The following is a 57,671-nucleotide window of genomic DNA, read 5'->3' as shown; positions in this document are numbered from 1 at the left end:
CGGAAAAGCTAACAAGCTGGTCAAAGAAAGAAAGTGCATCACGCATGGCCCCGTCAGCTTTTTGTGCGATCACATGCAGGGCTTCTTCTTCCGCTTCGACATTTTCACTCTTCGCAACGAAAGCAAGATAACCGGCAATGTCCTTCACGCTGATACGCTTGAAATCAAAGATCTGGCAGCGGGACAGGATAGTTGGAATGATCTTGTGCTTTTCCGTCGTGGCCAGGATGAATTTGGCATAAGCCGGCGGCTCTTCCAGTGTCTTCAGGAATGCATTAAAAGCTGCAGGCGAAAGCATGTGGACTTCATCGATAATATATACCTTGTATTTTCCAACCTGGGGAGGGACCCGCACCTGGTCGACCAGGTTACGGATATCATCTACCGAATTGTTGGAGGCGGCATCAAGTTCATGGATGTTAAAAGAAGCAGACCGGTTGAATGACAGGCAGGATTCACATTTATCGCAGGCTTCTACATGGTTGACCGGGTTGAGGCAATTGATCGTTTTGGCCAGGATACGGGCGCATGTTGTCTTACCCACACCCCTCGGACCGCAAAAAAGGAATGCCTGGGCCAGCTGGTTGTTGCGGATGGCGTTTTTCAAGGTCGAAGTGATCGACTGCTGCCCTACCACCATGTCGAAAGTGGCTGGCCTGTATTTCCGGGCCGAAACGATGAAATTGTCCATATTAAATCTTAATCCTGCTTTCCTGCCGCTCAAAAATACTAAAGATTCGGCAGGTGGGCTATAAAAAGACTTACTTATCTTTGTTTCGATTATTTAATCTTACCTTAGGATAAACCCTGTCGAAAGATGCTGAAAAGCCTGAAACTTTATACGGAATACTTCCTGAAAACTTCTTTCAGCCCTGGGCGGAGGTTTGTCCTGGAAGATGTAAAGCGGTTTTTAATGAAGAAAGATGTTTTCCGGCAGGATTTCACTTATTCAGCAAAGGAGAAAAAAGCGGCCATTGATAAAGCCGCCGGCTGGCTGATGATGGCCCAAAAGGCTAATATTGATTGCGGTATGGGCTCTTATCACCTGGTCAATAAATGGTCATCTTCCTATCCTGAAACAACCGGCTATATCATTCCTACCCTGATCCATTATAGTGAAAAAAATAATCAACCGGAAGCTGTGAAAGCGTCTATCATGGCGGCAGATTTCCTGTTGGATATCCAGAAAGACAGTGGCGGTTGGCAGGGTGGTAGGATTGGCGAAAATAAACCTGAGATCGTTTTTAACACCGGTCAGGTGATCCGCGGGATGATCGCTGCACATGAATATTCCGGGGAGTCAAAATACCTCGATGCTGCCTTCAGAGCCGGCAAGTGGCTTTCTGAAATCCAGCACCGCGGGGGATTCTGGCAAATCCATGCCCTGATGGGCAAAGCCCGTGTTTACGACACTTTTGTGGATGCCCCGCTGTTGCAGCTATTTGAAATTACAGGCGAAGAGAAATTCAGAAAAGCTGCCATTGGCAACCTCGACTGGGTGATCCGGAACAAAATGCAGGAAAACGGATGGTTTGAGGATTGTGATAATACCGTTAAGCGTAACGATAAGCCGATTCTCCATACGATTGCCTATACCCTCGACGGGCTGATTGATTGCGGCATTATCTTAAAAGAAGACAAATACATTGAGGCTGCGGTTACCGGCGCTGTGAAACTGCGCGACCTCTTTCTTTCGCGGGGTCACCTGGATGGAAGATATGACCGGAACTGGAATGGAACAGAATATTTGCTCTGTACGGGCTGCGCCCAGATGGCCATTACCTGGCTGAAACTTTACAGTATTTACGATGATGGAACTTATCTCCAGGCAGCGCAACGAATGACCAGTCTGCTTATTTTCATCCAAACCAGGGGTTTCAATGAAACTGGCAATACACGGGGCGCTATTCCCGGCTCTTTCCCTGTCTGGGGCCGCTATGAGCCGTTTGCTTTTCCAAACTGGGCGACGAAGTTTTTCTGCGATGCACTCATGCTTGAAGAGGAGGCAGGCCGATGAATATCTCCGGTTCAAATATGGGCAAATCTCCTGTGGAGCGAATCTTACAGACCGCCTCGAAATACCCTGATCGCCCTGCACTGGAATTGCATAATGCAAGCTATTCCTACCGGGAACTGACAGAGTCGGCCTCAGCGGTTGCCGGATCCATCTCCGACCTGAACGATCAGTGTCCGTTCATTGCTGTGATGGCTGATAAAAGTTTTTCCTGCTATGCCGGCATCCTGGGGATCATGATGGCCGGCAAGGCTTACCTGCCGCTGAATCCCCGGTTTCCAGCCACACGCAGCGTTTATATGCTGGAGAAAGCTCGCGTCCGGACGCTGATCGCCGGCGATAATTCTGATGATGAACTGGATAACGTACTTGATTTATATCCATCCGGGATGTATGTCATTTTCCCGGAGGGAGGAATCTCACAGGTTACCAGTGAGGAAACCCTTGCTCAAAATCCTGCCTACCTGCTTTTTACCTCCGGGACAACAGGAAAGCCAAAAGGAGTGCCGGTATCCAACCAGAATCTGGCCAGTTACCTTGATTTCATGATGAAGACTTATGATTTTCATCCCGAAGACCGGTTCACCCAGAATTTCGACCTGACCTTCGATCTTAGCGTCCATGATCTCTTTCTCGCCTGGTCGTCAGGCGCCTGCCTGTGCGTACCACAGGATAGTTCATCGTTCGCCATGGCCGGTTTTATCCGTGAAAAGCAACCAACCGTTTGGTTTTCCGTCCCTTCAGTCGTAATACTTATGGAACGGATGAGGTTGCTTAAACCGGCTGCATTTCCTACTATCCGGCTGAGCTTCTTCTGTGGCGAAGCGTTTCATTCCCTGTCGGCAACAGCCTGGAGAATTGCCGCTCCGCAATCGCGGCTTGTTAATCTTTACGGCCCGACCGAGGCAACGATTGCTATTACTCACTATGAATTGCTAGATAAACCTGAACTATGGAAAAGTGAACTGGGTATCATCTCTATTGGAAGGGTTTTTGAAGGGAATTCATTAATGATTCATGGGGAAACCTCACAGGTTAACGAAGGCGAACTTTGCTTAAGCGGAAACCAGGTGGTCGATGGCTACTTCGAAAATGAACAAGCTGACCGCGAGGCTTTTTTTCAGAATCCTGGTAAACGGCAATTATGGTATAAAACCGGCGACCTGGTGAAAATTGACGAGGATGGTGACCTGTTTTTTTTAGGAAGAAAAGATGCAGAGGTGAAAATTTCCGGTTACCGGGTCAACCTGAAGGAAATCGAAAATGTACTGGCCGGATACGAACCGGTCGGACAAGCCGTTGTTATCTTTGAAGAGGCTGTCAATGGCCAGGGGATAATCCTGGCTTTCATCCTGGGGAAAAAACCGGAAAAAATTGAGGAGATGGAATTGGATGCATTCTGCCGGCAACAGCTTCCCTGGTATATGATCCCGGGAAAATTTATCTTTGTGGAAGAAATCCCCCTAAATCCTAATGGAAAAGTGGACCTGGCAGCTTTGAAGATAAAATACACAAATGGATAGCAATATCAGGAAACAGGTGATGGAATTACTCCGGGATAAACTTCAACGGATAGGTATCCAGGAGAGTGAACTGGGAGAAAGCTTTGACCTGGTTAAAAGCGGGCTGCTCAATTCCCTTGAGTTTGTCGATATGGTGGCATCGATGGAGAAAATCTATCTTCATGAAATTGATTTTGAGCAGGCGCTGGATTCAGGTGAATTTACTACATTGGGTGGATTGATCAGGACCTTTGAGAATAAAAAATGATGAGAGAGTATGATTACATAAAGCTGGACCAACCGGAGGACCCGGATTGGATTGTTGTCGGGGAACTTTTTACCCGGATGTATTCACGGATGGACGAAATAGGGCTCTTGCTGCCGCTTAGTGCTGATGGAACTGAAAAATGGCTCAAAACGGTACGGAATACTTCGGGAAAATATGGACTGGTGATACTTGTGAAAGACTGGGGTAAAGCCGTTGGTTTTGCGCATGGAATGGTTAAATTTTTACCTGATTATCTTGGCGGATTTGCGGTAGGATCAATTACACATGTTTATGTCGATGACGATTCCAGGCGATCGGGAATTGGAAAAGTTCTGGTAAATCTATTGGAAGATTGGTTCCTGACGAAAAAAGTACATTCCATCGAGTTGCAGGTCATAACCGGAAATCCCTTAGCAAAAGAATTCTGGAAAAAACTCGGCTACCTGGAAGAACTGCAGCAATACCGTAAAACCTGGGATTAGTGCCAAACCCGAGTTACATGGACATGATCAGGAACCTGGGGATTTCCCCGGGCAGTTTACTGATGGTCACTGCCGACCTGACCAGGCTGGCTATGCTTGCCCGAAGGAAAGAAGGGGAATTTAATATCAATCACTTCATCGACAGCATGCAGCAGCACCTCAGCGCGGACGGTACCCTCGTCATTCCTGCTTTTAACTTCAATCTTAAAAATAACGGGTATTATCATCCGGCTAAATCTATACCTATCACCGGTGCGTTGGCAACAGCAGCGCTGAGAAGACGTGATTTTATGCGGACCAAAAACCCGCTGCATTCTTTCCTCGTTTGGGGGAAACATGCTGAGGCCCTTTCCGCCCTGAATAATCAAAGCTCTTTTTCCACGGATTCCCCTTTCGCTTTTATGAAAGAACATCATGCAAAGATGCTGCTGATCGATACGACCATCAGCGCAGCTTTTACTTTTGTTCATCATGTGGAAGAAATGGAAAAGGTCAGCTACCGGAAATTCAAAAAGATCAGGATTTATTTAGATGAAAATGCAGTAACACCAGCGAGGAAAGAGTATTTGCTGTATGCGAAAAAGCCGGGCTGGACAATGGCTTTGGGAGGGCTGGAACAGCTTTTGACCGAACAGCAAATTGCAAAAAAAGTAATGATCAGCCAGGTTTCCTGCATCCTGGTCGACCTGGAGGTCGCCTATCCTGTTATCAAGAATGACATTCTTCAAAATAAAGCGAAAAATTTGGCCCGTTTCAGTCCTGAATTGTACCTTCGTGAAAATGCCAAATCAATATTGGCTGCCATTGGAATTCACACTTTAGCAGATAAAATCAGCCATGATCCTGGTTTACTGTGACCATATCACCGAACGGCACCGGTTTATCTTCGATTTTATTTTCGGCGATATCCTGGGTGCGGGTTGCCAATTGACCCAGAACCGGGAAGAATATCGATCTTTTATTGGGCCAAAAATCAGTTATAATTCAGATGAAATACCAGGCGGATTGCACTTTAAGCCTTATCCTGTTTTAGATGAAAAAGGTATTGTAGAGCAGAATATTAAAGTCTCCAAATGGAATGGCCTCCCCGTATTTTTCAAGGTTGAGGGTGCATCTGCCTTGCCTTTCGATCCCTTCGCCCTTTCATTTTATTTAATCAGCCGGTATGAAGAGTATCTGCCTTTTGAGCCGGATGAGCACGGACGGTTCCAGCCTGAATTGAGCATTGCTTACCGCGAAGAATTTCTACAGATCCCGCTGGTGGATGCCATCGTGCATGAGATGAAAAACCTGCTGAAGGCTCAGTTCCCGGGAATCAGCCTTCCAGGACAACCTTTCCGTTTTGTCCCGTCATTTGATATTGATATCGCCTTTGCCCATTCAGGCAAAGGATGGCCAAGGGCCGCGGCTGCCTGGCTGAAACTGTTGCTGAAAGTTGATTTCCGCCAGTTCAAAGAGCGTATTTACACATTGGCCGGAAAAATGGCCGATCCTTATGATAATTTCCAGCTTCACCTGGATTTAGCGGCAAAGTATGGCCACCCGATAATGTATTTTGCACTGCTGGGTGATTTTGGCAGGTACGACCGGAATATTACATACCGTAGCAAGCAGTTCAGGGAATTGTTATTAAAATTAAGCCTTACGGCAGAAATGGGACTCCATCCCTCATATCAATCTTTTATTCGTCCTGAAATATTTAAAAAAGAAAAGCTAAGATTGGAAGAAATCGTCCAAAAGCCAGTGATAACCAGCCGCTTTCACTTCCTGCGGCTGAAATTCCCGCAAACATACCGTGATCTGGCCGCGGCCGGGATCAGGGAGGATTTCTCAATGGGTTACTCTTCCTTAAACGGGTTTCGGGCCAGTACCTGCACACCCTTTTATTTTTATGATCTTGAAAGGGAAGAAAGGTCGAACCTGCGGATTCATCCTTTTATATTCATGGATTCCGCCATGATCGACCATTTGAGGATCACACCCGAAGCAGCTGTTGAAGAAATAAAAGACCTGATAAATCAGGTAGAAATTTATGGTGGCGAAGCGATTGGTATCTGGCACAATTACTCTTTGAGCGAAAAAGATCAATACAAAGGATGGCGTGAAGTACTCATCTCCATCCTTGAATACTATCAACAAACATTAAAGTGATCAAATACCTGCAAAGGAAACATATCGACGACAACAAGTGGAATAGTTGCATCAACCATTCCTTTAACGGAAACCTGTATGGATATTCCTGGTTTCTCGATATCGTGGCCGGGGAGTGGGATGCGTTGGTGGAAAACGACTATGAACGGGTCTTTCCGCTTGTTCACTGCAGGAAATTCGGAATATCTTACATTTATCAACCTTTCTTTACCCAACAGCTTGGCCTTTATTCCACAACAAAGCTCGACGCGGAGGCACTGTGCGCTTTTATTCAAGCTATTCCCTCAAAATTCATGCAAGTGGAGATCAACCTGAATACGCTGAATAAAACCGAAGAACTATCCATTAAGATGATCCCGCAGCTTAACCATGAACTCGACCTGATCCATAGCTATGAAAAGATCCGCGAAGGCTATTCAGAAAATTTAGTCAGAAATTTAAAAAAGCCGGAAAAAGCGGAGCTGACCATCTCAAAAAATATCAAACCGGATGATATTATCGACCTATTCAGGAAAAACCGCGGCAAGGACATTACTCATCTTGGTGATAAGGATTACCTGAAATTGAAACGGATCGCCTATACCTGCATGTATAAAGGGATCGCGAACATCGAGGGTGTTTACGATCAGCATAACCAGCTTTGCGCCGGCGCTTTTTTCATCCTGAGCAACAACAAAGCCATCTTCCTTTTTTCCGGTCTGAGTGAAGACGGGCGCCAGGCTGGCGCCATGCCATTCCTGATCGATTCATTCATCCGTGAACATGCCGGCCGCCACCTGACCTTCGACTTCGACGGCTCCAACGACCCCAGCCTGGCCAGGTTTTATAAAAGCTTTGGCTCCAAAGAATGCATTTACCAGCGGGTTGTGATCAACAGGTTGCCTTTTGTGCTTAATGTTGCTGCAAGGCTTTACAAAAAGCTTAAACAACTATGAGACGTGAAATTTGAAATTTGAAATTTGAAATTTGGAACCTAATAACCAATAACCATTAACTAATATCGATTTGGCATTTGTTAAATCTTATTACCTTTGATAATATGAATCTCCATCTCAAGGAAAATATCCGCATTTCGATAGAATCGATCCGCAGCCACTTGCTGCGGACTATCCTGACCGTCATGATCATCGCCTTCGGTATTATGGCGCTGGTAGGCATTCTTACGGCGATTGACTCCATTAAGTTTTTCCTGAATGAGAATTTTACGATGATGGGGGCAAATACATTTTCGATACGCAACCGCGAAATGATGGTGCAGATGGGTGGCCGGAGCAATGATCCCAAGATGTACGAGCGGATCACTTATGATCAGGCTCTCAGGTTCAAAGAAGAATTCGATTTTCCCGCTTTTGTTTCAGTATCTACTTTTGCCACGCACACAGCAACCTTAAAGTACCGGTCAGAAAAGACCAATCCCAATGTAGCCGTCATGGGCACCGATGAGAACTACCTGGTCACCGCCGGGCAGGAAATCGGGAAAGGAAGAAATTTCAATGAAAACGAGGTTTACTATGGGGCACATGTGGTGATCATTGGCAGCCAGATCGAAAAACTGATATTTAAAGAAAACGAAGATCCCATCGGTGCGTTAATATCTGTCGGACCGGGCAAATACCAGGTGATCGGGGTGCTGAAAGAGAAAGGATCGAGCATTGGTTTCTCAGGCGATAACAGGTGCATGCTTCCGCTGAGCAATGTGAGGCAGTACTTTCCCCGTCCCGACCGGTCCTTTGGCATTGATGTGTCTACCCAGGATCCGCTGAAGATAGACCAGTGTATCGGTGAAGCCACCGGCCTTTTCCGGATCATCCGTGAAGACCGGGTAGGAGAGGAGCAGACATTCGAGATCACTAAAAGTGACACTATCGCAAAAATGCTGACTGATAATATCAAGTATGTTGCGCTGGCGGCTACTTTTATCGGTCTGATCACTTTGCTGGGAGCTGCTATCGGCCTGATGAACATCATGTTGGTCTCTGTAACCGAAAGGACACTTGAAATCGGCATCCGCAAGGCGATGGGAGCCACCAAACAAGCCATCCGCAACCAGTTCCTGGTAGAGTCAGTAGTTATTGCACAGATCGGTGGATTTCTCGGTATCACTTTAGGGATCATTATAGGAAACGTCCTTTCCATGATCCTGAAAACCAGATTTATCATCCCCTGGCCCTGGATCCTCCTCGGCGTGACCCTTTGTTTTATCGTTGCATTGATTTCCGGCATCATCCCCGCCAACAAAGCAGCAAAGCTCGATCCGATCGAGTCGCTCAGGTATGAGTGAGGCAGGTTGGTTATTGGTTATTGGTTATTAGGTGGTTATTAAGTAGTTATTTGTTGTCATTTCCATTCTAACTGTCCAACTGCCGACTGCCAACTGCCTACTCCCTGCTATTCAAAAACCCCACCGCAATCAGCTGATCATACGAATCCCCCTGCTGCCGGTGATACACATAGATGGTGTATTCATTTTCAGTCTGCCAGAAGCTGCCTTCGATAAAAGTGACATCACCGACATTCGACCTGTTCTCCAGGAAAGCATAGACATAGTTGTAATAGCCCTGTTTCAGGAAAATTTTAGCCTCGTAAGCTTTTTGGTCGAAATTATAACTCATCAGGTTGGCAGGATTGAATTGCCAGTCGGACAAAGCCCCGAAAACATAAAGGTTGCCCTCGGCTGAAGGCGCCTTATACTGGAGCATAAAATGAACCCAGGCGTAATCACCTTCGGTATATGAATCCCGGGTGTCGTTCGCTGAGATCAGCTTCCGGCCATTGATATCCTCCTCTGAATAATAATTGCCGTTTGCTCTTGGTATATCTGTCGTCAGGTAAACCTGGAAACCTTCTTCAGTATATTGAATCGACTGCATCCTGTCAGTGTTGTACTTCAGTGTTTTCATATCGAAATAACGAAACTCATTCCCTGCCGGGAATGCAAGCTGTTCCAACAGGCTGAAATCATATTCATTCCCGGTGATCATCCTGGGTTGGATGTTCCGTATCATGTTGTCCCAGCGGCCATTCTGCATGACTAAAACATGAAGGTTGCTGTAAGCATCTGTGAGATAATAATTATCAGTGATAATTTTGAAGTTCACCTGCTGATGGGTATCGCGGAGGTACAAATCAACCGAATTACCTACCTTTCCCTGTACGGTGACTTTCGGGTCATATACCATGAACCGCCTGGTAATCACCACATTCTCATCTTTATCCGTGTCGAGATAAATCTTAAGGATATAATTCCCCGACTTTCTGATCTTCAGGTAATCAGTCGGAAATTCAAGGACATAATTCACATATGGAACAGTAGTATTGAAGGAGGATTTGTAATTTTGAATGTAATCTTCCGTAAATCCGTCCAGGTATTCCATCTGCTGGAGCTGGGAGGTATTCCAGAATGCGTCGCAATGTATAAGTGTGTACTTGTATTGTTTATAACCGCCATCAAGGTCATCAAAAGCAAAGACTAGTTTTTCACCGGTATTAAGCTGGATAATGGGCGGAGAGAGTTCGAACCCTGCTTTGTACAAAATCACCGTCTGTATATTATCCTGGTAAACGGCATTGTCGTTGTGAATGAATCCGGATTTGTAATAAGGGTCATCCTGGGCCTGGAACGGAAAAACCAGTGACAGGCAGAGAATGATTATAGAGAAAGTTGTTAAAATACTTTTTTGCATTTTGGCTTTTGAAATAAAATTTTAACGCAAAGATCGCAAAGATTTTTCGGAAAGTTCGCGAAATGTCCTTTGTGATCTTCTTAATCTTTTACTGTCACCAGTAAAACCAAATAAATTTTATTTTTAGTACTTATATTTTGCTGTTTTCCTTCACAAATAATTCGTAAAATTGCACACCCGAAAATATTGATGTTTTTTGATATGTCTGAAGAGATCAAAATCAAGATCAGGAAAGGGCTTACGATCAACCTGGATGGTGAAGCCGAAAAGACCGTCACTGAAATAAACCCGAAATACTGTGCCATCAAACCTACAGATTTTGTTGGTGTATTTCCAAAACTGCTCATCCAGGAGGGTGATGCGGTAAAAGCAGGCTCCCCGCTTTTTTTCGATAAATACAAGGAACAGATCCATTTTACCTCACCCATCAGTGGTAAGGTGAAAGAGCTGAGGCGTGGGGAGAAGCGCATCCTGCTTGAGATTGTTATTGAATCTGACGGGAAAGACACGGCAGTTGATTTCGGCAAAGGCGACCCCAACAAGCTTACACGGGAAGAGATTATCGAAAAAATGCTCATCAGCGGCATCTGGCCCATGATACGCCAGCGCCCTTATTCTGTCATTGCTGACCCTGCAGTCAAGCCCAAAGCAATCTTTATTTCCACTTTCGACACGGCCCCGCTGGCACCCGATTACGACCTCATTGTCCATGGCTATGGAGATGCTTTCCAGGTTGGTATTGATGCACTTACAAAATTGACGGAAGGTGCGGTTCACCTGAATGTTAGTGCAGACGCCCAACCATCCAAGGTTTTCATAAACTGTAAAGGTGTTCAGCTCAATAAATTCTCGGGAAGGCACCCTGCCGGCAATGCAGGCACCCAAATCGCATTCCTCGACCCCATCAATAAAGGAGATGCGGTTTGGTACCTTCGCCCGCAGGAAGTGCTCCATATCGGCCGCCTGTTCCTTAACGGGAAAGTAGATGCCACTCACATGGTGGCCCTGACCGGTTCGGAAGTGAAGCGGCCCCATTATTTTAAGACCAAAATAGGGTCTTCAATATCCGATATGATAAAAGATAACCTGATCAGCGATGATGTCCGCTATATCAGCGGTAATCCTCTTACCGGGCAAAGAATCGAAAAGATCGGATATATTGGCTTTTATGATTCACAGGTTTCGGTTATTCCCGAAGGCGACCATTTCGAGTTTTTAGGCTGGGCCCTGCCTGGATTAAAGAAATTCAGCTATTCGCGATCCTATTTCTCCTGGCTAAAGCCAGGAAAGAAATTCAGGCTCGATACAAATTATAACGGCGGGGAAAGGGCTTACGTGATGACCGGCTACTTCGAAAAGGTTTTCGGATGGGATATATATCCACTGCAGCTTATCAAAGCCATATTGATTGAAGATATTGACCTGATGGAAAAGCTTGGTATATATGAGGTCGATGAAGAAGACTTTGCCCTCTGCGAGTTTATTGACACGTCGAAAACGGAAATACAGGCTATCGTGCGTAAAGGACTTGACCTGATGCGCAAGGAAATGAGTTAGGGATAAAGAAGTCAGAAGACAGAAGTCAGAAGACAGAAGACAGCAGTCAGAATTTGGAATTTGGAATTTGGAATTAAAAATTTAAAGATAGGGCTCTGATGAAATCACTCAGAAATTTCCTGGACCGGGTAAAACCCCAATTTGAAAAAGGGGGAAAATTTGAAAAGCTTCATGCGACTTTTGAAGCCTTTGAATCTTTCCTTTTTATTCCCAATAAAGTCACCCATACCGGCAGTCATATCCGGGATGCCATTGATTTGAAAAGGACAATGACCGTAGTAATCATTGCCCTGATCCCGTCATTGCTTTTCGGGATATACAATATTGGCTTCCAGCACTTCCTGTCGCCTGGTGAAACTACCGGATTCTGGCAGATGTTCGGGTACGGCTTCCTAAAAGTGTTACCGATAATTGTAGTGTCATATGTGGTAGGTTTAGGCATCGAGTTTACCTTTGCCCAGGTAAAGGGTCACGAAGTCAATGAAGGCTTCCTGGTTACCGGGATGCTCATACCGCTGGTGATGCCTCCGGATATTCCGCTTTGGATGTTAGCGCTGGCAGTGGCTTTTGCCGTTATTTTCGGAAAAGAAGTCTTCGGTGGAACGGGAATGAATATTATGAACCCTGCCCTGACAGCCAGGGCATTCCTGTTTTTCGCCTATCCGCAGGACATGACAGGCGATAAAGTATGGATCGCCGAAAAAGCCGACGCCTTTTCGGGTGCAACCCCGCTAGGCCACGCGCTGGTCGGAGAATTTGATAAGATACCAGCTCCAATCGACATGTTCCTTGGTTTTATCCCTGGCTCCATTGGTGAAACCTCCACGGTGGCAATCCTGATTGGTGCTGTAATCCTTATTGCAACCGGCATTGGAAGCTGGAAAATCATGCTTTCTGCCGTTGTAGGAGCACTCGGTTTCAGTTATTTCCTTAACCTGGTGTCTTTTAACGATTACACGGCAATACCTGCTTATTATCACCTGATCATGGGCGGGTTTGCTTTTGGCGTAGTCTTCATGGCCACAGACCCGGTCAGCGCAGCCCAGACCAACCGTGGCAAATGGATTTATGGATTCCTTATCGGGATTTTGGTGATCCTGATCCGTGTATTCAATCCTGCCTACCCTGAAGGAGTCATGCTCGCCATCCTGCTGATGAACGTCTTCGCGCCGCTTATCGATTACTATGTCGTGGAAGCCAATATCAGTAAGCGATTGAAAAGAATTAAACCTGCAAAAGCCTGATTTAATGTCGAACCGGAATAAAATTAAAATATATGTACAGTAACTCATATGTGTTCCGATACGCCGCCATCATGGTGATCCTGGTTGCTGCCGTCCTGTCTTCCGTGGCTATGCTTCTTAAACCGGCACAGGATAAAAATGTTGCCGTAGCCAGGATGAGAAGTATACTTGCCGCTGCCAATATCGAAGCCAGTGCGGAGAATGCAATTGAACTTTTTGATAAATATATTGTCGAAGAGGATGCACTCTCACCACAGGGCGATTTGATTGGCATATACAAGAATCAAAAGCTCGAAAAGGGAGATGTGAGGCCTTTTGAGATCAACCTGAAAGAGGAACTCTATAAACAGTCAAAAGGGAATGAATTTGAGCTGCCCCTTTATATCGCAGATATCGACGGGAAAAAGTTGTATATCTTTCCTCTACTCGGAAGGGGCCTTTGGGGGCCGGTTTATGGTAACCTGGCTCTGGAGGGGGACTTTAACACTGTCGCCGGTTCCATGTTCGGACATGATAAAGAAACCCCCGGTTTAGGCGCCGAGATCCAAAATACTGAATTTGAAGTTCAGTTTATCGGAAAGAAAATTTTTGACGAGAATGGAAAATTCACATCCATCAAAGTCATGAAAGGCGCATCAAAAATACTTACTCCCGAACAACTGGTCCATGGGGTCGATGCCATATCTGGTGGGACCATAACCAGCAATGGGGTTTCGGCAATGCTGCAAAGCAACCTGACTAATTATCTTGAATTTATTAAGAAACAAAATATTAAATAAGCATGGAAGCCAAGGAAAAAGAATCCCTTTTTTCTGCAAAGAACAGAAAGCTGATCACCAATCCGCTTAATATAGATAATCCCATTACCGTCCAGGTTTTAGGGATATGCTCCGCCCTGGCTGTCACAGCCAAACTTAAGCCCGCTTTTGTAATGGCTATATCTTTGGTTGTGGTCACTGCCTTTTCCAATCTAATCATATCCATGATCCGGAACGGAATACCTCCAAGGATCAGGATCATCGTACAGTTGACTATAGTGGCTACCCTGGTAATCCTGGTTGACCAGTTTCTGAAAGCCTATGTCTATGATGTCAGCAGGCAGTTGTCGGTATTCGTAGGATTGATCATTACCAATTGTATCCTGATGGGCCGCCTGGAAGCCTTTGCCATGGCAAACAAACCCTGGCAGTCGTTTCTTGATGGTATTGGTAATGGATTGGGCTATAGCTGGATACTCCTGGCCCTCGGATTTGTCAGGGAACTATTTGGATCCGGCACACTCTGGGGTTACCCGGTAATGCCGCAGGCTTTTTATGAAATGGGTTATAAAAATAACGGCCTGATCATCCTTCCCCCGATGGCTTTAATACTGGTGGGGCTAATCATTTGGATACAACGTTCCAGAACACCTGAACTAATTGATAAAAGCTGATTTCATCATCCTAAAACCGAAATAACATGCAAGAATATATCAATCTGTTCGTTAAGTCCATTTTTGTCGACAACATGGTTTTTGCCTTCTTCCTGGGCATGTGCTCTTACCTGGCCGTGTCGAAGACTGTCAAAACCTCTGTCGGGCTTGGGATTGCGGTAATATTTGTTCAGACTATTACTGTTCCGGTGAATTATATCATCCAGAATTACCTTCTTTCTCCGGGTGCCCTGAGCTGGTTATCCCCCTCTTTTGCAGATATGGACCTCAATTTTCTAAGCTTCATGATGTTTATCGCCACTATCGCCTCGATGGTCCAACTGGTGGAGATGATCATTGAGAAATTTTCACCCGCGCTGTACAATTCACTTGGGATATTTCTGCCACTGATTGCGGTGAACTGTGCCATCCTCGGTGGTTCCCTGTTCATGCAGGAAAGGGAATACCCTACGCTGGGACATGCCACGGTATTCGGGGTCGGCTCAGGTGTGGGTTGGGCAATAGCAATCATCGGCATAGCTGCCATCAAGGAAAAAATCCGGTATTCTAATATCCCTGCACCTCTCAGGGGACTCGGAATTTCGTTTATCCTGACCGGCCTGATGGCACTGGCTTTTATGTCATTTTTAGGTATTAAACTGTAATGTTAAACCCATCCTCAAGAAATTGACTATGAGTATTGGAATAGTAATTGCCGTGAGCATTGTCGTCTTCCTGGTCATCATTCTCCTGCTGGTCGGCATCCTGATTTATGCACGCATGAAACTAATGCCCCAGGGCTTAGTGAAGATTACAATTAATGATGATAAAGAACTGGAAGTTTCACCAGGTTCATCCTTACTCTCTACTTTATCCAACAGCTGGATTTTCCTTCCCTCAGCCTGCGGTGGAGGTGGTACCTGTGCCATGTGCAAATGCCAGGTCTTAGAAGGAGGGGGTAGCATTCTACCTACCGAAACAGGTTACTTCACTCGCAAAGAGCAGCAAAACCACTGGCGCCTTGGATGCCAGGTTAAAGTCAGGGAAAACCTTAAAATTCAGGTGGATCCACATATTTTCGGGATCAAAAAATGGGAATGCGAAGTGGTATCAAACAGAAATGTCGCCACTTTCATAAAAGAATTTGTTGTAAAGCTTCCTGAAGGAGAACATCTCGATTTCAAATCAGGCGGATATATCCAGGTTGATGTGCCACCTTGTGAAGTGGATTACGGTAAAGATATCCATGTGGAGGATGAATACCGTGATGAGTGGGATAAGTTTAAGATGTGGGACCTCAAAATGAAGAACACCGAGCCGATATTCAGGGCTTATTCCATGGCCAACCAACCGGCGGAGGGAAATATTATTATGCTCAATGTCCGTATAGCAACTCCTCCTTTCGATCGAAAATCCGGTGGTTTTATGAAGGTCAATCCTGGAATTTGTTCGTCTTTCATCTTCTCCCGTAGAGCGGGCGATAAGGTGATGATCTCAGGCCCTTATGGAGAATTCTTCATCAAGAATACCAATAGAGAAATGATGTTCATTGGTGGCGGAGCCGGCATGGCCCCCATGCGGTCGCACATTTTTGACCAGTTCAGAACGAAAAGGACAGACCGTAAAGCTACTTTCTGGTATGGTGGAAGGTCATTGAGGGAGCTCTTTTATGTAGATGAATTCCAGGAGATAGAAAAGAATTCCCCGAATTTCAAATTCAATATCGCCCTTTCAGAACCTAAAAAGGAAGATAACTGGAACGGATACACCGGATTCATCCACCAGGTGATCATCGACAATTATTTAAAACAACACCCGGAACCGGAAGAGATCGAGTATTATATCTGCGGACCTCCGATGATGAACCAGGCCGTGCTGAAGATGCTCGATGATTACGGCGTGCCCCAGGATATGATCGCGTTTGACGATTTTGGAATTTAAATGTAAAACCCCGAAGGGATTGAACTGAAAACCTGAATAAACTAACAATTCTTCTATCCTAAGATTATTTTACTCACCAAACAATAAACCTCACTTTCCCGGCATTATCTTTGCATGCTTTTAACCAAACCAAAACAATTCAATTATGAAAAAAGTCGTAATTCTATCTTTCCTCTTTCTCTTTTGCTTCAGCTTTCTCGCCGGCGCCCAGGATATCATCTACAAAAAAGATGGTTCCAAAGAAGAAGCTAAGATCATCCTTATAGGCGAAAAGGAAATCCAGTATAAAAAGTTTAGTAACCTGGCCGGCCCGGTTTATTCTCTCGATAAGAATGATATCTTGTTGATCACCTATGAGAATGGAGAGTATGAAACGATAAGCAAAACCGAAAATGTTGAAAAGCCTGATAAGATTGATCTCAGAAAAGACTTTGCCAAGAATATTCTCTCTCATGATCTGTTTGACTTAGTTTTTATGGATTTTACTGTTTCTTATGAACGGTTACTATCTAACGGTATAGTGGGCTTTAAAATCCCTTTATCAGTTTGTTTCGATAGATATGATGAAAGCAGCAATTTTAATTTTAATAATATCTTCTTTTCCGGCTTAGGTCTAAATTTCTACCCAACCGGTCAGGGTAAATGGAGATATTTTGTTGGTCCGCAGGTTCGTATAGGTTATGGCTGGGAAAGTAGTTGGGTTACTTATTGGGATGAATCTGGAAATTATTTATATGATGAAGAAGTCAAAAATGAAGGACTGTACACGAAATTTTTCGTCAACAATGGCATCATATTCACGCCGATCAAGAACTTCAGTTTCTCTATGATTGGCAGTATCGGAATAAGATATTTTCCGGGAGCAAGTTACGATTATGATACTGTGAGGCCAGATGGAGACTTCTCCATAAATATCAGCTATCGCTTTTAAAACTTCCACATGAAGGCATGTCTATACGGGGTTGCTGTCCTGTCAGTATTTTCCCTGTTATCCTGTACTTCTGAGCAAAAGAAAGTCATGTTCCAGGGGCAGACCCAGGGCACCTATTATGCCGTGACCTATTTTGATACAGAAGGAAGAAATTTCCAACCCCAGATAGATTCCATCCTCAAAGCCTTCGATCTCTCGGTTTCGATGTGGGTGCCCGAATCCATTATTTCAAGGATTAACAACGGGGATTCGCTTGTTCAGCCTGATAATTGGTTTATAGATATTTTCAAACGCTCCCAGGAAATAGCCGCTAAAACCGGGGGGGCTTTCGATTGTACCGTCGGGCCGCTGGTCAATGCCTGGGGTTTTGGTTTTAAAGGAAAAATGAAGATGGACCAGGCTAAAGTCGATAGCTTGCTGCAATATATTGGGTTCAGAAAAGTCAGCCTGGATAATCAGAACAGGATACTAAAACCAGCCGGTATCCGGTTTGATTTTAATGCCATCGCTCAGGGCTATGCGGTCGATGTGCTCGGGAATTACCTGGTTTCACAAGGAATAAAAAATTATCTGATCGATATAGGGGGAGAAGTCCTGGGGAAAGGAGCAAAGACCGACGGGCAACCCTGGCTGGTCGGTATCGAAAACCCTGCTACAGACAGTTTATCAGAGCGTACAATCAATACTAAAGTAAAGCTGACTGAAAAGGCACTTGCTACTTCCGGGAATTACCGCAAGTACTATGAAGAAAATGGCATCCGTTATTCCCATACGATCGATCCCCATACCGGCTATCCCGTCCGTCATTCGCTGCTAAGCGTCTCAGTCCTTGCGGGAGATTGCGCCACAGCCGACGGCTATGCAACAGCTTTCATGGTCATGGGATTTGAAAAAGCCAGGGATTTTGTTGAAAACGAACCGGCTATGGAAGCTTTTTTTATCGTTTCCGGCGAAGTCGGCACCTACAAGACCTATGCTACAAAAGGGTTTGAGGAAATTATTGAGCCGGAATAGTTTCAAATTCCAGATTTCAAATTCCAGATTTCAAATTTCAAATTTCAAGTTTCTGACTGCTGAATGCTTACTACCTACTGCCTACTGTTCTCACACGCTTCCCCACCATCGCCAATACCGCAGGAGCATCCATAACGCTCCCCGGTTGTGGGATCAATGCTGGAACAGCTTTTTTTGAATTCACCGTTTTTAGTCAGTAGAATTTTTATAGCGAAACCCGCGAAAGCAAGGCCAATAAGAACGATCGAAATTATGAGGATTTTAAGTAACATTCTGATAAGTTTTAATTTTTAATTTAACCAAGCCTCCTGCTGAATTCCGAGCAAATGATGCCTGCGGCCACTGCGGCATTCAGCGATTCGGCGCCCTTTGACCTGGATGGTATCCCCACCCGGTGCGTTAAAAGAGGGAAATATTCTTCCGATATCCCCTTTGATTCGTTTCCGATGATTATAGCAGCCGGAAATTCCGGTTCAGTATTATAAATACTCTCACCATCAGAAATGGTGCCATATATACGCCAGGTATCACTAAGGCTGATCAAGAGTTGCTTAAGATCGGTATAGTGTAAGCTTACCCGGCAGAACGAGCCCATCGTGGCCTGGATAACCTTGGGGTTATAGACATCTACTGTATCAGGAGAACAAAAGACATGTCCGATACCGAACCAGTCGGCTGTGCGAATGATCGTGCCAAGGTTCCCCGGATCCTGAATGCGGTCGAGCAGCAGAATTATATTTCCAAAAGTTTCCGGTGATGGAATGGCTGAATCAGGATATCCTACCACCGCAAGTACCTCATTTGGAGTCACCAGGTTACTGATTTTTTTCAGCTCTTCTTCCGTCACCTCCTGGATAACGAATTCCTGGCTGGCAATTATTCGCTGATGCGATTCAATCCAGGTTGGTGTGCCATAAATAATGCGAATACGAAAGTGGCTATTCAGCAGGTCATCGACCAGTTTAACCCCTTCTGCGATGAACGCCCGGTTCAGTTGACGGAATTTTCCCAGCCGGAGTGATTGAAGGTATTTTACCTGGTTTTTGGAAAGCATGACCGGTTAATAAGTTTTACACATCGATGATGGAATGCAAAGGGTATAATCTGCAAGTTTGGAATTTTCCTCCGCCAGCGTATCGAGACTATCCTGTTCAACCGAAGCTATGGTCAATATCCGCAAATCTGGTTTCTCCTGCCGGATATACCAGACAATCCCTTCGAAATTATTACTGTGATAAGCGCCGTTGTAATGGATGAAGACCTTCCCTTCCTTCCGGTTCTGAAGGATGAAATAAGCCATTGTCGCATCTTTGACCGCCTGGGCTTTGGCAATATTTAATGTGTCGTGCCCGCCGGCTTCTTTCATCATCGCAACCAGTTCCTTATATCCTTTTAATTCGGGATCATAAGCGATAGGTAAAGGGGGCAGAAGGGCTTTAGCTTCGCCTGTCAAACTGTCAAGGGCTGTAAGACCATTTTTATTGACTAAGGAAGCATAGCGCCGGGGTATGTTGGTAGCTACAAAAGGGATTTTGTTTACCAGTGCAAATTTAACCAGGGGCTTATAATCGGTTTTGTAATTCTTCCAGAGCTTAGCCTCATCTTCAAAATTCCGCTCTTTAATTTTACCTGAAAGATATTCATCCAGGAGAAGCTGGTTATCGGATTCAAACATTTCGGCACCGATAACCAGGTCGTCTTTCTTTTCAGCAAACAGGTCTTTCGTTAATTCTAACTCAAGCCAATGACAAATGGGCGAGTCATGCAGTTCGCCGAAAAAGACAATATCTGATCCTATTGCATCCTTTAAGACTTCTTTATAATCGGCATTTTTACCCTTCAGGTCAAAAAACTGATAAGCCTGCTTATCAGATTTCATAGCGGAACCTAAAAAAAACACACCCAATACTAGCAGTATACTTTTTTTCATCTTGATTTATTACTGGTTATATTTATCCCTGATTTCACGGTCAATCTCAACCGGTTTACCCATTGGATCAATCCTGACATAAATGACTTTCGTTGAACAGACTGTTTCTTCTTCATGGTTTGTAAAGTTGAACCGCCTGGCTTCGATGTATAGTGCAATAGAAGTGTGGCCAACCCTTTCAACTTTCCCGTAAATCCTGATGTGCTCATTGACCTTGACAGGCTTCTTAAACAGCACTTCATCAATTTTGAGGGTAATCACCTGCGGGGTACAGCAAACAGAACTTGCCATCGCCCCGCCTGCTTCATCAAGCCAGGATAACATAGTACCGCCAAACAGGTTATTGTTGATCCCGATGTCGCTGGTTTTACATATCTTGGTGGAAATCAATTCCATTAGAAATTAGAAATTAGAAATTAGATATTAGATATTAGATATTAGAAATTAGATATTAAAATTTTGAACTTTGAACTATCTTTTCTTCAGTTTCTCCAGCATAAACATAAGTGGAAGAAGATTTTCCATGCCCTCAAGGATTTGGATCTGCCCATCTTCATTGCCCATGATGACCCGCATTTTCCGGCCATGCCGGTTCTCATATTCTGCCATGACCTGGCGGCAGGCTCCACAGGGAGTGACGGGCTTATCAAGTTTAAACTCATTGGACCTGGCGAAAATAGCAATTGCATCTACCGAAACATCCGGGAATTGAGCCTGGGCATAAAACAAAGCTACGCGTTCCGCACAAATCCCTGATGGATAAGCCGCATTTTCCTGGTTATTACCGCTGATCACAATGCCATTTGTCAAGCGAACAGCAGATCCAACCCGGAAAGCAGAGTAGGGGGAATAGGATGTTTCCGACGCTTGTGTGGCTTGTTCGAGCAATTCCCGGTCTGAATTATTCAATTCCTTTAAAGAAGTAAATTCTTCGACGCGGACGCTGATCTGTTTTATATCCATTCTTATTCCTCTGCTTCTTTCTTCTGTCTTTCAGGCTTAATGCTTCCATCCAGGATAGCCAGGTAAGTTGCCGTTCCCTGCAGTACCTCAATTGCTTTGGCAATTTCCGGGTCATCACTCAGCGACGCGATAATGCGTCCTTTTTGATAATAATAGCGGGCTACGATCTCATCCTTTAGAATAAGTTTTATTTCATCCTTATAGGTGATCAGGTCTTCGCTTTTATCGTGGAGAATCTTGGATTTTAATGCATTATAGTCTTGTTCTATCGCATCAAAGTAGTTTTCTTTAGTAGCGTTAGTCTTTAATTTCTCAAGGGCTTCTTCGCTGGCGGTCTGGTAATCATAATTCTTATCTTTCAAAAAACCGATCAGTTTGTTAAAGATCTCATCACTTACGACAAATTCATCCGGCGATGCTATGCTGCTGTGCTCTAAGGCGAACTGGTTCGCAAAGTCGAAGAGAAAGTACTTTGTGATCAGCGTTTGAGAAATCTTGCTCAATTTCATAGCATCCATATTGACATCAGGTTCAATACCCCCGCCATCATAAACAGACCGGCCATTTTTCGTTTTGAATTCAGAGATCAGCGAATCCGGGACCTTTTCAGACAAGCCGTTTTTATCCTTATGAAAATAATCAATGGCCTGGATACAACGGCCACTCGGAATATAATACTTTGCGACAGTGATTTTAACCTGTGAATTATATGTCAGGGGGATCACATTCTGTACAAGGCCTTTTCCATAGGTCCGCTGCCCTATGATTACGCCTCGGTCGAAGTCCTGTATAGCGCCTGCAACGATCTCAGATGCGGAGGCACTGCCCCTGTCAACCAGGATGGATAATGGCATATCCTTGTCCACCGAGGCAAAGCGGGTAAAATGATCCTGGTTCTTGGAGGATATCTTACCTTTGGTGCTGACAATGAGCTGGTTCTGATCTACAAAGAGGTTGCAGATATTCACTGCCTCATTCAACAATCCGCCGCCATTCCCCCTGAGATCCAGTATGATGCCTTTGAGTTCATTATTGCTTTTTAATTCGGTTAAGGCCTTTTTAACTTCATTGCCTGCATTTTGGGTAAAATTGGTCAGCTTGATATAACCGATCCCGCCGTTTAACATGCCATAATAAGGAATATTGGGTATTTTAATCTCTTCACGTACTACTTTCATTATCAATGGGTCCGATATACCGGCACGACCGATCAGGATTTCCAGTTCAACACCAGGTTGACCTTTAAGGATTTCACTGACATCGTCTGAAGTTTTGTCTTTCATCGATTTTCCATTGATCTCCAGGATCTTATCGCCAGCTTTAAGGCCTGATTTCTGGGCTGGGAATCCTTCATAAGGTTCCGATATAACTACATAACTTCCATTTTTATGAATAAGGGCACCTATGCCGCCGTACTGATTTGTCATCATCAGCTTGTAATCTTCCGCGTTGGATTCAGGAATGTAAACCGTATAAGGGTCAAGCGTTTCGAGCATGGCTTCTATCGCGGTTTCAGTAAGTTCACCGGGATTGATCAGGTCAGCATAATTTTTATCAAGCTCTTTTAACAGCGTGGCATAGATATCCAGGTTCTTTGAGATTTCAAAGTTGTTCTCACTCTGACCGGTCGAATGGAATGAGATAACAAGGCAGAAAAAGAGAAGAGCAATAAAGTTCAGTCGGAAATATTTCATAGTATAATATTTATTTACTCAGACAAAGAAGAAGATGAATTGTTCAATTTTTTATTTAGTTCTGAGTATAAACGCTTCAGAACTGCTTTTATTTTGACTTCCAGGTCTTCTGTTGGAAGATGGATATTCGTTGTATAAATAATTCCCAGGATACAATGCTGTTGATCTTTAACAAGGTGATCGTATAATTTATGCTTGTGTGCCCGGTATACTTCCCTGATCTGTCGTTTGACCCTGTTTCTGTCTACTGCATTTTTGAAAGTCCGCTTTCCCACACTGATTAAAATCTGGGCAGGATCCGGGGTTTCCAATGGTATAACAAGCCAAAAAATTTTAAATGGATAAATAAAAAAAGTGGATCCTTCAGCGAAAAGCCGGTCTATAAGTTTTTTTTTTCTTAATATTTCATCTTTCCTGAAGGAGAAGAGGGACATATCATGCCTGGCATTAGCTTCCGGAATTGGCTTCAGCAGGATGTGGCATCCGATTGAAGATCATCACTGATTTCAAGAAGTTTACTTGGTTTTTTTTATATTCTTATGTAAAAACTCCTCAATGGCCATAGTCATCGATGGGGCGGTTTTAGTAGGCGCTTCAATATTTAAAGTCAATCCTGCTTCTTTTACCGCATTGGTTGTCGTTGGTCCAAAAGCTCCGATAACTGTGCTGTTTTGCTTGAATTCAGGGAAATTTTTGAAAAGGGACGCAATACCGGATGGGCTGAAAAATATGAGCATGTCATATTTCTTAATATCGATGTGTGATAAATCGCTGGCCAGTGTTTTATAAAAAATCCCTTTGGTGTAATTGATTAAATTATCATCCAGCATTTTAGAAATACTTGCCTTTTGGATGTCGGAACAGGGCAAAAGGTATTTTTCTTCTTTGTGCTTGCGGATGACCTCCATCAGGTCATCAAAACTTTGTTTGCCATGGAAGATTTTCCGCTTCCGGTATTGGACATATTTTTGCAAATAGAAGGCTGTGGATTCACTCATGCAGAAATATTTCATTGTCTGTGGAATATCTGCCCTCAGTTCCTTAGCCATTCTGAAATAGTGGTCAACAGCATTGCGACTCGTGAAAATTACAGCACTGAAATCCAGCAGGTTTATCCGCGACTGGCGGAATTCTTTCGATGGAATTCCTTCGATATTAATAAACTTCTGAAAAGCGATGTCGACGCTATATTTCTTTGTAAGATCGCCATAAGGTGATTTCTCTATGTCAATCGGCTGCGGTTGTGATACTAGAATGTTCATCAATTTATTTGTGTATCAGATTGTTAATACTACATTCATCAACGACAACCATTTTTTCTCTCTCAGGAGAAAAAATATTTGCTTAGAAATTTTGCTGCAACAACAAGGGGCAAAATTTCGAGGGTGCAAAGGTACAAAAATAAATGAAACAATGTAAATTTTGGATCAGATAAACCTATTGCGACTCCCCTCATGAATCGCAGGAATATCATAATCAGCACTAATCCCCCTGCTATATAAAGGAATAACTCGTGATAGGTGTAAACAATGAGCAGCAAAAGCGGCAAAAGAAGGATACCCAAAACAAGGTTATAAATCAGGATATTCTGTATATACTCCTTAGCCGTTTCCGTATTTTTAAAAGTCACGCTGATTAGCCAGATAACTAAGATTTTTAAGAGAGAGAAGGCTATGTAAATACCCAGGAACTGCACGAATACCAGTAAAGTCTTTATTCCTTCGGTTGAACCGGGTGAGGATATTTCTACAGACTGATGGATTAACATTGTGACAGATATGATATAAATGAGCAGCATAGGGAAAAAACTCCGGTGGGAATAAACAGGGCTCTCCCTGATCAGCTGAATAGAGGCTGATCGTTTGAAAATTGATGAACCAAAAAGTTTTAACCTTTTCTCATGATAATACCTGGTCATAGTCAATATAACGAATCCAGCCAACAGGATCCAGAATATCCAGTTGTTTTTTAACTCCGAAGATGCCAGGGGCTGTAAAATCATATTTGCAGGCGCAGCATCGAGAAAAGGAAGAGGAGAAGAAGTACCCTTTGAAACCTCGTGGTAAAGCTCCCAAAGCCCCGGGTCAAGGAACTCGCTGATAGAATGGCCCGGATAACAAACTAATGTATCGGTGATAACCTCTGGCAATTGTTTTAATTTACCGCAAAATTAGTAAAAAGCTTTTTCACATTCATCGCAGTTCCTTATATTTGCCGTATTAGTTAGTGGTTAATGGTTAGTAGTTAATAGTAAACTATAAATAACCTCTTACCAACACCCACTAACCATTAACAAATAACCAATAACTAATTTATGTTCAATCTGATTTTATTCGGTCCTCCGGGATCAGGAAAAGGTACCCAGTCGTCACGAATTGCCGAAAAGTATAACCTCGTTCACATCTCCACCGGGGATATCTTCCGCCGGGAGATCCGGAACAAGAGTGCACTGGGATTAAAAGTTCAAAGTATAATTGAAAGGGGAGAATTAGTCCCGGATGACTTGCTGGTGGATATTTTAAGGTCAGCTTTACAACAAGCCGGCAATCTCCGCGGTTTTGTTTTCGATGGCTTTCCCCGCACGATCAGGCAGGCAGAAGATCTTGACAAACTGCTTAACGAAACAGGTGAAACAGTTTCTCTGGTACTTTCCCTTGATGTTGATGAAGAAGAGGTCGTGACAAGATTATTAAAGCGGGCTCAACTGGAAGGCCGTGAGGATGATACGGAAGATGTTATCCGTAACAGGATGAAGGTTTATCATTCTCAGACCCATCCCCTTATAGAATATTATAATCAACAGGCAAAATTTAAATCTCTCACCGGAGTAGGCTCGATCGATGATATTTTCAGAGATATCTGTAAAGTGATCGATAGAAGCAGGAGTTAAATCAAGTCTAAAGAGACACTGACCCCGGTATCCTGGTTGAAAACTACCTTGAATCCCAGTTTCTTAAAAACAGTGATCATGGCCTGGTTGTCTTTGGTAGTTTCGGCTGCAATTCGTTTGAGATGCCATTGGCGGGCAATTTCCACACAGTATTCCGTCAAAAGCGTTCCTAATTCCTTCTTCTGCCAGGCATCAGAAATCAATACGGCATATTCGACTGTTTCATGGTCAAGGTCTGCAATCAGCCTTCCCACTCCGATCAGTTTCTTTTTTCCTTCTTCTATAACTTCAGCTACTATGGCAATTTCACGGGCATAATCAATGAAGCAGAACTGGGTGGCTATTTCATGTGAATCGTAATGGAAGTTATATCTGAACCTTGAATAAATCGATTCTTTGGAACAACTTCCAAGAAGGTCCAACCACAAGGGCTCATCTTCCGGTTTGATAGGACGCAGGAGGATGGGCGTTCCATCGACCAGCTTTGCCGGCTTGGTATATTTATCCGGGTATGGATGGATAAGCAGGTGTGAGAACTGCGGCAGATCTTTGCCAACGAGTTCCTGATCGATCACAATCCTTGCATCCAGGGCGATTACATCATTTGTGGCTACGAGCAAAGGGTTGATATCGAGTTCGACGATCTCAGGATAATCGGCGGCCAGGTACGAAAGCCGGATAATGACTTCAATCAGTTTTTCAATATCTTTTGCCGGTGCACCGCGGTAACCTTTCAGGAAAGGATAGATCTTCAGCGACTCGATCATTGATCTTGTAAGCCTTTCATTCAAAGGCGGAAAAGCCAGCTTTGTATCCTTGAATACCTCTGCACCCACACCACCCATGCCAACCAGCAGCACGGTACCGAAGACAGGGTCTTTTTTAATACCAAGGATCATTTCAGTGGCATCTTTCATGTTGACCATCGGTTGGATAGTAACACCCTCGATCTTCACATCAGGCATCTTTTCTTTTATGCTCCGGGTCATATTTTTAAAATTGTTCCAGACTCCGTCTTCGTCTTTAATATTAAGAATCACCCCACCTACGTCCGATTTATGGGTAATATCCGGCGAATGTATCTTCATGACCACCGGGTAACCGATCTTGTTAGCGATGTCGGCTGCTTCGATAGCCGATTTTGCAACAACAGGCTGGGTTGTGGGTATACCGTAAGCTGCAATCAATGATTTGGAAACATCTTCTGAAAGAATCTTGTCTTTTGTAAAATAATGTTCAATAAATTCCTTCCGGACCTTTTCGCGGTCAAGCGTAAAGGATACCGGGAAATCTTTCGGAGTTTCAAATAATGAATCAAGGTTCTTGGAATAGCTAGCCAGCGTCATAAACGCACGGATGGCTCCTTCAGGCGTATCATAGGTAGAAATGCCGTGTTTGTTGAAGATATCGATACCTTCCCTCATACTCTGCCCGCCCAGCCAGGCTGCCATAATAGGTTTGGTCGTATGATCGGTCAGCTTGGTGATTTCAATGGCCGTGGACGTCGGATTGGTCATGGCTTGAGGGGTAAGGATGACAAGAGCAGCATCGACATCCGGATCTTCAAGGACAATCCTGGCTGCTGTGGAAAATCTTTCAGGAGATGCATCTCCAATAACATCGACCGGGTTGCCATGCGACCAGAATGGAGGCAGGTAATCATTTAATTTCTTCATCGTATCTTCGGAAAGTTTGGTCAGCTTTCCATCCATGGAGATCAGCGCGTCAGTAGCCATAACCCCCGGGCCGCCGGCATTAGTGATGATAGCTAAATTTCTTCCTTTGGGGATATTTTTCTGTGCCATCAATTCAGTAAAATTGAAAATGTCTCCGATATCATATACCCTTGCAACGCCGGCACGCTGGAAAACAGCGTCATAAACGGCATCTTCCGAAGCCATGGCCCCGGTATGGGAGGCGGCTGCAGCTGCAGATTCCGGGTAACGGCCTGCCTTGTAAACAATGATCGGCTTTTTGCGTGCGAACGCACGGGCAGCCGTCATAAACTGTCGTGCTTTGGATATGGATTCTACATACAGAATAATTGACCGCGTACTGGGATCTTGTCCGAAAAAGTCGATCAGGTCGCCAAAACCGACATCCATCGTATTGCCGATAGATACGAAATAAGAAAAGCCGATATTCTCTTCATTGGCCCAGTCAAGTGCAGAAGTACAAAGCGCACCAGATTGGGAGATAAAAGCCACATGTCCCTTTTTGGCAGTACCTGCTGCAAAACTGATATTCATATTATACCCGGGAACGATTATGCCCAGACAATTTGGCCCGATTACTCTCATCCCGGTGAATTTAGAAACTTCAGCCATTACTTCCTCCTCTAATTTCTTACCTTCTGGTCCGATCTCTTTGAAACCCGCCGACATGATGATGATACCCAGGATGCCCGATTCACCACATTCCCTGACGATCCCCGGGACCGTTTTGGCATTGGTGCATATTACTGCAAGATCAGGAACCTTGGGCAGGCTCTTCACGTCTTTGTAACAGGGAATACCCATCACGGCTTCGTGTTTTGGGTTAATCGGGTATACAACACCCTGGAATCCGCCGCCAACCAAATTCTTGAGCGTAATCCCGCCAACACTGTTCGGATCATTGGACACTCCGATGATTGCAAGGCGTTGCGGCCTGAATATTTTTTGTAATGTCTTAACTGCCATTTCGAAATATATTATAAAGTTTTAATGATCGATTCGTTATAATTTACAGAACTGCACAAAGGTACTTTTATTTTGTGAATTAATTAACAGTAATGGAAATTTTATAGCGGTCAGCGGCCCCTACCCCTAAATCCCCTCCCCCAATTGGGGGAGGGGACTATGGGGAGGGGGCTCACGCTAACGCCTTCTTATAAATCCTGAAAACCTTTGCAACCTTGCCGCCCATTTTTTCCATTTCGGCACGTACCTTATAATTGGTCTCGAGCTCCAGATGGCTGTCGATAACCCTGAATTTCCTTCGGGTTGCCGTTTCAAGCATTTTGATCCCCATCAGGGCATCAAGACCAATTCCCTGGAAATCTGAACGGATCCCTCCGAGGAGCAGGACAAGTTGATCGGTCTTTTTTGCTGCCCTGAGAATGTGAAAGATCCCAAACGGTAACAATTTCCCTTTTGCTTTCTGCAAACCTTCCGCAACATCAGGCATGCCAATGATGAAGGCGACAATTTCATCCCGACCGGTTACAACGACTTTAACGAATTCCGGATCAAGTACCGGCAGGTATTCTTTTGCAAGAGAGATCATTTCCTGTTCGGTCAAAGGAAATGAACCGAAAATTTCGCTGAAAGTCTCATTCATCAATTTTAAGACCGGAACTATATAGGGTTTAAGTTCCTTTTTCCGTTTAAATTCCTTAATGCTTACCTTGTGATTATTCAAAGCGCGGTCATTAATCCGCTGATAAAACTCAGGGATTGATTCAGGAACCGGTATCAAGTACTCCACCAGGTCAGTTTCTTTTATAAAGCCTTCATTCTCAATCAGCTTTCTATAAAATGGAGGATGATAAATGGTTGTTAAAACAGCCCGGTGCTCAAAGCCATCGATAAGGCAACCCTGCGGGTCTTTGTCTGAAAAACCGAATGGACCGATTAATTTTTCCATGCCCCGGGCTGTTACCCAATCCTGGATATAGTCCAGCATAGCATGGGCGACTTCCTGGTCATCGATGCTCTCAAACCAGCCGAAACGACCGGTCTTCTCACCTTTCAGTTCATTGTAACCCCTGTGAATAATCCCCATCAAACGTCCGACGACATCGTTATCCTTTTTCGCAAGGATCAGGATAGTATCACAATAAGAAAATGCTTTGTTTTTAGCGGGGTTGAAAAATTTCCATTCGTCTATGTAAATGGGAGGAACCCATTTGGGATTGGTCCGGTGCAACTTTAACGGAAGGTAAATAAACTGAGTGAGATCCCGTTTGGTTTTAACTTCAGATATCGAAACTGGCATGGACGATTTTTTATTGATGATGGGAGAGGTCCATCATTGGGTACCTGCCATTGAATGGCCAATCTTTATACAATCATATATAGAAAAATAGTTTCAATCGACTGCAAAGTTAAATTAATTTCAAAACAAATTTACGCCGGGATCAGCATACAGGATCCGGTCCTGCTTAGAGTACTGAAACCCGGCGTAATCATAATGATTTGGTTAAGAATGGTTAAGTTGTTTTTTTAACCGGTTTAACCATTGATATCGTTAAAACTGAAACGATACAAAGAATTCCGCAAATAGTGAATGCAAGCGGGAAGTTTCCCATATCCCCCAATTTTCCGCCCATTATCGGCCCGAATATACCGCCAATGGCATAGGCAAGGAACACCCAGCCATAATTCATGCCGACATATTTTGTGCCGAAAATATCGGCTGTAATGGTTGGAAATAGCGCAAAATTTCCACCGAAGTTAAACCCGATAAGCATTGCAAAAAGAAACAGGGTATATTCATTGCCTGCCATCCACTGGAAGAGGAAAACAAATACACCTTGAGTTGCTGCCATAATGATGATCGAGAGTCTGCGTCCGATCTTGTCGCTGATCATTCCCCAGATGATCCTTCCAAGCCCATTGAACAGGGCAAAGAACACTGCCATTGCAAGGGTTGCTGCAGCACTTGCCTGTTCCTTTGGAATACCATGAGCTTCCATTGCTTCCATCGGCCAGAGTTTCATCAGTCCGATACTCATCAAGCCTGCACTTGCACCAAAGGCAAACGTCAGCAGGATCAGGTAAAATTGAGGTGTCCTTAACATTTCCCAACTGGTAAGGGTTACTGAGCCGGCTACAGATTTTGATTTATCTGCCTGGGGTGGGTTCCATCCTTCTGGTTTCCAGCCATCGGGAGGAAATGTCATCCAATAGCTCCCGATTTCAACAAGAATAAAATATGCGATGCCAAAGGCGATAAAAGTACCGGAAACACCAAGGTTTTTCAGAAGTTCACCTCCGCCGATAGGGCCAAGTTTGTCAGCCAATGTCATCCACAATGTAGCGCCGAAACCAAAACCGGCAACTGCCAGACCTGTGATCAGGCCTTTCTTATCCGGGAACCATTTTATTCCGACTGCGATCGGGACAACATAACCGAGGCCGATGCCTGCCCCACCAATAATTCCGACAAAAATAAATGTGGTTGTAAAGTTTTCTGCACCAAAAATTCCTGCCAGGATATAGCCGACACTCAGGACAAAACCGCTAGCCATAGCCAGTTTCCTGGGACCAACTTTGGGATGTTGCAGAAAGCGGCCGGCGATAACCATTACAATTGCAAATAAAGCAAGTCCTGCGGAAAAGACCATTTGGGTTTCTTGTTTTGACCAGCCTGCTTCCCTTAAGGATTTTGTGTAAACAGACCAGGCATAGATGGCACCCAGTGCTAACTGGATCATGATTGCACCGATCACCACCAGGTTACGGTTCATTATTTTATTCTTATTCATTGGTTTTTGGTTTGAGGGTTAATTTAAAGAAGACAGAAGACAGAAGACAGAAGACAGAAGACAGAAGACAGAAGACAGAAGAAGATGATAGTTCATTTATCTTCTCTGATCCTTTTGATATATGAATCCAGGATTTTGCTGATTTCTTCCGATTTAGATTTTAGCATTTCTACTTCACCATATTTTAAGTCATTTGCCAAAATAAGAAAGTATTTAACTTCATTTAATGAACCTTGAGAAATATTGAAGAATCTTACTTTTTCAGTTTTGCTGAATCTTCCAAAACCTTCGGCTATATTAGCAGGAACCGATACAGCAGCTCTCCTTAACTGGTTTGTCAATCCATACAACTCTTCTTTTGGGAAGGTCTTTGTTAACAAATAGATATCAAGGACTAATGAATGAGCTTTTTGCCAAACTGCCAACTCAACAAATGATTTTGCATTTTCCTCCACAATGAATGAATCAGAATCTAATTTGGATTTATTATTGTAAGTTCCTTCTTCCAAAATAATTGATCTTTTTAGTCTTCTGTCTTCTGACTTCTGTCTTCTGAAAACCCGGAAGCACCGCTCTATAAATCCAGCAGTGCTTCCGGTAAATCGTATATTATCGCTTCACTTCAACCTTTGCACCGCGGATAATTTCTTCCACGACACCCGGGTCGAGCAGGGTGGATGTATCTCCGAGGCTGGTGGCATCACCTTCCCCGATCTTACGGAGAATACGGCGCATGATTTTACCTGAACGGGTTTTGGGCAGACCGGCTACGATCTGGATCTTATCAGGTCTGGCAATCGGCCCGATGATCTTGGAAACGAGGTCGGCAATCTCCTTATCGATCGTCTGGACTTCGTCATCTGAAAGTGCATCGCAGGTCACATAAGCATAGATACCTGATCCCTTGATCTCATGCGGATAGCCAACAACAGCCGATTCAACAACCTTTGGATGCTGGTTGATGGCGTCTTCTACTTCGGCAGTCCCAAGCCGGTGGCCGGAAACATTGATCACATCGTCGACACGGCCCAGGATGCGGTAATAGCCTTCCTCATCGCGTTTAGCACCATCACCGGTGAAATAAAGTCCGCGGTAAGTGGAGAAATAATTTATCCTGCAACGCTCATGATCGCCGTATGTGGTGCGGATCATCCCAGGCCAGGGGGATTTGATGCAGAGGTTGCCCTGTACATTGTTTCCTTCAACCACATTACCTTCATTGTCAACGATAACGGGCTGGACACCGGGTAATGGCAGCGTGGCGAATGAGGGTTTGGTGGGGGTGATGCCGGCGAGCGGAGTGATCAGGATGCCTCCTGATTCAGTTTGCCACCAGGTATCCACGATCGGGCATTTTCCTTTGCCAACCAGGTCGTGATACCAGCGCCAGGCTTCCTCATTGATAGGTTCACCCACGGATCCCAGAACACGCAGTGAGCTGAGATCTTTGGAACGCACCCATTCATCGCCCTGTGCCATCAAGGCACGGATAGCCGTGGGGGCAGTATAAAACTGGTTGACTTTCAATTTATCCACAACTTCCCAGAACCGGCCCGGATCCGGGTATGTCGGAACTCCTTCGAACATGACTGAAGTGGCGCCGGCCAGCAGCGGACCATAAACAATATAGGTATGACCGGTAACCCAGCCGATGTCGGCGGTGCACCAGAAAATATCGCCTTCATTATACTGGAATACATTCATAAAGGTGAACTCGGCAAAAACCATATAACCTCCTATGGTATGGAGAACGCCTTTTGGTTTTCCGGTAGAACCTGAAGTGTAAAGGATGAAAAGAGTGTCTTCTGCATCCATCACCTCGGCTTTATTTTCTTTCGGAACTCCGGCAATGAAATCCTGCCACCAGATATCCCTTCCTTCTTTCATCTGAATGGCATCACCGGTGCGGTTCAGCACAATTACATGTTCTACTGAAGTGCACATCAGTAATGCGTCATCAACGATGGATTTCAGGTGGACATTTTTGGATCCGCGGAAAAGGCCGTCAGCAGTGATAACCAGGTTACATTTGGAATCATTGATACGATCGGCAAGGGAATTCGCAGAGAAACCGGCGAAAACAATGCTATGGACTGCGCCAATCCGGGCACATGCCAGCATGGCGACCGGCAGTTCGGGGACCATGGGCAAATAAATGGCAATCCGATCGCCTTTCTTGATACCTAATTTCTTAAGCGCATTGGCAAATACGCATACTTTCTCAAAAAGTTCACCGTATGTGATCCGCATTTCCGGTTCCTTCGGGTCATTAGGTTCCCAGATCAGGGCAACCTGGTCCTTACGGGCCGGGAGATTGCGTTCAAAAATATTCTCTGTGATATTCAATTTGCCATTGATGAACCAATTAATCTTAGGTTCGGTGAAATTCCAATCCAGGACTTTGTCCCATTTCTTGTGCCACTGGAAAGTTTCTGCGATCTTCGCCCAGTATCCCTCCGGATCTGTCACACTTTCATGATATTGCTGAAAATAATCAACAAAACTTGAGATTTTTTTCATCATAATGCTTATGATTTAGATTTGTAAATAATGATTTAGTTATGTTTAAAATGTTATTGAGTGCGATTTAAGGTTAAAAGAAATAGTAAACGCCGAGCAGGAAGCGGAAATTGCCGACAGGTTTCACATCTGAGACTTTTCCGTCCATATCGCTTGTGGTGCCATAACCGGCAACCGTATATTCAATTTCAGGGGCTAATCGGAATTTGCCGGCATTATAAATGAAACGGGGTGCAATCCGGTAAAGGTAACTGATGTCATCATCCGGGAAGCCTTTTCCGTTGACATCTTTTCCCCTTGAATAGTACGGTCCGGAAACAACAGTTCCAGCACCTGCATTATTGGAATATCCCAGGAAAATACCACCCATCATTTTCTTCCCGGTGGTCATAATCTCGGTCCACACCGACATCGTTGTGATATTTTGATAGCTGACAATCCCTTTGGCCTGATCGATGTATTTTTTTACAGCATAACCGCCAAGCATAGTATAATCATACATATTCTGCCCGTAAAGACCCGCAGCTTTGATGACAACTTTCGGGAAACCAAGTTTAATATAAACCATCCCCGACATGGAATTTATACCTTCAGTGGTTTTATAGCCACTATCGGATTTTATCATCGGGATAAGTCTTTTATAATTGCCGGCGACACCAATCAGGAACTCTTTCCCCTGTTCGGCATTCTTTTTTGAATATTCAAGATTCAGGCTCAGTGAAGGGATGGCTGAATTCCTGATATATTTTGTGCTGGGGCCGTCAGGTCCGGTGCTTTTAAAATCGATCTGTGACAATGCGGCCAGTATGACCCTGAAACCTTTAATATTCTGGGTTAGGCGGATCTGCGGGTTACGTGAGAATACGAGGAAAGGCGCGCCGGTGTTGAAGGAAACCACATCAGGATAGCAACTGGTGATAAACATCGGGTGCCAGAACTGGCCAACCATCAGCTCAGTCGTTTTCCAGTTCAGTTTTACATAAGCATGCCGCAGGCGGAAACCGTTAATATCGCTGTCGGCCATACCAAAAAATTCCCCTTCTATTGCTCCTGATGTCTTAGCCCCAAGTGCATCGGGCCCTTTTATATCACCTCGCAGGCGTGTCTGGATACTCAGGAAATTAAAGCTTGCTCTGGCATTGATATCATTACCATCCGGATCAAGTGATTCAGGTTTGGGGTAAAGCAAAAAGTGGCCTTCACGAATATCTACGGTCTGACGAGAATCCCAGATGATGTCTGTCTTAATAAATCCATTAAACTTGATGCCGAACATGGATTCATCCTGGGAAAAGATCAATAACGGAAGGAAAGCCAGCGAGAAGAGGAAAAGGGATTTCTTCATATGAAAAAAAGTCAATGTTAATTTATTAACAATTTAGATTTAAAAGAGGCGAAGATAAAATTTTTTTTGAATTTAAAAAGGTCTTTCGAAACTTTGCGGAAAGGCTTTAAAGGATTAAATAGCTGAAATCCAAATAAATGTAAAATAGTTTATAAGCTATATGAATTGACCGGAATGAAATTTAAAAAGGTTATAAATAAGGGAAGGATTGTTTCGCTGTTCCACTGTTTCAGCATTTCAGAAGGTAATTTTCTTAGCAACCTAAAATAGATATTAAAATATTTGATTTGATTTTTCTTAAATTCTTATGTATATTTACCTGTTATATATTTAACAATCATTTATATATAGAAATAGTAACATGGAATTCAAACCCGAAATTGTCGCATTTCTTTGCAATTGGTGCTCATATACGGGCGCAGACCTTGCAGGTACGTCAAGGATGGAGTATAAACCTAATGTCCGGGCAATCCGGGTAATGTGCTCAGGCCGCATAGAGCCCACTTTCATACTCCGGGCATTTAAACGAGGAGCTGACGGAGTGTTGGTTTGCGGCTGTCACCCCGGCGACTGCCATTACCAGGAGGGGAATTACCGATGTCTTCGCAGATTCAGCCTTCTTCAGAAATATATTCAGCAAATGGGCATTGAAACAGAAAGGATGAAACTTGAGTGGATCAGTGCCAGCGAAGGGAAGCAATTTGCCGAGTTGGCCAACAGCTTTACTGAAACAATCAGGGAATTGGGCCCTTGTAAAATAAAGGAAACACTGGAGGTTTTTACATAATCAAAAATTTTAATTATGGAAGGACAAAAACCAAAACTTAAAATGGCTGTTTATTGGGGATCTGCGTGCGGGGGTTGCTGCGTGTCGGTGCTGGATGTGCACGAAAAGCTTTTTGATGTGATTGCGGTTGCCGACCTGGTATTCTGGCCTATAGCCCTGGATTTCAAATATAAAGATGTCGAGAATATGCCTGATAAGCATATCGATATTACACTTTACAACGGTGCGGTAAGGAACAGCGAAAACCTGCGTATTGCAAGACTCCTGAGGCAGAAAAGCAGGATTCTTGTTGCTTATGGCAGCTGTTCGCATCTTGGAGGCATTCCCGGAATGGCGAATTTTTCAAGTAAAGAGGATATTTTCCGGAGGGTTTACCAGGAAAGTGAATCCACTGTAAATTCAGATAAAGTCAGGCCACTGGCTGAATATCAAGTGGCTGAAGGAATACTCGAATTGCCGGAATTTTATAATGATGTCCGCCCCCTCTCCCAGGTTGTACATGTGGATTATATTATACCCGGATGTCCGCCACAAACAGAAAGGCTGCTCGAAGTGTTCATGGCCATCGCTACCGGCGCAGAACTCCCACCGATTGGTTCAGTCATCGGTTCAGGGACAAAAGCCCAGTGTGATGAGTGCATAAGGAAGAAAACGGAAAACAAACGAATTAAAAAATTTTACCGCCCTTGGGAAATCGTGGATGATGGTGTGACTTGTTTCATGGAGCAGGGGATTTTGTGCATGGGGCCTGCAACCCGCTCGGGATGCGGATACCGTTGTATCAAAGGAAATGCCCCCTGTCGTGGTTGTTATGGACCAACGCCCGGCACGTCGGACCCCGGAGCCAAAATGATGTCGGCAATTGCCAGTATTATCGATGCAAAAGAACCGGAGGAAATTGAAAAGATCGTGGAGGGCATCGTTGATCCTGCCGGGACCTTTTATCGTTTTAGCCTGCCTGCTTCAATCATAAGGAGAAATGTATCATGAAAAGGATCACGATTGACCCGATCACACGGCTTGAGGGCCATGGTAAGATCGAGATCTTCCTGAACGGGGAAGGAGAAGTCAGCAATGTTTATTTCCAGGTTCCCGAGTTAAGGGGATTTGAAAAGTTCTGTGAAGGAAGGCCGGTGGAAGAACTTCCTGCTATTGTTGCAAAAATATGCGGTGTTTGCCCTGGTTGCCATCATATGGCATCGGGTAAAGCTGTCGATGCCGTGTTTGGTGTAGAACCGCCTCCCACTGCTAAGAAACTGAGGGAGCTGTTTTACATGGCGCATTTTATCCATAGCCATATTGCACATTTTTATGCACTTGCTGCACCCGATTTTGTTGTCGGACCACAGGCGCCAGCATCGGAGAGAAACATTCTGGGCGTCATCGGAAAAGTAGGAAAGGAAATCGGGACAGAAGTTATCAGACAACGTCGTTTCGCACAGGAAATCCAGGCATTACTTGGCGGACATCAGACCTTTGTGGTTATGAATATCCCCGGTGGTGTGAGAAAGGGACTTTCAGAACCCGAATGCGATGACATCATTGAAAAAGCTAAAGGTTTCATAGGGTTTGCTAAATTCTCACTTAAAATATTCGATGATATTGTTCTTGGAAATAAGGATTACGTCGATCTGATTCTCAACGGACCTTATTCCCTTACGCTCCACTCAATGGGACTTGTGGATGAAAACAACAAAGTAAATTTCTATGATGGAAAAGTCAGGGTCGTCGATACGAAAGGAAAAGAATTATGCAAATATGCCCCTGCTGAGTACCGCGATTATGTTGCAGAACGGGTGGAACCCTGGAGCTATCTCAAATTCCCTTATCTGAAAAAGATCGGTTGGAAAGGATTCGTAGACGGGCAGGATTCCGGGGTGTACCACGCTACGCCCTTATCCAGGTTGAATGCCGCCGATGGAATGGCTACACCCGGGGCGCAAAAGGAATATGAACGCTTGTATAACACTCTTGGAGGAAAACCAGTGCACTCTACACTCGTAATGCACTGGGCCAGGCTTGTGGAACTGCTCTATTCTGCCGAACGCTGTCATGAATTAGCTATAGATCCGGATATCACCGGTACGGAATTACGCGCGCCACTCGGAATAATTTCGGGCGAGGGGGTCGGTATCGTTGAAGCTCAAAGAGGTACGCTGACCCATCACTACTGGACAGATGAGAAGGGAATTGTTAAAAAGGCCAATATCATTGTTGGAACGACCAACAATAATGCAGCCATAACTATGTCGATTAAAAAAGCTGCCCAGGGTCTGATTAAAAAAGGAGTCGAAGTGACCGATGGCATCCTTAATATGATCGAAATGGCTTTCAGAGCCTATGATCCTTGTTTCTCCTGTGCTACTCACAGCTTGCCGGGTCAAATGCGGATGGTTCTTGATATCCGCGGTGAAGACGGTGAACTTTTGCAGCATGTTGTAAGAAATTAGTACCCTGCATTTGGGTCAGGAATACAATAAATAACCAAATAAAACAGGAAATATGCGAACAGGAGTTTTTTTCTGCCAAATGGAAGAAAGCAGCATTCTGAAAATCGATGCTATTGCCAAATATTCAGCAAACCTTCCTGAAGTCGAAACGGTACAGATATTGACCATTAAACCGCATATCGAGGTGAAAACCCTATATGACCAGATCAAGGCGAATAACCTTGAGAGGATCGTTATTGCGGGAGATCTGCCAGGCTATTTTAAGCCGGTATTTACTAAAGCAATGGCCATGGCAGGAGGCAATACGGATGAAATTCGCCTGGCATCTTTCCAGGAACATGGCTCAAAGGGTGAATATGCCATGGATCGTGCCAAGGCTATCGTAGCTTGTGCTGTCATCGGTGTCCCTTTTTCGCTCGTAGCAATACCTGGCGGAAATCCGGTTAATCATGCAACACTGGTGATAGGAGGTGGTATAGCCGGGATACAGTCGGCACTTGAAATCGCAAATGCTGATAAGCTGGTATACCTGGTCGAGCAGACCGGAACCATAGGCGGTCATATGGCGATGTTCGACAAAACCTTTCCCACTCTGGATTGTGCTGCCTGTATTCTGACACCGAAAATGGTTTCTGTTGGTCAACATGAAATGATACGTCTCCTTACGAATTCGAAAGTTTTGGCTGTCAGTGGTAAACCGGGTTCCTACCGGGTGAAGATCCGGCAACGTGCCCGTTACGTGGACGTTAATTCATGTGTTGCCTGCGGCTTGTGCACGGAAGTTTGCCCTGTCAGGGTAAAGAGTGAATTCGATTCTGGAATATCCCTGCGGAAAGCAATATATATCCCTTTCCCGCAAGCTGTTCCTAATGCCTACCTGGTCGATGACGCTAACTGTAATTATATCCTTTCTGATGGTCAAAAATGTGGCATCTGTGTAAAAAAATGCCCAAAAGAATGTATTGACCTTAGCGCAAAGGATAGTACACTCGACATTGAAGTCGGAAATATTATCCTGGCGACAGGCTATGAATTAATGGATGTAAGCAAGATCGAACAATATGGATACGGGGTCTATCCGAATGTATTGACATCTCTCGAATTTGAACGTCTTACCAATGCATCGGGCATGACAGGTGGTAGGATCGTTACGAAAAGCAAGCAAATTGACAAAAAAACACAGATGGAGGAGTGGGTCTTTTCACCTGATGGCGTGCCTCCCAGAAGTGTTGCACTCATTCATTGCGTAGGATCAAGGAACAAAAAATATAATCCTTATTGTTCCCGTGTGTGTTGCATGTATTCCCTGAAATTCGCCCATTTAATCAAAGAAAAAATCCCCAATGTCAACGTTTACGAATTTTATATAGATATGAGAGCTTTTGGTAAAGGGTATGAGGAGTTCGCAGAACGGATCAAACAGGAGGGAACATTTATTATTCGTGGTCATACAGCTTCCGTCGCTTATAACAACGGACAAATGATTGTGCGAGGGGAAGATATATTCAATGACAGGTTAGTGGAATTTAAGGTTGATATGATCGTGTTGGCTGTTGGTCTGATACCTGCACCAGGTACGGAAGAGCTCAGCAGAATACTTGGAGTATCAAGAGATGCTGATGGGTGGTTTTCAGAGCTGGATTATAATGGAAGTCCTACTGATACCGATAAAGGTGGTATTTATGTTGCAGGAATGTGCCAGGCACCTAAAGATATTCCTGATACCGTAGCGCAAGCTTCAGCAGTTGCGGCCGGGGTTCTCAAAAGCCTCACCAGCGGGAAAGGAATTGGGCATTTAAGCAGTCTTTCCCTCAGCGAAATCGAAGCCAGGGCTAAACAAATTCATGTGATATAAGGAGGTAATTATGGCAATAAGAGTAAATCCCAGGTTTATTGATGACCTGGAAGGTTTTGGTGCCGAGGATGTTCAATTATGTTACCAGTGCGGGGATTGCTCCACGATATGCACCCATGCCGATGAAGTATTTAAATTCCCCCGAAAATCAATGCGTCAGCTTCAGATGGGATTGGAACGGAAAATTGAGACTACCCTTGAACCATGGCTTTGTTATTACTGTGGCCAATGCTCGGAACAATGTCCCAGGGAAGCAGATCCGGGGGAAACCATGATGAGTTTGCGCCGGTGGCTGATTTCCCGGTACGATTTTACCGGTATCGCACGTCAATTCTTTAAATCGAAAGCTGTTGAAATCATTTCACTTCTGGCCATTGCATTGCTTACTGGGGCGTTCTTTATTTACTACGGATTTTCTAGTGGAAACATTCATATCTATGATGGGGAAGGCGCATTCATACCCAGTTCGTTTATTCACAGGTTTGACCTCTCTCTTGGATTGATCCTGGCGATCTTTCTTATAATTGGCGCAATCCGGATGTGGTATTTTACAATGATTAGGGGGGGTACTGTTCCTGTTCCCTGGTGGCTTTACCTGAAGCAATCATATCTTTTTCCGTGGCATTTCTTCACACAAAAGCGATATGCGGAGTGTGAAGTTAAACGCGGGCACCGGGTTTTTATGCCATGGATTATTCATCTTGGTCTGATGTTGGGTTATGTCACTATGCTGATCCTGGTGATGGTATTTATTGAGCAATTACAGGCAGGTCCTGCAATTCAATGGCAAGTGCATATTTTTGGCTACCTTGCCAGTATCGGACTGATTGCAGGTACAATTTATTTTATCAGGAATCGTGTTAAGAAGAACTATGTCCAGTATAAAAAGTCGCATAGCACAGACTGGGTATTCGTGGTCTTGTTATTCCTGATCGTGGTGACGGGTATCTTACAGCATATTTTTCATCGTACCGGCCTTTATGAATGGTCTAATGTCACTTATGTCATCCACCTGATGTGTGTCGTACCATGGTTGTTCAGGATGCCATTCAGCAAATGGGCGCACCTTGTATATCGGCCCCTGGCCATGTATTTCGCTGCTATTCGCAGAGAAGCTTTAGCCCGCCAGGAAGAAATTCTTCATTCTTTTTCAATCGCAATCAAGTAAAAAAGAAGCCATGAAAAGTTGCAGAATCGGCGTTTACATATGTATGTGCGGCTCAAATATTGCCAAAATTGTCGATGTGGAAGCTGTTGCGAAATTCGTTGCCGGCCTTCCACATGTTGTACTTGCCAGGACATATAGATATATGTGCTCCAACCCGGGTCAGGAGATGATCAGCCAGGATATAAAGGAGAATAAGCTCGACAGAATAGTTGTTGCTGCCTGCAGCCCGAACATGCATGAGCGGACATTCCGGAGTGCACTAAGATCAGCCGGCTTGAACCAATATTTGCTGGAAATGGCGAATATCCGTGAACAATGCAGTTGGGTGCACAAAGACACTATTGAAGCGACCGAAAAAGCCATGGCCTTGGTCCAGGCTGCCATCCGCAAAGTTGTGCTGCACGATCCACTGGAAAGTATGTCGGTGGATATGTGCCCGAACATATTGGTTATAGGTGGCGGTATTGCAGGGATGACCGCTGCCCTTGAATTAGCAGATGCCGGCAATTTAGTCTACCTTGTTGAAAAGGAAGATCATCTCGGAGGTAACCTGGCACGTGTCGACCTGACAGCTCCCTACTTGTATTCCGCACGTGATCTTCTTACAGAAAGGATTACACGCGTTATGAACCATAAACACCTCCATTTACACCTCAAATCAAAAGTAACCAGGCTTACCGGATATATTGGAAATTTTACCGCGACCATAAATGAGCTTAACGGGAAGTTGGCCGGAGAGATTGAACCGCCTGAAATCCAGATAGGAAATGTGATAGTCTGCACAGGATATAAGGAATTCGATGCATCGCGGATTACACATTATGGGTATGGAAAATTGCCCGATGTCATTACTTCTTTCGAATTTGAAAAAATGGTCCGTTCCGGACGAATTGAGACCAGGGAAGGTAAAATACCCAAATACGTCGCTATAATTCACTGTGTAGGAAGCCGAAGCCAGGAGTTCCATTCGTATTGCTCCAGGGTTTGCTGTATGACCGCTCTGAAATATGTACATGAAATCAAATCTGCAAATCCAGAATGTTATATCTCAGACATTTATATTGATATGAATGCTTTTGGGAAAGGACATGAGGATTTTTACCGCCGTTCATCGGAAGCCAAGACAATGTTCCTGATGTATGAAAAAGGTGAGAGGCCGGTAATCCACAGAGCAGGACCAAAAGATGATTGCTCGATGATAATTGAGGTGAATGAAAAGCTAAGCGGGGAACTCATCGAAATCCCTGCAGACCTGGTTATCCTTTTAGTGGGGATGGAAGCCCGGGAAGACGCGGACGAAATAGCACACCTTGTCAATATTAGCCAGGATAAGGAAGGATGGTTTATCGAGAGTCATCCGAAACTTGAACCGGTTGCGACCACAACAGACGGAATTTTTATTGCCGGAACTTGTGTTGCACCAAAAGACATACCTGATACTGTTGCACAAGCCAGGGCTGCTGCAGCCAGGATTCTGGCAAGGATATCAAAAGGAAAAATCGAAATTGATGCCGTTTATTCTGAAGTCAATGAAGAGATGTGCTCCGGTTGCAGGTTCTGTAATCAGCTCTGCCCGTTCAGCGCCATTGAATTCAATGAAGAAGAAGGTCATAGTCATATTATCAGCGTATTATGTAAAGCCTGCGGTGTTTGTGTTGCAGCCTGTCCTTCATCGGCAATTAAAGGCCGGCATTTTACAGATCAGCAGTTACTTGCACAAATCGACGGATTATTCGCCGGGGTCGAATATGATCCACAGGAAGCAATTTAAAAGAGGTATAAGATTTATCCTGGCCATAAGGACTCTGACAATCATATAATCTTAACATGAATTAACCATATGTTATTTATTAAAAAAGAATAATGAAAAAAAAGATTTTATTGGTAGATGATGATGAAGATCTTCTTCGCTCGTTTCAGATCATACTCGAAAGCAAAGGCTTTGGTGTTATTACGGCTAATAACGGAAAAGACGGTTTCTTAAAATTTAAGAGTGAGCAACCTGATTTATTGGTTCTTGATATCATGATGAACTCGGACCTTGAAGGATACAACCTGTTGCACACCATAAAAAAAGAACCGGAGTTTAAAAAAATGCCAATCATTATGCTTACCGGTATGAGGGATCAGCTTGGGGTTAACCTGTACTCGGCCGTGGAGGATGAATCGGCATTTCCGCATGTGCGGTACCAGGATAAACCTATTGATCCTCTTAAACTCGCGGAAATGATCGGGGATATGCTTCAGGAATGAACAATGGCCAGGATAATATCCGGCACTTTTGTCCTTTTTGAATCATTCAGCGTCAATTATTTGATAATCAATTTACAGCAGGTCTGTGAATATGTATAATTATGAAGAAAAATGAAGTGTATGACAAACTGATTCCGGCTCATGTACACTTTGCCAGATGGTTTGTCAGGATCAGGTGGATTGCAATATTCATCCTGGTAATTTCAAATTATATTGTCAAATACTTATACAAGATTTCTATTCAGGATAAACCGATTTATTATCTTGCAGTTATCCTGCTTCTATTAAATATTTTCCATGCTATAATTCTGAAGCGGATTATTATAACTGGGGGGAGTAAGGCTACTGCCAAAATCAAGCAGGAGATCCATTTCCAGATTATTACGGACCTGATTATTCTGACTCTTATCCTCCACTTTTCAGGTGGCATTGAAAATCCATTGCTCCTCTTTTTTTTCTTTCATTTGATCATTGCCAGTTCTATATATAAAACACTGCAAAGTTATCTTTATGCCGCTTATGCCCTCCTTCTTGTTGGTTTTATGGCATTTTTTGAATGTTATTCAGTCATTCCCCATTATCACATTGAGGGATTTATCAACCCTGATCTCCACGACAATACTTTCTTTATTTACATTGCCGGTTTTATATACGCTTGCACAGCAATCCTTGTTGTAAGCCTGTCACACATGATTATTTCAAGGTCAATAAAAAGCGAAGAAACTTTTATTAAGTCGAACTTTGAGCTGGAAAATAAAGATAGACTGAAAAATGAATACGTCCTGCGTGTAACGCATGATATTAAAGGTCACCTCGCCGCAATCCTGAGTTGTCTGCAGGTGATCCGGTCCGGAATAGCAGGTCCCCTTAATGATGTCCAGGAAGAATTTGCTAATCGCGCCTTTGAACGTACTGAATTACTTAACGGTTTTGTTAAAAACCTGTTGAATCTTACAAGAAAACGGTTGCAAAAAGACAGTGAATTTGAGGAATTTTTATTAAAAGATCTGATCAATAAGGTTGTAATTCCAATTCAAACCCTGGCCAGGGACAAATCCATTGATTTCAATATATACTTCGATAGCACGATTCAAAAGATCACCGGGAATCCTTTCGCGATTGAGGAATTATATTCCAATATTTTGTTGAATGCTGTGAAATACACCCCGCTAAATGGACATGTTGAATTGACGGTCAGGGACAAACACAATCAAATCTTAACGGAAATTTCCGATTCCGGGATTGGGATTCCTAAAGAAGATCTGTCATTTGTTTTTGATGAATTTTACCGTGCCAGCAATGTTCCTAAAGATATCAAAACCGGATCGGGTTTCGGACTATCAATTGTCAAACAAATCGTTGAAAATCATAATGGAAAGATTTGGATAACAAGTGAACAGGGTGTATGGACAAAAGTTACTTTTTTGCTGCCTAAAAATCCAACCATTATTGATCAAACATTTTCATCCAATAGATATTAATTTCCCACTGCCCGATCTTCAATGTTCTGGTTGAGTCGGAAAGAGCCCCGAGATCGATCCCCTGGCTGGACCAGGCCTGCTCGGAATCCTGTTCGTCAGTTTCAGCTATAACTACCCTGGGATGATATTTTGCGACTGGATCCCGGTAGTTAAGGAAATTATTCCAGACCGGCAGAGCTTTTGACCTGGAATCCCAGGTTAATGAAGGCGCCCAGGCTCCGAGCACAACATCATCTGGTTGTAAACCCGCGGCAAGGTATTCATTGGTATCACGGATCACAAAAGTCCGGTGGCGGAATGTGTCAATATAATTGTAGCCATTGATGACTGTCATAGTGAAAAGCACCGCAATTGTCAGGATCCTCACAAAGGTTCTTGTTCTTGCTGCGGGCCATGATAAAAGTTCATATGATACAACACTCATCAGCAATCCCATTGAAACAAAAAGGCTTACCTGGTAACGGGTAGGCAGGTAAATCATGGCTAATTTATGCAATTCAAGCAGGAACCAGACCAGCGAGGAGAAAAACAGGATGGGGTAGCGCTTTGATGGTGTATGTTTAAGCACCAGGAAACCCGCTAAAAGCAATGCCAGGAAAATATAAACAAACCATTGAATCCAACCTTTCAGGAAATGATAATTGAGATTAAAGCGGATATATTCCCAGATCTTTCCGGAGAAAGTAAACTCGCCGGATTGATGCGCCATCATGTAATCATACGCTTCTTTATTGGGCAGGTACCAGGCCATTAAATAAAGTAAAAGGAAAAAGAGAAGGGTTGATGTAATGGCAAATCCTTGCCTGATGATCATTCTCCTGATATAATAATTGGTTGTAAACCATCGGATCATCAGCACGATCGGAAGGAGCAAAACCAGGTAAATAAACTGGATCTTGATGAAATAGGATAAAGAAAGAAATACACCTGATAAGACAGCGAAACCGTCACGTTTTTTTTGGATTTGATCCATATCGGATGAGCGGACCAAATAATGAATGGACAATAGGACTGCGGCGTTGGATAACATCTCTGCCATGCTGAAATGAGAGGATTGAAATACCTGGTATTGCAGAAGTGTAATCAAAGAAAAGATGATTATGATCAAACGATTCTTCTCATGCAGACCAATCAGGAGTAAGGCCAGAAAAAGCAAAACCAGGACGTAAAGGCGTGAGGCAACATGATTTGCCCCGAAAATTTTATAAGTTACCGCTAAAGGGAAACCCAGCAAAGGGGTTTTTAGCAGGTTATCACATTCACTAAGGTTAAGATCTCCGTGATTGACCCAATTCCTGATTTGTATCGTATTCAGTCCTTCATCAGTAAAAGGTCCGCGGCCAACAGACATATTTCGGTCGGGGTCGGCGCTAATAAATGGGAGATGGGATAGAAATATCAGCCCCAGGATAATAAAAAAAATTGGCTTGCTAATCTTCCATTTCATCCAGGAGTTCATCAGGGATGTCAAGGTTATGATAAACATTCTGGACGTCATCGTCTTCATCAAAAACATCAAGCGCCTTCATGATCTTTTTGGTTTCTTCTTTGCCTAATGTGACGTAATCCTTTGGGATACGCTGCAGTCGTGCATTTTCAGCAACTATTTCCAGATCCTCCAGTTTTTTCTGCATCCGTCCAAAGTCATCCATAGCTGTCTCCACTGTGATGTAGTCCTCTTCTGCCGAAATGTCCTCGGCCCCGGCATCGATCAGATCAAGTTCATATTCTTCTCCTTTGAGATTTTCCTTCGGGATTGAAAAAACACCTTTCCTGTCGAACATGAAGCTCAAAGAACCATTAGTCCCCATGTTTCCGTTGAATTTATTAAAAATTGATCTGATATTACTGACGGTTCTTTGTTGGTTGTCGGTTGTGCATTCGATGAAAACGGCTACCGCATTAGGAAGGTATCCTTCAAAAGTCACTTCGAAAAAGCTGTTGGCATCTTTGTTGCCGCCTTTAACGGCCCTTTCGATATTGTCCTTGGGCATACTGACCCCTTTGGCATTCTGGATCACCAACCTTAGTCGTGCATTATGGTCGGGATCGGGTCCCCCTTCTTTAACGGCTACCTGGATTTCTTTGACAATTTTCGAAAAAATCTTGGAACGCTTAGCATCAGCTGCCCCTTTTTTATGCTTGATCGTGGACCATTTATTATGACCGGACATACCTGCGGAGTTTTAAGTTTTGAGTTTTGAGTTTTAAGTTGTTGTAATTTAAACCTTTAAGTTAAAATCGAACGGGAGGTAAAGATAAAAGAAATTTTTGAAATGAAAATAACTCAACACTTAAAACTTAAACCTCAAAACTTAAAAGCACGCCAGCGTGATCCCCGCCGACCATGGATATAGCTCCGGGCCTTTACCTTTTCTGAACATGGTGTTCAGGGAGTAGTTAGCCCAGAAATTAAGGAAATTCCATCCGATCCTGGCTGTAGCGTCAAATTTAAAAGGCTGCAGGAACCAGTCGCCGTAATGATATACTTTAGGATCATTCGGTGAAAAGGCAATGAAAACATCATCATACAGACTGGTTTCAGGGTTGTATTGCGTGATATGAAATTCAGAATTCAGCTCGTTGTAATATTTTTTTGTATGGGAAGATAACCGGGCACCGACTACAATACCTACGTTGATATGAAAACCATTTTTATGATAACTGGGAGCCGTCTGGAATTCGAACAATATGGGGAGTGTTGCGTACATGACAGATAATTTCGATTTCCGGATGCTGATATCCTGGTCGAGGTATCCGATCAGTTTAGAGGATTCCATATTAAGCCTGGTGGGGCGCAAGAACCTGTAATCGTTAAAACTAAGTCCGAGGCCGGTTACCATTCCCCATTTCTGATTTTTCGAAAAAGATATATTCTGTTCGAAAAAGTTCAGGTTAACAGCAATTGATTTCTCCATCCTCAAATCCAGGTACTCGTATTCTTTGGGGAAATTCATGTTGAAATCCGGTTTAACATAGCCGTTAAAGCCGATATCCACACCTGCCCAATGCCCATTGAATTTTGGTTCTTTACAACGTTTGGTCTTAACTTCTCCGTCTTCATCAATTATAATCACCCTGTTGCCTACTTTCACTTTCACGGAATCATCACCTTCTGTGATTACCACGCCCGTGCCTGGCACATGGATGTAAGTGGTGTCGCTGTCATCATCTATTTTAACTATGATCTCTTCGGATTCTTCAGTTTCCCATTCCCCTTCTTCGGAATTAATTTCACCTGCGCCACTGGTTTTCCCGGTTACTCTTTCAGCATTGACATTTGCTGTCGCAGCCCCGCTGACATCAGCATCTGTTGTAATGGTGACCAGGTCTTCGGCATCCAATGTCGCAGCGCCACTGACAATGGCGCTATGCTGCTGTGCTTTTCCTGAAAGTTCCAGATCGGCTGCACCGGAAACTTCCGATCTTAGCGTGATAACATCCAGTTTCAGGTCAACCGTGGACGCACCTGAAACTTCAATGGAAAGCATATCTGCTTTAATTATATTTTCTCCGTTAACTTCAGCCGCCCCATGTGCTTCTATGCGCGAAAGGGTAGGGACGGTGATATAAAGGTTTAGCGGCGTATTGCCCCCGATCCTGTTCGATGAAATGACCAGTTTGTTGCCCTCAACCCCGGTGATAATTTGCCCGATGGTTTTTTGCCTGGCTTCCACTTCGACCTTCTGAGGTTCGCCAATAGTAAGTGTCACTTCAAATGCCCCGCCAACATCAATCTGATCAAATGCTGGCAGATCACGGGTTTCGCGGATGATTTCATTCTGTCCCATAACAGAGGTGTTTAACAGGAAAATCATCCAAAAGAATGATAGAACAAAGGTTGCTTTCAAAATGTTATTCTTTTTCATAATCGTTTTGATTGTTAAAGTCTTTTGCGTGGGACGGAATAAGGGCATAAAATGTTACAGAGCTTATTCCTTATTCAGATCTTTCGACCAAAGAAGCCGGTCCTGGTCAATCAAAGCATAAGATTTGACCTTCCCATCTTCATCTTTCCTCATGTAAAGCTCAAGGTCGCGGTCAGAGATGCTGTTATACCCGCTGATACCAGCTTTTGCGAACGACCAGAAATTGAAATCAGGTTTCAGGATCTTGTCGAAGTTGGCCTGCTTACGAATTCCACCCCGGGCCTGGTCCAGCATATTGCTAAAGACCCTGGCGATGAGAGATGGCTCTTTTTTATCAATAGTAATTATGGATAGGCTTTTACGACCGGACATGCTCAACGCGACATCTTCTGTCGGATGAGCTGCAATGCTGGCCTGATCTGCAAACGGTTTTAACCGGAATGAAATTGAGCGTGCAATTTCAGCGATCTGATCCCGGGATGGATTTTTAATTGCCTTGATTTCTTTTTTCATCTCAGGAATTGAAACTTGTGCTGCGATCTGAGATGGCTTGGATTCAGGAATTTCAGAGACATTGAGATTGACAGGCGGTACTGTTTTAACCTCGGGCTGCTGGAAAAACCTGATACCGATGAAAAGCAGAATCACGGCTGCTGCCGACGGTAACAGCCAGAACAGGTGTTTGACAGGGAAATAGGCACCTTCTTTCTTTAATTCATTTTTCCGTCGGTAGGAAATTGAAAGATCAGGCAAAAGTTTCGTATACCCGAATAATTTATGATCAAAGCTATAAGCCGGGTTTAGAGAAAGAAATTCCTTCAATTCATTTTCTTCAGCTTCATTCAGAAGACCTTCGACATCCCTGATCATCCATTCATCGACATTATCCTGATCAATATGACCCGTAGGATGGATATTTTTTTTTAGCCGCTTTTTCAGTGAGTCGTTGTTAAATTCTTCGAAGGGCAGGGGAGATGGATCGAAATCTTTGAGAACAGGCTTCAGATCAGGATTGGCTTCAAGAAAATCCGTAAGTTCCCTTTCCATTTCCGGGGAAAGGTTGCCTTCCGCGTGATCGAGGAAGAACTGCTCGTAATTATCTTGATTAATATACATATCAGACAAGGTTTTCGATGCTGACCAGGTAATTTTTCAGTGCCAGCCGGCCGCGGAAAATATAAACTTTCACCTGCGATTCATTTAGTCCCGTTATATTTCCGATTTCTTCATAACTGTATCCTTCATAGTCTCTTAACAGGATCAAAGACAGCTGAATTTCCGGTAAACGCTGCAGGGCTTCATCCAGGACGACTTTCAGGTCGTTGTACTGGTGATGGTAATGGTCCTGCGGTTCAGTTTTCGCGTCAAGGCGGTCCATCCTTTTTTCTTTCCTTATATAATCGATCATCCGGTGATAAGCTGTTGTAAAAAGGTAGGATTTAGCTCTGGACTGGCTTATTTCACGGAACTTCAGCCACATTTTTTCAAAAGCATCCTGAACAATATCCATAGCTGCCTGGTCATCCCTTATATTTTTCAGGATAAACCGGTACACACCGTCGGAGTGGTTATCCACGCACTGGTTGAATTCCGCAACCGTCATTCAGATGTTTTTGAAATTCCAAATTTAAGCATAAGACGGAATAGTGAGAGAATAGTTACAGTTCGCAGTTCGCGGTTCGCAGTTCGCAGTTCGCAGTTCGCAGTTCGTGGTCGGCGGTTCCCGGTCGGCGGGTTTAATGGACTGCAAACTGGGAACCGGGAACTGGGAAGCATGGAGGCATGGAGGCATGGAAGCATGGAGGCATGGAAGCATGGGGGCTTAATATATGTCCTTTAAGGACAAATGAAAATAGCCCCGGATGAAGTCCGGGGTCGGCAAGGGCAATGCCTTTAAAAGTCCCGTCAGGGACGAATGAAATGAGATGACATCTCAACCGGACTTTTCAACATTTTCCTCACATTTTATTGTTTTTCTTGCGTTTTGTTCTTATATTTGGGGAAATTAAATGTGTTACAGAAATCACTATTAATTTGAATAAAATGAAAAAGTCCATTGCAGTTTTAATATTCATTGCGCTTGTTTCTTCTGTAAGAGGAAATATTGCTACACCCCAGGCCTTTATTTCAGAAATTATCGTTGATAGTGCGGGTAATTGGACGATAGAAATGGGATTTTATGAATGGAGTATCATTGAAATTGACTCCATTGTGTTGAAAACATCTTCTGGCAGTTCAGTTATATCCTTTTATACTCTTATACCAGGAGGAGGGTCACAATACTTTGATTCCTTAGCACTCATAACCAGCTTAAATCTTGAAAATCCGGTTTCAATCAACCTGGAAGGAGACTTTGTGAAACTAATCAGTTATGCGTGGGAGGACGATCCGTTTGATTCCGTTGCATTTGGCAATTACCCTGGCTCGTATCTCGATTGTATCCGGGACGGAGAATCTGTAATTTACTTAAGTTATAGCCAAACGCAGTGGTCATACACCGGAAGTTATTGCATAGACATATCTCCTACAATTGGTTCTGAAAATGATACGATAGGGGCTCTTGGCAGCTTTTCCGGAGTGTTTTTTGACTTATTAGGTAATCCATTCACTGAAGGTTATTTCCTTCTTCCGGGTGTAGAGAACACGACGATACAAATCCAACCTGACGGTTCATTTTCCGAAAGAATTTTTGCCCGAAGATTTACTTTTGATACAATTGAATATTACCATCCACCGTCACCATCGGAATATTACACAATTGAACCAGTTGACTTCTGTTTACGACCTGATTCTTCACATTACCAGGATATTATTACAACAAGCCTGGTAGAGGGGATTGAATCAAAAGAAAATGATGTTGAAAATGTTATTACGATATCACCAAATCCCTTTGCAGATAAGGTTACATTTTACTTTAATCTGAAAAATAGTCATCCGTCAGATGAATTAAGTCTGTTGATTTATAGCCTGGATGGGAGAGAAATTCACCGGATCCAATTATCCTCTGATCAAAAACGATATGACTGGGCACCTGCAGGTTCTGTTACAACAGGGACGCTAATTTATAGCCTGAAAAAGAATAACCAGGTTATGAAAACCGGAAAATTCATCAAACTATAATCCCGGTTTTATGCATAAGACTCTTCTTTTTTTAATCTTTTTGATCTCTTACAGTATTGGTTTTGGCCAGGATATCTCTTTTTATAAAGAGAATATTACTATGAAAATTGAAAAGGATTATTTCTATGTCACAGGAAATTATTACCTGAAAACTAATGGAGATAAGTTAGCTACGCTGGTCTATCCGTTTCAGGTTGATTCTTTGATGGGAGAAGTGGACTCGATCTACATTTTTAACCTGACGGCAAATGAACCTGTTGAACCTCTTAGTAATAGGAGAGATGGCATTGTCTTTAGAGCAGATTTTGGTGACAATACTGAATTGTTGATTCTTATTTCATACAGGCAAAAGCTTTCAGGCAATCGGGCGGAATATATTCTGGAATCGACGATCGGATGGAGAAAGCCACTTGATCAAGCTGATTACCAATTAATTATACCGGATAACCTGAAGGTTGTCAGATTTTCCATTCCACCGGATGAATCAATTTTAACTGATACGGAACGCATTTATTACTGGTCAAAAACTGACTATATGCCTACGGGTAATATGGTTTTTGAGTTTATTGACAATAAGTGAGCAAGCGATAGCTGGCAGTTGGCAGTTGGACTGCGGGGAATTTCATATTCCATTTTTCATGGACGATGGACGATTTTTCATTTTTACAGCACATAGACATAGAAGAACACATAGAAGGAAAATATATTTGAATAAATCTAACTTTTTATGATATAATACGGGATAGCCTGATTTTTAAATATATTTGCATTGATAAACATCAAATCATAATCCCATGAAGAAAATCAGTTCAACATCATTTATAGTTATATTGTTTACGCTGGTAATACTTTCAGCCTGTAAAAAGGAAAATTCCGGTAACCAATCCTCTTATGAGGATCAGATCATGATCATGGTCGACAAGGCAGGATCAGATATGGACAACCAAGAGGTTCTAACGGATGATTCTTCACAGACCATATACATGTTCAATGATGGCATCGCGGTAGATTTCCTTGCAGATGAGACCTATATGGATGAAAACGAACATGGGATCAGTGCTGAAAATAAATTTATCCGGGATCGTTCTTTCATTCATTGCCTGAAAGGACTATCGTTATCAGAGACCCAGAAAGCCGGGATCAAACAGGATCTTCGAGTATACAAAGCTTGCACACAAAATGCCATTCAGCGGGCAAAGACGATTTACCGTGAACTGAGTGAAAAGTACAAGGTGAAGTACCAGCGTTTGTGGAATGCTTATCAGGACGGGACCATTACCAAGGAAGAATTCCGTGAAAAAGTTACTGAACTGAAAGCAGCCTTTAAAAAGGAACTCCGGGAAATGCACTTTAAAGAAAAACTGGATGACACATTAAAGGTTTGCCTGCGGAAATTCTTTAAGGCTCTGCACGAAACGCTTAGCGAACGGCAATGGAATGCCTTCGTTGAATGTTATAAGCAATAGCTTCCCCGCTTCCCCGCCTCCATGCCCTCAATCCAGCTTCAGCACCGCCAGGAAAGCCTTCTGCGGGATCTCGACGTTCCCGACAAGCCGCATGCGTTTCTTGCCTTTTTTCTGCTTCTCGAGAAGTTTACGTTTACGGGTGATATCGCCGCCGTAACATTTGGCTGTGACATCCTTGCGCAAGGCCTTGATGGTTTCACGGGCGATAATCTTTGCACCGACAGCGGCCTGGATGGCTACTTCGAACTGCTGCCGCGGGATCAGTTCCCTTAATTTTTCACACATTTTCCGCCCCAGTTCATAACTGTGGTCTGAATGGATCAGGGAGGAAAGGGCATCTACGGGTTCCTTGTTTATAAGGATATCGAGTTTGACCAGTTTGGCAGGCCTGTAATCAAGATGATGGTAGTCGAAGGATGCATATCCTTTGGAAATGCTCTTCAGCTTATCGTAAAAATCGAAAACGATCTCCCCAAGCGGCATTTCAAAGGTAACCTCGACCCGGTTGGAGGTCAGGTAAACCTGATTCTTCAGGATGCCTCGCTTGTCGATGCAAAGCTTCATGATCGACCCGATATATTCTACCTTGGAGATGATCTGCGCTACGATATAGGGCTCCCTGACGTGCTCAATATATTTGATATCGGGCATTCCTGACGGATTGTGGACCTCAATGGTCTCGCCCTTATAGGTGACTACCTGGTACGAAACGTTGGGAACTGTTGTGATCACGTCCATGTCGAATTCACGGTCGAGGCGTTCCTGGACGATTTCCATGTGCAGCAGGCCCAGGAACCCGCCACGGAACCCGAATCCCAGCGCTGCTGAGGATTCCGGCTCAAAGGTCAGCGAAGCGTCATTCAACTGCAATCTTTCCAGCGAGGCCCGCAATTCCTCGTAATCATCGGCATCTACCGGGTAAAGCCCCGCGAATACCATCGGTTTGACCTCCTGGAACCCGCTGACGGCAGCAATCGATTGCCTGCTGACATGTGTGATGGTGTCGCCCACCCGCACTTCTTTGGAAGATTTAATACCACTGATAATATATCCGACATCTCCTGCCCTCATCTCCTGGCGCGATTCCATGGTTAGTTTCAGCACCCCGATCTCATCGGCTTCATACTCACGCCCTGTTGCGACGAATTTGACAAGGTCCCCTTTACGGATAACTCCTTGAAAGATCCTGAAATAGGCAATGATCCCTCGGAATTGATTATAAACGGAATCGAAGATAAGGGCTTGCAAAGGTGCGCTTTCTTCTCCGGATGGAGCAGGGATACGCTGAATTATAGCTTCAAGGATATTATCCACCCCATAACCGGTTTTCCCGCTGGATTCGATGATCTCTTCAGGCTTGCATCCCAGCAGGTCGACGATCTGCTCGCGCACTTCATCAGGCATGGCGTTCTCCATGTCCATTTTGTTCATAACCGGGATCACCTCAAGATCGTGATCGATAGCCATGTAAAGATTAGAAATAGTCTGTGCCTGCACCCCCTGGGTTGCGTCTACGATCAGCAATGCCCCTTCGCAGGAAGCAATAGAACGGGAAACTTCATAGGAAAAGTCAACGTGGCCGGGCGTATCAATGAGGTTGAGCTTATAATCGACCCCTTCATGCCTGTAATCCATCTGGATCGCATGGCTCTTGATGGTAATCCCGCGTTCACGTTCCAGTTCCATATCGTCGAGCACTTGCTCCTGCATTTCTTTGCCGGTAACCGTGCCGGTTATTTCAAGTAGTCTGTCGGCCAGAGTGCTTTTCCCATGGTCGATATGGGCTATAATACAGAAGTTCCGGATGTTATTCATTGTTTGCAAAAGTAAAGATTTTTATTAAACCAGCAAGGAGCAAAGAGCTTAGAACATAGAGCTTAGAGGATTAAATGCTCTATGCCTTATGCCCTATGCTAATTTCCTGCATTTAAAACTTTCATATGCGTTTTTAATTTTATACGATGATTGTATATACCTTTGCAAGCCTTTTAAAATGAGGATTGATTAATTCTAAAATAATAATTTAATCTTTTGATTATGAGCAAAGTAAGATTAGGAATTATGGGTTTTGGGGAGATCGGGCGACATATCTATCGGCTTTGCATGGAAGATGATATGTTCGAAGTGGTTGCTATCAGCGACTACGGCAAGCCGGATATTCTTGCATATCTGTTGCAGGCAGAAGTGAAGGGGCGGGTAAGTGTTACACTGGAAGATGGAAATTTTATTAATTCTCCTGCCGGCCGCGCCCGTGTTGTTACCGGCGGCACGCCAGGCGATGTACCCTGGGATATTTTTGATGTCGATGTCGTGATTGATGCCACAGGTATATTCAAAAGCAAAAAGGATCTCAACAAGCACCTGAAAGCCGGAGCGCCGCATGTTGTGCTATCCACACTTCCGGAAGATGAGATCGACCGCATCGTGGTCATGGGTGTGAATGATCATACTATCGATCTTAAAGACAAAATCGTTTCGGCAGGATCGGCTACAACCAATGCTACAGCATTGATGCTGAAATTCTTTGATGAAAAATACGGTGTAGATTATGCCATGCTGACCACAGTGCACTCTTATACATCCGATCAGCCTCTTCGCGATAAGGCCGGTGTCGATTTCCGCAGGTCACGTTCCGCTGCAGAGAACATCATCCCTAACGAAACACCGACACCCAGGTGGATACCTTCAATTCTTCCCAAATTCAAGGGAAAAATTGAAGGTATGTCCTTAAACGTCCCTATTCCCAATGGGTCATTGCTTGATCTGACCATGATCTTCAAAAACAAGGACGTCACCATCGATCAGGTGAATGAAGTCATGTATGAGGCGGCAGCCAAACTGCCAGATCTTGTTCAGGTAGCTGAAGACCCTATCGTTTCAAGCGATGTCATCAATAACCGCCACGCGGTGGTGTTCGACAAGCTGGCTACCCTGAAGTCGCAAGGCAAGATGATCAAGACCCTGGTCTGGTATCACACTGCCCTGGCCCAGGCCTGCCGCATCCTCGATGTGATCAGAGCATACCATTTATTACAGGAAAAAACCGCGAAAGGAGGTACCAAATGAGAGTAGCAATTAACGGATTCGGAAGAATCGGACGTTCAGTATTCAGAATCCTCGATGCCGACCCAAATATTGATGTCATTGCTATCAATGACCTTTATGACAATGATGTCTTAGCTTACCTGCTGAAATACGACACGGTGATGTCAAATTTCTACAGTGAAGCTCACATAGAAGGAGATTATCTGGTAACCCCGGAAGAGAAAGTGCTGATGCTTTCCCAAAGCGATATGGCGCTGCTTCCGTGGAAAGACTTAGATATCGATGTCGTTGTAGAGGCGACTGGTGTCTTCAGAAAGCGTTCCCAACTTGAAGGCCACTTGCAGGCCGGTGCCAAACGGGTTATCCTGACGGTTCCTTCGAAAGATGAGATCGACTTTACGGTCGTGATCGGTGTGAATGATGATGGCCTGAAGCCGGAACACCGCATCGTTTCAAACGCAAGTTGCACGACGAACTGCCTGGCCCCTGTAGCTAAAGTGCTTCATGATGCCTTTGGGATCATAGACGGCCTGATGACCACTACACATGCTTATACCAACGACCAGCGCCTGGCCGACGTTCCTCACAAAGACTGGCGCCGGGGCCGTGCTGCTGCCGAAAACATCGTCCTGACCACAACCGGTGCTGCCAAAGCAGTTGGTAAAGTGATACCGGAACTGAAAGGAAGGCTCGACGGGATGGCGTCCCGCGTGCCGGTACCCGATGGTTCCGTCGTTGACCTGGTCGTGGAAGTCGGAAAAGATGTTACGGCTGAAGAAGTGAATAAAGCGATGAAAGCGGCTGCAGCAACAGACTGCATGAAAAACGTGCTGCTGTATTCCGATTTTAAATGGGTTTCTTCAGATGTCGTAGGCAATCCTTACTCATCTATCTTCGACCCTGAGTTCACCCGGGTTCTCGGGAACCGGATCGTGAAAGTGCTAAGCTGGTATGACAACGAATGGGGGTACTCCAACCGCGTTGTCGACCTGATCAGGCTGTTCAAGGCCATGGATGGCAAATAAATTTTTCTATCTTCTGAGGGTGTATCAGTATTAATTAATTGATGATTTGACATGATTTCCATTTTTGATCGACTTTTCGTCGACATGATCTCAAAATGGATTTCATGTCTTATCTATTCTTGATATTTTTTCTGGTTAAGTC

At 44.0% G+C, this 57,671-nt stretch carries 54 protein-coding genes (1 of these 54 running past the window's edge); 30 read left to right on the top strand and 24 right to left on the bottom strand.

Translation table 11 applies throughout. The annotated features are described in order from the left end of the window. Nucleotides 1-691, bottom strand: the 5' portion of a protein-coding gene (locus tag M0Q51_03145; protein MCK9398979.1) for a DNA polymerase III subunit gamma/tau. The gene continues 1,025 nt to the left of window position 1, outside the view; only the first 691 of its 1,716 coding nucleotides appear in the window; the start codon lies at nucleotides 689-691; its stop codon lies beyond the left edge, outside the window. Nucleotides 692-817: 126 nt separating this feature from the next. On the opposite strand from M0Q51_03145, the gene M0Q51_03140 reads away from it, so the two are divergent. The 8 genes from M0Q51_03140 (at nucleotide 818) to M0Q51_03105 (ending at nucleotide 8,698) form a co-directional block, all read left to right on the top strand. Beyond that, nucleotides 818-2,017 (top strand): hypothetical protein, encoded by a 1,200-nt coding sequence (locus M0Q51_03140; protein MCK9398978.1) that lies wholly within the window; start codon nucleotides 818-820, stop codon nucleotides 2,015-2,017. A 17-nt stretch (nucleotides 2,018-2,034) separates the two neighbouring features. Next, on the top strand, nucleotides 2,035-3,537 hold the full coding sequence (locus M0Q51_03135; protein MCK9398977.1) for an amino acid adenylation domain-containing protein: 1,503 nt from the start codon (nucleotides 2,035-2,037) through the stop codon (nucleotides 3,535-3,537). Then, nucleotides 3,530-3,784, top strand: a complete 255-nt coding sequence (locus M0Q51_03130; GenBank protein ID MCK9398976.1) for a hypothetical protein — start codon at nucleotides 3,530-3,532, stop codon at nucleotides 3,782-3,784. Before M0Q51_03135 ends, M0Q51_03130 begins: the two co-directional genes overlap by 8 nt. Then, complete coding sequence (locus M0Q51_03125) at nucleotides 3,781-4,266, top strand: GNAT family N-acetyltransferase (GenBank protein MCK9398975.1); 486 nt, start codon at nucleotides 3,781-3,783, stop codon at nucleotides 4,264-4,266. Before M0Q51_03130 ends, M0Q51_03125 begins: the two co-directional genes overlap by 4 nt. Further along, nucleotides 4,266-5,123 (top strand): AAC(3) family N-acetyltransferase, encoded by an 858-nt coding sequence (locus M0Q51_03120; GenBank protein ID MCK9398974.1) that lies wholly within the window; start codon nucleotides 4,266-4,268, stop codon nucleotides 5,121-5,123. Before M0Q51_03125 ends, M0Q51_03120 begins: the two co-directional genes overlap by 1 nt. Next, nucleotides 5,104-6,417, top strand: coding sequence for a polysaccharide deacetylase family protein (locus M0Q51_03115; GenBank protein ID MCK9398973.1), 1,314 nt, complete (start codon nucleotides 5,104-5,106; stop codon nucleotides 6,415-6,417). The genes M0Q51_03120 and M0Q51_03115 overlap by 20 nt, the downstream gene beginning before the upstream one ends. Next, the gene (locus tag M0Q51_03110) at nucleotides 6,414-7,352 is read left to right on the top strand and encodes a hypothetical protein (GenBank protein MCK9398972.1); all 939 of its coding nucleotides are present in this window, start codon (nucleotides 6,414-6,416) and stop codon (nucleotides 7,350-7,352) included. Before M0Q51_03115 ends, M0Q51_03110 begins: the two co-directional genes overlap by 4 nt. A gap of 104 nt (nucleotides 7,353-7,456) precedes the next feature. Continuing rightward, nucleotides 7,457-8,698, top strand: coding sequence for an ABC transporter permease (locus tag M0Q51_03105; GenBank protein MCK9398971.1), 1,242 nt, complete (start codon nucleotides 7,457-7,459; stop codon nucleotides 8,696-8,698). Between the two features lie 97 nt (nucleotides 8,699-8,795). Here the strand turns inward: M0Q51_03105 and M0Q51_03100 are convergent, their stop codons facing one another. After that, nucleotides 8,796-10,100, bottom strand: coding sequence for a DUF5103 domain-containing protein (locus tag M0Q51_03100; GenBank protein MCK9398970.1), 1,305 nt, complete (start codon nucleotides 10,098-10,100; stop codon nucleotides 8,796-8,798). A gap of 201 nt (nucleotides 10,101-10,301) precedes the next feature. On the opposite strand from M0Q51_03100, the gene M0Q51_03095 reads away from it, so the two are divergent. The 8 genes from M0Q51_03095 to M0Q51_03060 all read left to right on the top strand — a co-directional run bounded on the left by M0Q51_03095 (nucleotide 10,302) and on the right by M0Q51_03060 (nucleotide 18,198). Further along, nucleotides 10,302-11,657 carry a Na(+)-translocating NADH-quinone reductase subunit A gene (locus M0Q51_03095; GenBank protein MCK9398969.1) on the top strand — a complete coding sequence of 452 codons (1,356 nt, stop codon included), beginning with the start codon at nucleotides 10,302-10,304 and terminating at the stop codon, nucleotides 11,655-11,657. A gap of 98 nt (nucleotides 11,658-11,755) precedes the next feature. Continuing rightward, nucleotides 11,756-12,901, top strand: coding sequence for an NADH:ubiquinone reductase (Na(+)-transporting) subunit B (locus M0Q51_03090; protein ID MCK9398968.1), 1,146 nt, complete (start codon nucleotides 11,756-11,758; stop codon nucleotides 12,899-12,901). Between the two features lie 32 nt (nucleotides 12,902-12,933). Then, the gene (gene nqrC, locus M0Q51_03085; protein MCK9398967.1) at nucleotides 12,934-13,680 is read left to right on the top strand and encodes an NADH:ubiquinone reductase (Na(+)-transporting) subunit C; all 747 of its coding nucleotides are present in this window, start codon (nucleotides 12,934-12,936) and stop codon (nucleotides 13,678-13,680) included. 2 nt (nucleotides 13,681-13,682) lie between these two features. Then, nucleotides 13,683-14,333 (top strand): NADH:ubiquinone reductase (Na(+)-transporting) subunit D, encoded by a 651-nt coding sequence (locus M0Q51_03080; GenBank protein ID MCK9398966.1) that lies wholly within the window; start codon nucleotides 13,683-13,685, stop codon nucleotides 14,331-14,333. A 26-nt stretch (nucleotides 14,334-14,359) separates the two neighbouring features. Beyond that, nucleotides 14,360-14,977 (top strand): NADH:ubiquinone reductase (Na(+)-transporting) subunit E, encoded by a 618-nt coding sequence (gene nqrE, locus M0Q51_03075; GenBank protein MCK9398965.1) that lies wholly within the window; start codon nucleotides 14,360-14,362, stop codon nucleotides 14,975-14,977. A 34-nt stretch (nucleotides 14,978-15,011) separates the two neighbouring features. Beyond that, nucleotides 15,012-16,253, top strand: coding sequence for an NADH:ubiquinone reductase (Na(+)-transporting) subunit F (gene nqrF, locus M0Q51_03070; GenBank protein ID MCK9398964.1), 1,242 nt, complete (start codon nucleotides 15,012-15,014; stop codon nucleotides 16,251-16,253). A 145-nt stretch (nucleotides 16,254-16,398) separates the two neighbouring features. Beyond that, on the top strand, nucleotides 16,399-17,184 hold the full coding sequence (locus M0Q51_03065; GenBank protein MCK9398963.1) for a hypothetical protein: 786 nt from the start codon (nucleotides 16,399-16,401) through the stop codon (nucleotides 17,182-17,184). A gap of 9 nt (nucleotides 17,185-17,193) precedes the next feature. Further along, entirely contained in the window at nucleotides 17,194-18,198 is a 1,005-nt protein-coding gene (locus tag M0Q51_03060) for an FAD:protein FMN transferase (GenBank protein MCK9398962.1), read from the top strand. Between the two features lie 74 nt (nucleotides 18,199-18,272). Here the strand turns inward: M0Q51_03060 and M0Q51_03055 are convergent, their stop codons facing one another. From M0Q51_03055 to M0Q51_03015, 9 genes are all read right to left on the bottom strand, one after another. Then, a complete protein-coding gene (locus M0Q51_03055) occupies nucleotides 18,273-18,470 on the bottom strand; it encodes a hypothetical protein (GenBank protein ID MCK9398961.1) in 198 nt (65 codons plus the stop codon). Nucleotides 18,471-18,493: 23 nt separating this feature from the next. Continuing rightward, nucleotides 18,494-19,252: an RNA methyltransferase gene (locus M0Q51_03050; GenBank protein MCK9398960.1), complete on the bottom strand. Its 759-nt coding sequence runs from the start codon at nucleotides 19,250-19,252 to the stop codon at nucleotides 18,494-18,496. 6 nt (nucleotides 19,253-19,258) lie between these two features. Beyond that, on the bottom strand, nucleotides 19,259-20,128 hold the full coding sequence (locus tag M0Q51_03045; protein MCK9398959.1) for a ChaN family lipoprotein: 870 nt from the start codon (nucleotides 20,126-20,128) through the stop codon (nucleotides 19,259-19,261). A gap of 9 nt (nucleotides 20,129-20,137) precedes the next feature. Beyond that, entirely contained in the window at nucleotides 20,138-20,524 is a 387-nt protein-coding gene (locus M0Q51_03040; GenBank protein MCK9398958.1) for a hypothetical protein, read from the bottom strand. A 75-nt stretch (nucleotides 20,525-20,599) separates the two neighbouring features. After that, complete coding sequence (gene cdd, locus M0Q51_03035) at nucleotides 20,600-21,091, bottom strand: cytidine deaminase (protein ID MCK9398957.1); 492 nt, start codon at nucleotides 21,089-21,091, stop codon at nucleotides 20,600-20,602. Nucleotides 21,092-21,093: 2 nt separating this feature from the next. Next, on the bottom strand, nucleotides 21,094-22,785 hold the full coding sequence (locus M0Q51_03030; protein ID MCK9398956.1) for a S41 family peptidase: 1,692 nt from the start codon (nucleotides 22,783-22,785) through the stop codon (nucleotides 21,094-21,096). Nucleotides 22,786-22,799: 14 nt separating this feature from the next. Then, nucleotides 22,800-23,219, bottom strand: a complete 420-nt coding sequence (gene rnpA, locus M0Q51_03025; protein ID MCK9398955.1) for a ribonuclease P protein component — start codon at nucleotides 23,217-23,219, stop codon at nucleotides 22,800-22,802. An 81-nt stretch (nucleotides 23,220-23,300) separates the two neighbouring features. Beyond that, entirely contained in the window at nucleotides 23,301-24,047 is a 747-nt protein-coding gene (locus tag M0Q51_03020; protein ID MCK9398954.1) for a uroporphyrinogen-III synthase, read from the bottom strand. A gap of 62 nt (nucleotides 24,048-24,109) precedes the next feature. After that, a complete protein-coding gene (locus tag M0Q51_03015; GenBank protein ID MCK9398953.1) occupies nucleotides 24,110-24,934 on the bottom strand; it encodes a DUF4271 domain-containing protein in 825 nt (274 codons plus the stop codon). 165 nt (nucleotides 24,935-25,099) lie between these two features. Between M0Q51_03015 and M0Q51_03010 the strand changes: the two genes are divergently transcribed. Further along, a complete protein-coding gene (locus M0Q51_03010) occupies nucleotides 25,100-25,675 on the top strand; it encodes an adenylate kinase (protein ID MCK9398952.1) in 576 nt (191 codons plus the stop codon). Here the strand turns inward: M0Q51_03010 and M0Q51_03005 are convergent. The 6 genes from M0Q51_03005 to M0Q51_02980 form a co-directional block, all read right to left on the bottom strand. After that, nucleotides 25,672-28,356 carry a bifunctional acetate--CoA ligase family protein/GNAT family N-acetyltransferase gene (locus tag M0Q51_03005; protein ID MCK9398951.1) on the bottom strand — a complete coding sequence of 895 codons (2,685 nt, stop codon included), beginning with the start codon at nucleotides 28,354-28,356 and terminating at the stop codon, nucleotides 25,672-25,674. The two genes, M0Q51_03010 and M0Q51_03005, sit on opposite strands and share 4 nt — an antisense overlap. A 172-nt stretch (nucleotides 28,357-28,528) precedes the next feature. Continuing rightward, the gene (locus tag M0Q51_03000) at nucleotides 28,529-29,653 is read right to left on the bottom strand and encodes a hypothetical protein (protein ID MCK9398950.1); all 1,125 of its coding nucleotides are present in this window, start codon (nucleotides 29,651-29,653) and stop codon (nucleotides 28,529-28,531) included. A 214-nt stretch (nucleotides 29,654-29,867) separates the two neighbouring features. After that, complete coding sequence (locus tag M0Q51_02995) at nucleotides 29,868-31,145, bottom strand: OFA family MFS transporter (GenBank protein ID MCK9398949.1); 1,278 nt, start codon at nucleotides 31,143-31,145, stop codon at nucleotides 29,868-29,870. Between the two features lie 92 nt (nucleotides 31,146-31,237). Then, entirely contained in the window at nucleotides 31,238-31,600 is a 363-nt protein-coding gene (locus tag M0Q51_02990) for a four helix bundle protein (protein ID MCK9398948.1), read from the bottom strand. 154 nt (nucleotides 31,601-31,754) lie between these two features. Further along, nucleotides 31,755-33,668: an acetate--CoA ligase gene (gene acs / locus M0Q51_02985; protein MCK9398947.1), complete on the bottom strand. Its 1,914-nt coding sequence runs from the start codon at nucleotides 33,666-33,668 to the stop codon at nucleotides 31,755-31,757. A gap of 70 nt (nucleotides 33,669-33,738) precedes the next feature. Further along, on the bottom strand, nucleotides 33,739-35,010 hold the full coding sequence (locus tag M0Q51_02980) for a hypothetical protein (GenBank protein MCK9398946.1): 1,272 nt from the start codon (nucleotides 35,008-35,010) through the stop codon (nucleotides 33,739-33,741). Between the two features lie 361 nt (nucleotides 35,011-35,371). Between M0Q51_02980 and M0Q51_02975 the strand changes: the two genes are divergently transcribed. From M0Q51_02975 to M0Q51_02940, 8 genes are all read left to right on the top strand, one after another. Further along, a complete protein-coding gene (locus tag M0Q51_02975; protein ID MCK9398945.1) occupies nucleotides 35,372-35,797 on the top strand; it encodes a hydrogenase iron-sulfur subunit in 426 nt (141 codons plus the stop codon). A gap of 15 nt (nucleotides 35,798-35,812) precedes the next feature. Continuing rightward, complete coding sequence (locus M0Q51_02970; GenBank protein MCK9398944.1) at nucleotides 35,813-36,787, top strand: F420-nonreducing hydrogenase; 975 nt, start codon at nucleotides 35,813-35,815, stop codon at nucleotides 36,785-36,787. Further along, complete coding sequence (locus tag M0Q51_02965; GenBank protein ID MCK9398943.1) at nucleotides 36,784-38,247, top strand: Ni/Fe hydrogenase subunit alpha; 1,464 nt, start codon at nucleotides 36,784-36,786, stop codon at nucleotides 38,245-38,247. The genes M0Q51_02970 and M0Q51_02965 overlap by 4 nt, the downstream gene beginning before the upstream one ends. Nucleotides 38,248-38,299: 52 nt before the next feature. Next, a complete protein-coding gene (locus M0Q51_02960) occupies nucleotides 38,300-40,102 on the top strand; it encodes a CoB--CoM heterodisulfide reductase iron-sulfur subunit A family protein (protein ID MCK9398942.1) in 1,803 nt (600 codons plus the stop codon). A gap of 10 nt (nucleotides 40,103-40,112) precedes the next feature. Further along, complete coding sequence (locus M0Q51_02955) at nucleotides 40,113-41,270, top strand: 4Fe-4S dicluster domain-containing protein (protein ID MCK9398941.1); 1,158 nt, start codon at nucleotides 40,113-40,115, stop codon at nucleotides 41,268-41,270. 10 nt (nucleotides 41,271-41,280) lie between these two features. Continuing rightward, complete coding sequence (locus tag M0Q51_02950) at nucleotides 41,281-43,041, top strand: CoB--CoM heterodisulfide reductase iron-sulfur subunit A family protein (GenBank protein ID MCK9398940.1); 1,761 nt, start codon at nucleotides 41,281-41,283, stop codon at nucleotides 43,039-43,041. A 92-nt stretch (nucleotides 43,042-43,133) separates the two neighbouring features. Then, the gene (locus tag M0Q51_02945) at nucleotides 43,134-43,523 is read left to right on the top strand and encodes a response regulator (GenBank protein ID MCK9398939.1); all 390 of its coding nucleotides are present in this window, start codon (nucleotides 43,134-43,136) and stop codon (nucleotides 43,521-43,523) included. A gap of 101 nt (nucleotides 43,524-43,624) precedes the next feature. Continuing rightward, complete coding sequence (locus M0Q51_02940; protein MCK9398938.1) at nucleotides 43,625-45,004, top strand: HAMP domain-containing histidine kinase; 1,380 nt, start codon at nucleotides 43,625-43,627, stop codon at nucleotides 45,002-45,004. On the opposite strand, the gene M0Q51_02935 is transcribed toward M0Q51_02940, so the two are convergent. From M0Q51_02935 to M0Q51_02910, 6 genes are all read right to left on the bottom strand, one after another. Next, nucleotides 44,970-46,451: a hypothetical protein gene (locus M0Q51_02935; protein MCK9398937.1), complete on the bottom strand. Its 1,482-nt coding sequence runs from the start codon at nucleotides 46,449-46,451 to the stop codon at nucleotides 44,970-44,972. The two genes, M0Q51_02940 and M0Q51_02935, sit on opposite strands and share 35 nt — an antisense overlap. Next, nucleotides 46,435-47,178: a YebC/PmpR family DNA-binding transcriptional regulator gene (locus M0Q51_02930; GenBank protein MCK9398936.1), complete on the bottom strand. Its 744-nt coding sequence runs from the start codon at nucleotides 47,176-47,178 to the stop codon at nucleotides 46,435-46,437. The genes M0Q51_02935 and M0Q51_02930 overlap by 17 nt, the downstream gene beginning before the upstream one ends. A gap of 141 nt (nucleotides 47,179-47,319) precedes the next feature. Next, complete coding sequence (locus tag M0Q51_02925) at nucleotides 47,320-48,795, bottom strand: DUF2807 domain-containing protein (protein MCK9398935.1); 1,476 nt, start codon at nucleotides 48,793-48,795, stop codon at nucleotides 47,320-47,322. Nucleotides 48,796-48,936: 141 nt separating this feature from the next. Further along, a complete protein-coding gene (locus M0Q51_02920) occupies nucleotides 48,937-49,989 on the bottom strand; it encodes a hypothetical protein (protein ID MCK9398934.1) in 1,053 nt (350 codons plus the stop codon). Nucleotide 49,990: 1 nt separating this feature from the next. Continuing rightward, nucleotides 49,991-50,476, bottom strand: coding sequence for an RNA polymerase sigma factor (locus tag M0Q51_02915; GenBank protein ID MCK9398933.1), 486 nt, complete (start codon nucleotides 50,474-50,476; stop codon nucleotides 49,991-49,993). A gap of 133 nt (nucleotides 50,477-50,609) precedes the next feature. After that, on the bottom strand, nucleotides 50,610-50,810 hold the full coding sequence (locus M0Q51_02910; GenBank protein MCK9398932.1) for a hypothetical protein: 201 nt from the start codon (nucleotides 50,808-50,810) through the stop codon (nucleotides 50,610-50,612). A 106-nt stretch (nucleotides 50,811-50,916) separates the two neighbouring features. On the opposite strand from M0Q51_02910, the gene M0Q51_02905 reads away from it, so the two are divergent. From M0Q51_02905 to M0Q51_02895, 3 genes are all read left to right on the top strand, one after another. Beyond that, nucleotides 50,917-51,993 (top strand): T9SS type A sorting domain-containing protein, encoded by a 1,077-nt coding sequence (locus M0Q51_02905; GenBank protein ID MCK9398931.1) that lies wholly within the window; start codon nucleotides 50,917-50,919, stop codon nucleotides 51,991-51,993. A 10-nt stretch (nucleotides 51,994-52,003) separates the two neighbouring features. Next, complete coding sequence (locus M0Q51_02900) at nucleotides 52,004-52,573, top strand: hypothetical protein (GenBank protein MCK9398930.1); 570 nt, start codon at nucleotides 52,004-52,006, stop codon at nucleotides 52,571-52,573. A 214-nt stretch (nucleotides 52,574-52,787) separates the two neighbouring features. Next, nucleotides 52,788-53,459, top strand: a complete 672-nt coding sequence (locus M0Q51_02895) for a hypothetical protein (protein MCK9398929.1) — start codon at nucleotides 52,788-52,790, stop codon at nucleotides 53,457-53,459. Between the two features lie 27 nt (nucleotides 53,460-53,486). Here the strand turns inward: M0Q51_02895 and lepA are convergent, their stop codons facing one another. Further along, the gene (lepA, locus tag M0Q51_02890; GenBank protein MCK9398928.1) at nucleotides 53,487-55,274 is read right to left on the bottom strand and encodes a translation elongation factor 4; all 1,788 of its coding nucleotides are present in this window, start codon (nucleotides 55,272-55,274) and stop codon (nucleotides 53,487-53,489) included. A 222-nt stretch (nucleotides 55,275-55,496) separates the two neighbouring features. Here lepA and M0Q51_02885 point away from each other — a divergent pair, with 222 nt between their 5' ends. Both M0Q51_02885 and gap read left to right on the top strand, forming a co-directional pair. Continuing rightward, nucleotides 55,497-56,525, top strand: a complete 1,029-nt coding sequence (locus M0Q51_02885; GenBank protein MCK9398927.1) for a hypothetical protein — start codon at nucleotides 55,497-55,499, stop codon at nucleotides 56,523-56,525. Next, nucleotides 56,522-57,529 (top strand): type I glyceraldehyde-3-phosphate dehydrogenase, encoded by a 1,008-nt coding sequence (gene gap, locus M0Q51_02880; GenBank protein ID MCK9398926.1) that lies wholly within the window; start codon nucleotides 56,522-56,524, stop codon nucleotides 57,527-57,529. The genes M0Q51_02885 and gap overlap by 4 nt, the downstream gene beginning before the upstream one ends. Nucleotides 57,530-57,671 lie beyond the last annotated feature (142 nt).

It is taken from the genome of Bacteroidales bacterium (genome assembly GCA_023229505.1).
Lineage (GTDB): Bacteria > Bacteroidota > Bacteroidia > Bacteroidales > JAGOPY01 > JAGOPY01.
Note: the sequence above shows the minus strand (reverse complement) of the source record. Positions and strands in the feature narration are given on the sequence as shown.

What these genes read in the sequence shown, in the direction of transcription:
- M0Q51_02970 (MCK9398944.1), top strand. Translation starts at nt 35,813, where the DNA reads ATGGAAGGACAAAAACCAAAACTTAAAATGGCTGTTTATTGGGGATCT.
- M0Q51_03090 (MCK9398968.1), top strand. Translation starts at nt 11,756, where the DNA reads ATGAAATCACTCAGAAATTTCCTGGACCGGGTAAAACCCCAATTTGAA.
- M0Q51_03125 (MCK9398975.1), top strand. Translation starts at nt 3,781, where the DNA reads ATGATGAGAGAGTATGATTACATAAAGCTGGACCAACCGGAGGACCCG.
- M0Q51_03045 (MCK9398959.1), bottom strand. Translation starts at nt 20,128, where the DNA reads ATGAAAAAAAGTATACTGCTAGTATTGGGTGTGTTTTTTTTAGGTTCC.
- M0Q51_02900 (MCK9398930.1), top strand. Translation starts at nt 52,004, where the DNA reads ATGCATAAGACTCTTCTTTTTTTAATCTTTTTGATCTCTTACAGTATT.
- M0Q51_03005 (MCK9398951.1), bottom strand. Translation starts at nt 28,356, where the DNA reads ATGGCAGTTAAGACATTACAAAAAATATTCAGGCCGCAACGCCTTGCA.
- M0Q51_02920 (MCK9398934.1), bottom strand. Translation starts at nt 49,989, where the DNA reads ATGTATATTAATCAAGATAATTACGAGCAGTTCTTCCTCGATCACGCG.
- M0Q51_03065 (MCK9398963.1), top strand. Translation starts at nt 16,399, where the DNA reads ATGAAAAAAGTCGTAATTCTATCTTTCCTCTTTCTCTTTTGCTTCAGC.
- M0Q51_03135 (MCK9398977.1), top strand. Translation starts at nt 2,035, where the DNA reads ATGGGCAAATCTCCTGTGGAGCGAATCTTACAGACCGCCTCGAAATAC.
- M0Q51_03055 (MCK9398961.1), bottom strand. Translation starts at nt 18,470, where the DNA reads ATGTTACTTAAAATCCTCATAATTTCGATCGTTCTTATTGGCCTTGCT.
- M0Q51_03115 (MCK9398973.1), top strand. Translation starts at nt 5,104, where the DNA reads ATGATCCTGGTTTACTGTGACCATATCACCGAACGGCACCGGTTTATC.
- M0Q51_03060 (MCK9398962.1), top strand. Translation starts at nt 17,194, where the DNA reads ATGAAGGCATGTCTATACGGGGTTGCTGTCCTGTCAGTATTTTCCCTG.
- M0Q51_02885 (MCK9398927.1), top strand. Translation starts at nt 55,497, where the DNA reads ATGAGCAAAGTAAGATTAGGAATTATGGGTTTTGGGGAGATCGGGCGA.
- M0Q51_02955 (MCK9398941.1), top strand. Translation starts at nt 40,113, where the DNA reads ATGGCAATAAGAGTAAATCCCAGGTTTATTGATGACCTGGAAGGTTTT.
- M0Q51_03130 (MCK9398976.1), top strand. Translation starts at nt 3,530, where the DNA reads ATGGATAGCAATATCAGGAAACAGGTGATGGAATTACTCCGGGATAAA.
- M0Q51_02945 (MCK9398939.1), top strand. Translation starts at nt 43,134, where the DNA reads ATGAAAAAAAAGATTTTATTGGTAGATGATGATGAAGATCTTCTTCGC.
- lepA (MCK9398928.1), bottom strand. Translation starts at nt 55,274, where the DNA reads ATGAATAACATCCGGAACTTCTGTATTATAGCCCATATCGACCATGGG.
- M0Q51_03050 (MCK9398960.1), bottom strand. Translation starts at nt 19,252, where the DNA reads ATGCTTTCCAAAAACCAGGTAAAATACCTTCAATCACTCCGGCTGGGA.
- M0Q51_03040 (MCK9398958.1), bottom strand. Translation starts at nt 20,524, where the DNA reads ATGGAATTGATTTCCACCAAGATATGTAAAACCAGCGACATCGGGATC.
- M0Q51_02930 (MCK9398936.1), bottom strand. Translation starts at nt 47,178, where the DNA reads ATGTCCGGTCATAATAAATGGTCCACGATCAAGCATAAAAAAGGGGCA.
- M0Q51_03080 (MCK9398966.1), top strand. Translation starts at nt 13,683, where the DNA reads ATGGAAGCCAAGGAAAAAGAATCCCTTTTTTCTGCAAAGAACAGAAAG.
- M0Q51_02965 (MCK9398943.1), top strand. Translation starts at nt 36,784, where the DNA reads ATGAAAAGGATCACGATTGACCCGATCACACGGCTTGAGGGCCATGGT.
- nqrC (MCK9398967.1), top strand. Translation starts at nt 12,934, where the DNA reads ATGTACAGTAACTCATATGTGTTCCGATACGCCGCCATCATGGTGATC.
- M0Q51_02915 (MCK9398933.1), bottom strand. Translation starts at nt 50,476, where the DNA reads ATGACGGTTGCGGAATTCAACCAGTGCGTGGATAACCACTCCGACGGT.
- M0Q51_03100 (MCK9398970.1), bottom strand. Translation starts at nt 10,100, where the DNA reads ATGCAAAAAAGTATTTTAACAACTTTCTCTATAATCATTCTCTGCCTG.
- gap (MCK9398926.1), top strand. Translation starts at nt 56,522, where the DNA reads ATGAGAGTAGCAATTAACGGATTCGGAAGAATCGGACGTTCAGTATTC.
- M0Q51_03030 (MCK9398956.1), bottom strand. Translation starts at nt 22,785, where the DNA reads ATGAAATATTTCCGACTGAACTTTATTGCTCTTCTCTTTTTCTGCCTT.
- acs (MCK9398947.1), bottom strand. Translation starts at nt 33,668, where the DNA reads ATGATGAAAAAAATCTCAAGTTTTGTTGATTATTTTCAGCAATATCAT.
- M0Q51_02950 (MCK9398940.1), top strand. Translation starts at nt 41,281, where the DNA reads ATGAAAAGTTGCAGAATCGGCGTTTACATATGTATGTGCGGCTCAAAT.
- M0Q51_02895 (MCK9398929.1), top strand. Translation starts at nt 52,788, where the DNA reads ATGAAGAAAATCAGTTCAACATCATTTATAGTTATATTGTTTACGCTG.
- nqrE (MCK9398965.1), top strand. Translation starts at nt 14,360, where the DNA reads ATGCAAGAATATATCAATCTGTTCGTTAAGTCCATTTTTGTCGACAAC.
- M0Q51_03140 (MCK9398978.1), top strand. Translation starts at nt 818, where the DNA reads ATGCTGAAAAGCCTGAAACTTTATACGGAATACTTCCTGAAAACTTCT.
- M0Q51_02960 (MCK9398942.1), top strand. Translation starts at nt 38,300, where the DNA reads ATGCGAACAGGAGTTTTTTTCTGCCAAATGGAAGAAAGCAGCATTCTG.
- M0Q51_02995 (MCK9398949.1), bottom strand. Translation starts at nt 31,145, where the DNA reads ATGAATAAGAATAAAATAATGAACCGTAACCTGGTGGTGATCGGTGCA.
- M0Q51_03020 (MCK9398954.1), bottom strand. Translation starts at nt 24,047, where the DNA reads ATGAACATTCTAGTATCACAACCGCAGCCGATTGACATAGAGAAATCA.
- M0Q51_02925 (MCK9398935.1), bottom strand. Translation starts at nt 48,795, where the DNA reads ATGGGACAGAATGAAATCATCCGCGAAACCCGTGATCTGCCAGCATTT.
- M0Q51_02905 (MCK9398931.1), top strand. Translation starts at nt 50,917, where the DNA reads ATGAAAAAGTCCATTGCAGTTTTAATATTCATTGCGCTTGTTTCTTCT.
- M0Q51_02980 (MCK9398946.1), bottom strand. Translation starts at nt 35,010, where the DNA reads ATGAAGAAATCCCTTTTCCTCTTCTCGCTGGCTTTCCTTCCGTTATTG.
- rnpA (MCK9398955.1), bottom strand. Translation starts at nt 23,219, where the DNA reads ATGTCCCTCTTCTCCTTCAGGAAAGATGAAATATTAAGAAAAAAAAAA.
- M0Q51_02940 (MCK9398938.1), top strand. Translation starts at nt 43,625, where the DNA reads ATGAAGAAAAATGAAGTGTATGACAAACTGATTCCGGCTCATGTACAC.
- M0Q51_03000 (MCK9398950.1), bottom strand. Translation starts at nt 29,653, where the DNA reads ATGCCAGTTTCGATATCTGAAGTTAAAACCAAACGGGATCTCACTCAG.
- M0Q51_03095 (MCK9398969.1), top strand. Translation starts at nt 10,302, where the DNA reads ATGTCTGAAGAGATCAAAATCAAGATCAGGAAAGGGCTTACGATCAAC.
- M0Q51_03010 (MCK9398952.1), top strand. Translation starts at nt 25,100, where the DNA reads ATGTTCAATCTGATTTTATTCGGTCCTCCGGGATCAGGAAAAGGTACC.
- M0Q51_03105 (MCK9398971.1), top strand. Translation starts at nt 7,457, where the DNA reads ATGAATCTCCATCTCAAGGAAAATATCCGCATTTCGATAGAATCGATC.
- M0Q51_02935 (MCK9398937.1), bottom strand. Translation starts at nt 46,451, where the DNA reads ATGAAATGGAAGATTAGCAAGCCAATTTTTTTTATTATCCTGGGGCTG.
- M0Q51_02975 (MCK9398945.1), top strand. Translation starts at nt 35,372, where the DNA reads ATGGAATTCAAACCCGAAATTGTCGCATTTCTTTGCAATTGGTGCTCA.
- cdd (MCK9398957.1), bottom strand. Translation starts at nt 21,091, where the DNA reads ATGGATATAAAACAGATCAGCGTCCGCGTCGAAGAATTTACTTCTTTA.